Annotated in this window: 57 protein-coding genes and 3 tRNA genes (2 of these 60 cut by a window edge); 31 read left to right on the forward strand and 29 right to left on the reverse strand. The window is 70.0% G+C overall.

The annotated features are described in order from the left end of the window. The 3 genes from MMF94_RS38225 to MMF94_RS38235 form a co-directional block, all read right to left on the reverse strand. Nucleotides 1–392: NADH-quinone oxidoreductase subunit H (locus tag MMF94_RS38225; RefSeq protein WP_420852497.1), on the reverse strand; the 392-nt coding region annotated here is incomplete at its 3' end. A gap of 50 nt (nt 393–442) precedes the next feature. Continuing rightward, nucleotides 443–1,072 (reverse strand): TetR/AcrR family transcriptional regulator, encoded by a 630-nt coding sequence (locus MMF94_RS38230; protein WP_241042370.1) that lies wholly within the window; start codon nt 1,070–1,072, stop codon nt 443–445. A 45-nt stretch (nt 1,073–1,117) separates the two neighbouring features. Further along, complete coding sequence (locus MMF94_RS38235) at nt 1,118–3,898, reverse strand: AAA family ATPase (protein WP_241042371.1); 2,781 nt, start codon at nt 3,896–3,898, stop codon at nt 1,118–1,120. A 327-nt stretch (nt 3,899–4,225) separates the two neighbouring features. On the opposite strand from MMF94_RS38235, the gene MMF94_RS38240 reads away from it, so the two are divergent. Both MMF94_RS38240 and MMF94_RS38245 read left to right on the forward strand, forming a co-directional pair. Next, on the forward strand, nt 4,226–4,480 hold the full coding sequence (locus MMF94_RS38240; protein ID WP_241042372.1) for a S1 RNA-binding domain-containing protein: 255 nt from the start codon (nt 4,226–4,228) through the stop codon (nt 4,478–4,480). Nucleotides 4,481–4,736: 256 nt separating this feature from the next. Beyond that, nucleotides 4,737–6,131, forward strand: a complete 1,395-nt coding sequence (locus tag MMF94_RS38245) for a selenium-binding protein SBP56-related protein (protein ID WP_241042373.1) — start codon at nt 4,737–4,739, stop codon at nt 6,129–6,131. Between the two features lie 57 nt (nt 6,132–6,188). Here MMF94_RS38245 and MMF94_RS38250 read toward each other — a convergent pair whose 3' ends face one another. Continuing rightward, nucleotides 6,189–6,596, reverse strand: a complete 408-nt coding sequence (locus tag MMF94_RS38250; protein WP_241042374.1) for an antibiotic biosynthesis monooxygenase family protein — start codon at nt 6,594–6,596, stop codon at nt 6,189–6,191. Between the two features lie 27 nt (nt 6,597–6,623). On the opposite strand from MMF94_RS38250, the gene MMF94_RS38255 reads away from it, so the two are divergent. Further along, the gene (locus MMF94_RS38255; RefSeq protein WP_241042375.1) at nt 6,624–7,511 is read left to right on the forward strand and encodes an aminoglycoside phosphotransferase family protein; all 888 of its coding nucleotides are present in this window, start codon (nt 6,624–6,626) and stop codon (nt 7,509–7,511) included. Nucleotides 7,512–7,614: 103 nt separating this feature from the next. After that, nucleotides 7,615–8,340, forward strand: a complete 726-nt coding sequence (locus tag MMF94_RS38260; RefSeq protein ID WP_241042376.1) for a response regulator transcription factor — start codon at nt 7,615–7,617, stop codon at nt 8,338–8,340. Here MMF94_RS38260 and MMF94_RS38265 read toward each other — a convergent pair. Next, nucleotides 8,273–9,673, reverse strand: a complete 1,401-nt coding sequence (locus MMF94_RS38265; RefSeq protein WP_241042377.1) for a sensor histidine kinase — start codon at nt 9,671–9,673, stop codon at nt 8,273–8,275. The genes MMF94_RS38260 and MMF94_RS38265 overlap by 68 nt on opposite strands. Before the next feature lie 152 nt (nt 9,674–9,825). Further along, nucleotides 9,826–10,332 (reverse strand): hypothetical protein, encoded by a 507-nt coding sequence (locus MMF94_RS38270; RefSeq protein ID WP_241042378.1) that lies wholly within the window; start codon nt 10,330–10,332, stop codon nt 9,826–9,828. Between the two features lie 1,104 nt (nt 10,333–11,436). Between MMF94_RS38270 and MMF94_RS38275 the strand changes: the two genes are divergently transcribed. Beyond that, a complete protein-coding gene (locus MMF94_RS38275; RefSeq protein WP_241042379.1) occupies nt 11,437–12,144 on the forward strand; it encodes an acetate uptake transporter family protein in 708 nt (235 codons plus the stop codon). A gap of 93 nt (nt 12,145–12,237) precedes the next feature. Then, nucleotides 12,238–12,963: an SDR family NAD(P)-dependent oxidoreductase gene (locus MMF94_RS38280; protein ID WP_241042380.1), complete on the forward strand. Its 726-nt coding sequence runs from the start codon at nt 12,238–12,240 to the stop codon at nt 12,961–12,963. A gap of 22 nt (nt 12,964–12,985) precedes the next feature. Here MMF94_RS38280 and MMF94_RS43905 read toward each other — a convergent pair whose 3' ends face one another. From MMF94_RS43905 to MMF94_RS38310, 6 genes are all read right to left on the reverse strand, one after another. Beyond that, nucleotides 12,986–14,071 (reverse strand): DoxX family protein, encoded by a 1,086-nt coding sequence (locus MMF94_RS43905; RefSeq protein ID WP_379660344.1) that lies wholly within the window; start codon nt 14,069–14,071, stop codon nt 12,986–12,988. Between the two features lie 36 nt (nt 14,072–14,107). Further along, entirely contained in the window at nt 14,108–14,815 is a 708-nt protein-coding gene (locus MMF94_RS38290) for a DsbA family protein (protein ID WP_241042381.1), read from the reverse strand. A gap of 624 nt (nt 14,816–15,439) precedes the next feature. Further along, nucleotides 15,440–15,515 (reverse strand) — tRNA-Arg (locus MMF94_RS38295). A gap of 56 nt (nt 15,516–15,571) precedes the next feature. Next, nucleotides 15,572–15,661 (reverse strand) — tRNA-Ser (locus MMF94_RS38300). A 57-nt stretch (nt 15,662–15,718) separates the two neighbouring features. Continuing rightward, nucleotides 15,719–17,698, reverse strand: a complete 1,980-nt coding sequence (locus MMF94_RS38305; RefSeq protein WP_379660349.1) for an acetoacetate--CoA ligase — start codon at nt 17,696–17,698, stop codon at nt 15,719–15,721. Nucleotides 17,699–17,854: 156 nt separating this feature from the next. Further along, complete coding sequence (locus MMF94_RS38310; protein ID WP_241042382.1) at nt 17,855–18,556, reverse strand: dienelactone hydrolase family protein; 702 nt, start codon at nt 18,554–18,556, stop codon at nt 17,855–17,857. Between the two features lie 79 nt (nt 18,557–18,635). On the opposite strand from MMF94_RS38310, the gene MMF94_RS38315 reads away from it, so the two are divergent. Next, entirely contained in the window at nt 18,636–19,688 is a 1,053-nt protein-coding gene (locus tag MMF94_RS38315) for a histidinol-phosphate transaminase (RefSeq protein ID WP_241042383.1), read from the forward strand. Between the two features lie 89 nt (nt 19,689–19,777). Here the strand turns inward: MMF94_RS38315 and MMF94_RS38320 are convergent, their stop codons facing one another. After that, complete coding sequence (locus MMF94_RS38320; protein WP_241042384.1) at nt 19,778–20,053, reverse strand: GlsB/YeaQ/YmgE family stress response membrane protein; 276 nt, start codon at nt 20,051–20,053, stop codon at nt 19,778–19,780. 143 nt (nt 20,054–20,196) lie between these two features. Next, a complete protein-coding gene (locus MMF94_RS38325; RefSeq protein WP_241042385.1) occupies nt 20,197–20,865 on the reverse strand; it encodes a response regulator transcription factor in 669 nt (222 codons plus the stop codon). 306 nt (nt 20,866–21,171) lie between these two features. On the opposite strand from MMF94_RS38325, the gene MMF94_RS38330 reads away from it, so the two are divergent. Further along, nucleotides 21,172–22,287, forward strand: coding sequence for a family 16 glycosylhydrolase (locus MMF94_RS38330; protein WP_241042386.1), 1,116 nt, complete (start codon nt 21,172–21,174; stop codon nt 22,285–22,287). 70 nt (nt 22,288–22,357) lie between these two features. On the opposite strand, the gene MMF94_RS38335 is transcribed toward MMF94_RS38330, so the two are convergent. The 3 genes from MMF94_RS38335 to MMF94_RS38345 form a co-directional block, all read right to left on the reverse strand. Then, the gene (locus MMF94_RS38335) at nt 22,358–23,374 is read right to left on the reverse strand and encodes an MsnO8 family LLM class oxidoreductase (protein WP_241042387.1); all 1,017 of its coding nucleotides are present in this window, start codon (nt 23,372–23,374) and stop codon (nt 22,358–22,360) included. Nucleotides 23,375–23,411: 37 nt separating this feature from the next. Next, nucleotides 23,412–23,633 carry a hypothetical protein gene (locus MMF94_RS38340; RefSeq protein WP_241042388.1) on the reverse strand — a complete coding sequence of 74 codons (222 nt, stop codon included), beginning with the start codon at nt 23,631–23,633 and terminating at the stop codon, nt 23,412–23,414. A 151-nt stretch (nt 23,634–23,784) separates the two neighbouring features. Beyond that, nucleotides 23,785–25,818 (reverse strand): M3 family metallopeptidase, encoded by a 2,034-nt coding sequence (locus tag MMF94_RS38345; protein WP_241042389.1) that lies wholly within the window; start codon nt 25,816–25,818, stop codon nt 23,785–23,787. A gap of 6 nt (nt 25,819–25,824) precedes the next feature. On the opposite strand from MMF94_RS38345, the gene MMF94_RS38350 reads away from it, so the two are divergent. Both MMF94_RS38350 and MMF94_RS38355 read left to right on the forward strand, forming a co-directional pair. Beyond that, entirely contained in the window at nt 25,825–26,244 is a 420-nt protein-coding gene (locus MMF94_RS38350) for a nucleotide triphosphate diphosphatase NUDT15 (RefSeq protein ID WP_241042390.1), read from the forward strand. Between the two features lie 18 nt (nt 26,245–26,262). Next, complete coding sequence (locus tag MMF94_RS38355; RefSeq protein ID WP_241042391.1) at nt 26,263–27,045, forward strand: arylamine N-acetyltransferase family protein; 783 nt, start codon at nt 26,263–26,265, stop codon at nt 27,043–27,045. Between the two features lie 10 nt (nt 27,046–27,055). Here MMF94_RS38355 and mftG read toward each other — a convergent pair whose 3' ends face one another. Beyond that, nucleotides 27,056–28,504 (reverse strand): mycofactocin dehydrogenase MftG, encoded by a 1,449-nt coding sequence (gene mftG, locus MMF94_RS38360; protein WP_241042392.1) that lies wholly within the window; start codon nt 28,502–28,504, stop codon nt 27,056–27,058. A 19-nt stretch (nt 28,505–28,523) separates the two neighbouring features. Here mftG and MMF94_RS38365 point away from each other — a divergent pair, with 19 nt between their 5' ends. Then, nucleotides 28,524–29,798 (forward strand): M18 family aminopeptidase, encoded by a 1,275-nt coding sequence (locus MMF94_RS38365; RefSeq protein WP_241042393.1) that lies wholly within the window; start codon nt 28,524–28,526, stop codon nt 29,796–29,798. On the opposite strand, the gene MMF94_RS38370 is transcribed toward MMF94_RS38365, so the two are convergent. Next, nucleotides 29,782–30,636, reverse strand: a complete 855-nt coding sequence (locus MMF94_RS38370; RefSeq protein ID WP_241042394.1) for an alpha/beta fold hydrolase — start codon at nt 30,634–30,636, stop codon at nt 29,782–29,784. The genes MMF94_RS38365 and MMF94_RS38370 overlap by 17 nt on opposite strands. 86 nt (nt 30,637–30,722) lie before the next feature. Between MMF94_RS38370 and MMF94_RS38375 the strand changes: the two genes are divergently transcribed. From MMF94_RS38375 to MMF94_RS38385, 3 genes are all read left to right on the forward strand, one after another. Further along, nucleotides 30,723–31,145: an ankyrin repeat domain-containing protein gene (locus MMF94_RS38375; RefSeq protein WP_379660343.1), complete on the forward strand. Its 423-nt coding sequence runs from the start codon at nt 30,723–30,725 to the stop codon at nt 31,143–31,145. Beyond that, the gene (locus MMF94_RS43640; protein WP_338104418.1) at nt 31,142–31,453 is read left to right on the forward strand and encodes a hypothetical protein; all 312 of its coding nucleotides are present in this window, start codon (nt 31,142–31,144) and stop codon (nt 31,451–31,453) included. Before MMF94_RS38375 ends, MMF94_RS43640 begins: the two co-directional genes overlap by 4 nt. Nucleotides 31,454–31,555: 102 nt before the next feature. After that, nucleotides 31,556–32,416, forward strand: coding sequence for an oxygenase MpaB family protein (locus tag MMF94_RS38385; RefSeq protein WP_241042395.1), 861 nt, complete (start codon nt 31,556–31,558; stop codon nt 32,414–32,416). A 36-nt stretch (nt 32,417–32,452) separates the two neighbouring features. On the opposite strand, the gene MMF94_RS38390 is transcribed toward MMF94_RS38385, so the two are convergent. Further along, a complete protein-coding gene (locus MMF94_RS38390; protein ID WP_241042396.1) occupies nt 32,453–34,267 on the reverse strand; it encodes a flavin-containing monooxygenase in 1,815 nt (604 codons plus the stop codon). A gap of 153 nt (nt 34,268–34,420) precedes the next feature. Between MMF94_RS38390 and MMF94_RS38395 the strand changes: the two genes are divergently transcribed. Then, nucleotides 34,421–35,647 carry a helix-turn-helix domain-containing protein gene (locus MMF94_RS38395; protein ID WP_241042397.1) on the forward strand — a complete coding sequence of 409 codons (1,227 nt, stop codon included), beginning with the start codon at nt 34,421–34,423 and terminating at the stop codon, nt 35,645–35,647. Here MMF94_RS38395 and MMF94_RS38400 read toward each other — a convergent pair. Continuing rightward, the gene (locus MMF94_RS38400; protein WP_241042398.1) at nt 35,631–36,773 is read right to left on the reverse strand and encodes an MFS transporter; all 1,143 of its coding nucleotides are present in this window, start codon (nt 36,771–36,773) and stop codon (nt 35,631–35,633) included. The genes MMF94_RS38395 and MMF94_RS38400 overlap by 17 nt on opposite strands. 153 nt (nt 36,774–36,926) lie before the next feature. Next, nucleotides 36,927–37,421: a hypothetical protein gene (locus MMF94_RS38405; protein WP_241042399.1), complete on the reverse strand. Its 495-nt coding sequence runs from the start codon at nt 37,419–37,421 to the stop codon at nt 36,927–36,929. A 163-nt stretch (nt 37,422–37,584) separates the two neighbouring features. Between MMF94_RS38405 and MMF94_RS38410 the strand changes: the two genes are divergently transcribed. The 5 genes from MMF94_RS38410 (at nt 37,585) to MMF94_RS38430 (ending at nt 40,484) form a co-directional block, all read left to right on the forward strand. Continuing rightward, on the forward strand, nt 37,585–38,139 hold the full coding sequence (locus tag MMF94_RS38410; RefSeq protein ID WP_241042400.1) for a dihydrofolate reductase family protein: 555 nt from the start codon (nt 37,585–37,587) through the stop codon (nt 38,137–38,139). Between the two features lie 61 nt (nt 38,140–38,200). Next, nucleotides 38,201–38,578 carry a carbonic anhydrase gene (locus MMF94_RS38415; protein WP_277398921.1) on the forward strand — a complete coding sequence of 126 codons (378 nt, stop codon included), beginning with the start codon at nt 38,201–38,203 and terminating at the stop codon, nt 38,576–38,578. A 12-nt stretch (nt 38,579–38,590) separates the two neighbouring features. Continuing rightward, entirely contained in the window at nt 38,591–39,208 is a 618-nt protein-coding gene (locus MMF94_RS38420) for a hypothetical protein (RefSeq protein ID WP_241042402.1), read from the forward strand. A 14-nt stretch (nt 39,209–39,222) separates the two neighbouring features. Continuing rightward, complete coding sequence (locus MMF94_RS38425) at nt 39,223–39,825, forward strand: TetR/AcrR family transcriptional regulator (RefSeq protein ID WP_241042403.1); 603 nt, start codon at nt 39,223–39,225, stop codon at nt 39,823–39,825. After that, entirely contained in the window at nt 39,822–40,484 is a 663-nt protein-coding gene (locus MMF94_RS38430) for a VC0807 family protein (RefSeq protein WP_379660348.1), read from the forward strand. The genes MMF94_RS38425 and MMF94_RS38430 overlap by 4 nt, the downstream gene beginning before the upstream one ends. 45 nt (nt 40,485–40,529) lie before the next feature. On the opposite strand, the gene MMF94_RS38435 is transcribed toward MMF94_RS38430, so the two are convergent. The 3 genes from MMF94_RS38435 to MMF94_RS38445 all read right to left on the reverse strand — a co-directional run bounded on the left by MMF94_RS38435 (nt 40,530) and on the right by MMF94_RS38445 (nt 43,286). Continuing rightward, complete coding sequence (locus MMF94_RS38435; RefSeq protein WP_241042405.1) at nt 40,530–42,092, reverse strand: GMC family oxidoreductase; 1,563 nt, start codon at nt 42,090–42,092, stop codon at nt 40,530–40,532. Nucleotides 42,093–42,208: 116 nt separating this feature from the next. Next, entirely contained in the window at nt 42,209–42,403 is a 195-nt protein-coding gene (locus MMF94_RS38440; RefSeq protein WP_241042406.1) for a hypothetical protein, read from the reverse strand. A 61-nt stretch (nt 42,404–42,464) separates the two neighbouring features. After that, entirely contained in the window at nt 42,465–43,286 is an 822-nt protein-coding gene (locus MMF94_RS38445; protein ID WP_277398922.1) for a methyltransferase domain-containing protein, read from the reverse strand. A gap of 288 nt (nt 43,287–43,574) precedes the next feature. Between MMF94_RS38445 and MMF94_RS38450 the strand changes: the two genes are divergently transcribed. Continuing rightward, nucleotides 43,575–44,399: an aldo/keto reductase gene (locus MMF94_RS38450; protein WP_241042408.1), complete on the forward strand. Its 825-nt coding sequence runs from the start codon at nt 43,575–43,577 to the stop codon at nt 44,397–44,399. 6 nt (nt 44,400–44,405) lie between these two features. On the opposite strand, the gene MMF94_RS38455 is transcribed toward MMF94_RS38450, so the two are convergent. The 3 genes from MMF94_RS38455 to MMF94_RS38465 form a co-directional block, all read right to left on the reverse strand. Next, nucleotides 44,406–45,053 carry a cysteine hydrolase family protein gene (locus MMF94_RS38455; RefSeq protein WP_241042409.1) on the reverse strand — a complete coding sequence of 216 codons (648 nt, stop codon included), beginning with the start codon at nt 45,051–45,053 and terminating at the stop codon, nt 44,406–44,408. A gap of 281 nt (nt 45,054–45,334) precedes the next feature. After that, nucleotides 45,335–45,715, reverse strand: coding sequence for a VOC family protein (locus MMF94_RS38460; RefSeq protein ID WP_241042410.1), 381 nt, complete (start codon nt 45,713–45,715; stop codon nt 45,335–45,337). Between the two features lie 121 nt (nt 45,716–45,836). Continuing rightward, nucleotides 45,837–45,924 (reverse strand) — tRNA-Ser (locus MMF94_RS38465). A 154-nt stretch (nt 45,925–46,078) separates the two neighbouring features. On the opposite strand from MMF94_RS38465, the gene ypfJ reads away from it, so the two are divergent. Both ypfJ and MMF94_RS38475 read left to right on the forward strand, forming a co-directional pair. Further along, on the forward strand, nt 46,079–47,020 hold the full coding sequence (gene ypfJ, locus MMF94_RS38470) for a KPN_02809 family neutral zinc metallopeptidase (RefSeq protein ID WP_241042411.1): 942 nt from the start codon (nt 46,079–46,081) through the stop codon (nt 47,018–47,020). Nucleotides 47,021–47,188: 168 nt separating this feature from the next. After that, nucleotides 47,189–47,734, forward strand: coding sequence for a cupin domain-containing protein (locus tag MMF94_RS38475; RefSeq protein WP_241042412.1), 546 nt, complete (start codon nt 47,189–47,191; stop codon nt 47,732–47,734). On the opposite strand, the gene MMF94_RS38480 is transcribed toward MMF94_RS38475, so the two are convergent. Further along, nucleotides 47,728–48,363 carry a GNAT family N-acetyltransferase gene (locus MMF94_RS38480; protein ID WP_241042413.1) on the reverse strand — a complete coding sequence of 212 codons (636 nt, stop codon included), beginning with the start codon at nt 48,361–48,363 and terminating at the stop codon, nt 47,728–47,730. The genes MMF94_RS38475 and MMF94_RS38480 overlap by 7 nt on opposite strands. Nucleotides 48,364–48,417: 54 nt before the next feature. Between MMF94_RS38480 and MMF94_RS38485 the strand changes: the two genes are divergently transcribed. Continuing rightward, the gene (locus MMF94_RS38485; protein ID WP_241042414.1) at nt 48,418–49,413 is read left to right on the forward strand and encodes an NAD(P)H-quinone oxidoreductase; all 996 of its coding nucleotides are present in this window, start codon (nt 48,418–48,420) and stop codon (nt 49,411–49,413) included. Nucleotides 49,414–49,523: 110 nt separating this feature from the next. Beyond that, nucleotides 49,524–50,087: a bacterial proteasome activator family protein gene (locus MMF94_RS38490; RefSeq protein WP_379660341.1), complete on the forward strand. Its 564-nt coding sequence runs from the start codon at nt 49,524–49,526 to the stop codon at nt 50,085–50,087. A gap of 187 nt (nt 50,088–50,274) precedes the next feature. Next, on the forward strand, nt 50,275–51,099 hold the full coding sequence (gene wzm / locus MMF94_RS38495) for a galactan export ABC transporter permease subunit Wzm/RfbD (RefSeq protein ID WP_241042440.1): 825 nt from the start codon (nt 50,275–50,277) through the stop codon (nt 51,097–51,099). 7 nt (nt 51,100–51,106) lie between these two features. After that, nucleotides 51,107–51,874: a galactan export ABC transporter ATP-binding subunit Wzt/RfbE gene (gene wzt, locus MMF94_RS38500; protein ID WP_241042415.1), complete on the forward strand. Its 768-nt coding sequence runs from the start codon at nt 51,107–51,109 to the stop codon at nt 51,872–51,874. Continuing rightward, the gene (glfT1, locus tag MMF94_RS38505; protein WP_277398923.1) at nt 51,871–52,797 is read left to right on the forward strand and encodes a galactofuranosyltransferase GlfT1; all 927 of its coding nucleotides are present in this window, start codon (nt 51,871–51,873) and stop codon (nt 52,795–52,797) included. The genes wzt and glfT1 overlap by 4 nt, the downstream gene beginning before the upstream one ends. A 289-nt stretch (nt 52,798–53,086) precedes the next feature. Further along, nucleotides 53,087–54,325, forward strand: coding sequence for a glycosyltransferase (locus MMF94_RS38510; protein WP_241042416.1), 1,239 nt, complete (start codon nt 53,087–53,089; stop codon nt 54,323–54,325). Beyond that, on the forward strand, nt 54,312–56,235 hold the 5' portion of the coding sequence (locus tag MMF94_RS38515) for a right-handed parallel beta-helix repeat-containing protein (RefSeq protein ID WP_241042417.1). It continues 2 nt past the right edge of the window; only the first 1,924 of its 1,926 coding nucleotides appear in the window; it begins with the start codon at nt 54,312–54,314; its stop codon straddles the right edge of the window (only 1 of its three bases is visible, at nt 56,235). The genes MMF94_RS38510 and MMF94_RS38515 overlap by 14 nt, the downstream gene beginning before the upstream one ends. Then, nucleotides 56,234–56,235, forward strand: partial view of a right-handed parallel beta-helix repeat-containing protein gene (locus tag MMF94_RS38520; protein WP_241042418.1) — a 2-nt sliver only. 1,045 nt of this gene lie beyond the right edge of the window; only 2 of the gene's 1,047 nt are visible here; the start codon is cut by the window's right edge — 2 of its three bases fall inside, at nt 56,234–56,235; its stop codon lies off the right edge, out of view. The genes MMF94_RS38515 and MMF94_RS38520 overlap by 4 nt, the downstream gene beginning before the upstream one ends.

The raw sequence follows: 56,235 nt of genomic DNA on the forward strand, positions 1-56,235 counted from the left end.
ACCAGCACACCGACCGGCAGGTCCACCAACTGCAACACCGTCGGCTCGCCGAAGATCGACACCTCGCCACCGAACGGAATCACCGAGAACGCCACAAACGCCGGAATCGTCGAAATCACCGGCGCAATGAAATACACCCGCTTATCCGCCATCACCGGCATGATGTCTTCCTTGAACGCCAGCTTGAGCGCGTCGGCGAGGCTCTGCAGCCAACCCCCCGGACCCACCCGGTTCGGGCCCGGACGCTGCTGCATCCGACCCACCACCTTCCGCTCCGTGACGATCATGAACATCGTGAACAGCAGGCCCAGCGCGAACAACGCCACGACCTTCAGCAGAATCAGCCATAGCGGATCGTCGATGAGTAGTTGCTGGTATCGCGTCAGTTCCATGTTCGCCATTCCCCCCGGCGCCACGTCAGTAGTGCGGCACAGTCGTTGATTTACTCGTCACACTCGGAGTCACGCCGCGTCGCCCGGTCGAACATCTGCACGAGCTCCCGCGTGTAGGAATCCACGTCGAGATCGGGATCTGCGGACACCTGGGTGGCCAGGCCGTCGAGTGCGTGCCGGAGCGTGATGGCCATCGTCCGGGCGTCGAATCGGCGGAACTCCCCAGACTCCTGTCCGGCGGCGAAGATCTCGGCCACCACCTGGAACTCGGGCTCGTGCGTGTGCAGGCCGAACCGGAGCAGGTCGTCCCCGGTGCGGAACCTGACCCAGATATCACGCACGGCGATGACGTGCTGGCGGTACTCGGAGTAGAAGCGGGCGCTGGCCTCGATGAACGCGCGCAACTTGCCCGCCTGGGTCGACTCGGCCAGCACATAGGGCTCGATGAAGCGGCCCGCCACGGTGAACACCTCGGCGACGACCGCCTCCACGAGGTCGTCCTTGCCGGCGAAGTGGTACGAGATCAACCGCGTGCTCGACAGATCGGCCCGGCGTGCGATCTGTGCGAACGACGCCTTCGCGAAGCCGAGTTCGGCGATCGTCGCGATCGCGGCCGACACGATCTGCGCCCGCCGGGCAACGGTGGTGACGGACCGCTCCGGATCCGCTCTTACTGACACAAGTAAAAGTTACTACGGCCAGGTAAAGTAGCTCAAGATCGACGTTCAGTACTCGGGCCGCAACGCGTCACGGAGCGCCGCCCGGGAGCTGATCCCGAGCTTGGGGAAGACCCGGTACAGGTGAGCCCCGACCGTCCGATGCGACAAATAGAGCTGCCGCCCGATCTGCTTGTTCGTCAGGCCGGTGGCGGCGAGCATCGCGATCACCCGTTCCTGCGGGGTGAGGCAGTCGGCGCCGCGGTCCTCGGCCGCGGCGGCCCCGGCCCCGAGGGCGCGGAGCTCGAGGCCCGCCCGCTTCGTCCACGGTCGGGCGTCGAGGCGTTCGAAGGCGGCGAGAGCCGCAGTGAGCTGCACCCGCGCCGACGAGTGGGCCCGGTGCCGGCGCAGTCGTTCGCCGTACGCGAGACGGACCCGCGCCAGGTCGAACGGCCAGCGCTCGACACCCGGAACCGCGAGGGCCTGCTCGAACAACCCGACAGTGGCCTCGTCGGGGGCGGCCATGCCCGCCGACCCGAGCGCCACGAGGGCCAGCCGCGGGGAGAGCGCGGCTATACCGGCATCGGCCATCGCGGCGACATGTGCGACGGCGTCCGAGCGGCGGCCCGTTCGCAGCGAGGCGTCGACGAGGTCCATCGCCGCCCTGAGCGCCATCGGTTGGCGGGGGGCGAGGATGCCCGGCGGGCTGATGGCCGCGGCCTGCTGGTAGGCCTCCTCGGCGTCGCCCTGCCCAAGAGCACTGGCAGCACGAACGTATTGCGCGTACGACCGCACGAGCTCCACACCGCGTGGGGCCGCCCAACGCATCATCCTGTCGGTGAGCTCCAGCGCCCAGTCGACATGGCCTCGCCAAGCCGCCACGACGGCCTCGCCGTACCAGAACGGCCACTCCAGGAGGCGGTAGCCGTGGAGGGCACACAGCGCGCGGCCTTCCTCGACCAGCTGCTGCGCCTCGTCCCATCGGCCGGTGAAAACGTCGTCGATGCAGAGGTTGATCATCGCGCCGATGGCTGAGGCCACCGCCCCGCCGCGACGCCCGTCGTGGACGACCCGCCAGTGCGCCTCCCGGCACGCCGTCATGCGATCGACGAAGAACGCCGCCCTGCCGATCCAGACGATCAGCGCGGGATCGTTCACGTCCGGAAGCCGGCTGATGATCGTCCCGAGCTCCGTCATCTGCTCAGCCGTGGCACGTGCAGGGTCGCCCAGGGTCACCACGCAGAGCGACAGGATCGCCGGGGGGCGCGGCGTCAGCCGCGCGACGGCCGCGTAGAAGGGCTCCCACAGATCCTCACGATTGGCGCCGACGAAACACACCAGGAACAGCGTGTACAGCGCTTCGATGAGGGCCCGGTCGTCGGCCCGGTACTCGCCGTCCTTGGCCTCGATCGCCCCGATGAGCAGGCGGCGGGCCGTGTCGACGTCCCCCTCCTCGTTGAGGAGCAGGTAGGCGGTCGCGACCGCGGCCCCGAGCGACCCGCCGTGGTCGGGGTCCGCACGGCGGGCATCCATGAGCAGCTGCGGAACGGTGTGCAGTTGACCGGTCACGTCCACCCCGACGTACGCCGCCTCGGCCAGGCGGCGGCTCCGGTCGGCTCCGCGCGGACTGAGCTCGGCAGCCCGGAGCAGGGCGCCGGTGGCACCGACCGCGTCACCCCGGGCGAGCATCCGCAGGGCGGCGCGCTCGAGCTGCGAGGCCACCGGCTCGTCCGGCGAGGGTGTCGCGTGGGCCAGGTGCCAGGCGCTGCGCTCCGGCTGGTTCGTCAACGCCTCGGCCAGTACCCGATGGGCGCACCGTTGCTCGAGCTCGCTCGAGAACTCCACCACGGTTGATCGCACCAGCGGGTGGCGGAAGCAGAGCCTGCGCGTGCCCTGATCGACGCTCACCAGCCGCGTTCGTTCAGCCGGCTGCAGGTCCGGCAACCCGCTCCCACCGCGGACGGCCGCTTGCAACACACCCAGGTCACCGGTGCCGTCCAGGGCGGCGAGCAGAAGCACACGACGGGTGGCGGCGGGGAGATCAGCGACGCGGGACGCGAAGAGCGCGAGAAGCCGCCGGTTCAGCGGCAGAACCGACGGCAACGCCACTCGCGCTGTGCGCTGCGACGTGCTGATCACCGCCGGGAGCTCCAGGAGGGCCAGCGGGTTTCCCTGGGCCTCGGCCAGCACGCGCCGGCGCACTTGTGGGGCGAGCATCGGGAAGTAGGCACCCAGCAGGCCTGCCGCTTCCGTCTCGTCGAGTGGCGGCACCTCGTTCTCCGGCAGCCCGCCGTGGTCGAGGAAGCTCTCACCTGCCGTTCTCGACGCGGCGATCAGCCCGATCCGGCTACCGGTGAGGCGACGGGCGACGAAGCCGAGCACCGCAGCGCTCGACCGGTCGAGCCACTGCAGATCGTCGACGACGACGAGTAGCGGGCGATCGACCGCGGCTCGGCACAGCAGCGCCAGCACCGCGGTGAAAACGGTCAGCCGGACGCCCCCCGCCTCGTCACCGATACCCAGCACGGCCGACAGCGCGCGGCGGTGCGCGCCGCCGAGCTGCCCCACGTCCTCCTCCAACGGGAGGAGCAGCTGGTTGAGTCCGGCGAACGTGACGTCGGCCCCGAACTCCGCCCCTGCGGCACGAAGCAGCCGAGCGCCGGCGGCCGACGCCTCCTGCGCCGCGGCGTCCAGCAACACCGTCTTCCCGACGCCGGGCTCGCCCGACAGCAGCAGCGCGTCGCCGTCGGCGGCTGCACGGGCCAGGAAGGACCGGATGCGCTCGAGCTCTCGCTCGCGCCCGACCAGCCCTCCGTATTTGACTGTTTGACGCGTATCGGTATCGCCCATCCGAGTTGTCCTCGTCTGGTCGTAAGCACGGAAATCGTGCAGTTTACGCGTTGTCCGAGGCTGTTCGACCGACGTGAGGAGCTTCTGGACTGCACCGGTCGGAGGGGCTCGCAGCGGCCGGACGGCCACATCCCCGCTGGTCCGGCGCTCGCCCGTCGGCATTGAGCCAATGATCTCCTGCTGCTACGGTCCTCGCGCGACTGCCGGGTCGGCCATGGGCCACGAGCGAGACGGGTTCCCGGCGGATCTGTGAGCGCCGGGCGGGCCAGAGGCCCGCCACCCCACTGCGGAAACGCACGAATTCCGCGGTGGAAGGAGGTGAATCACATGAGCACACCACATCAGATCACGCCGGAGTCGGCGTGGCAGCAGTTCCTCACCCAGCAGTGCGCGCGCACGCCGGTGAACGGAATCGTCACGTCGATCGTGCCGTTCGGTGCCTTCGTCACGTTGCACGACGGCGTCGACGGCCTGCTGCACCAGTCGGAGTGGTCGGCCGAGCCTGAGCTCGGCGCGACCGTCTCGGTCCGGATCCTGCAGCTGGACCTGGTCAACCGTCGGGTGAGCCTTGCTCTGGCCTGATGCCCCGGTGGCCCGGGGGCGCTGAGACCGCCCCCGGGCCACTCGGAAGCCTAGAGCGACGGCCGAGCGAGCAACGGCGCGAACGCAGCCCGCGCGCGAGAGGCCGGCCGACGACTCTTCCCCCATTCACCGTGAACACGGCTAAAAGCCTCTGATTCGAAGGCGCACATTCCGAAAATCGCGTGCAACGCGCTTCACCTGGTCGATGCAGGCGCCTACCGTCACGCAGGGAGGCACCGAGACGAGGAGGCCCGCTATGGATCCGACGTTCTACCGGTCCGCCGCCGACGCCGCAGCTGCTCCTGGCGAGGAGTTGGCCTACGTGGTGGCTTTCGACCGTGCCGGGCAGCGCAGCGACGCGATGACCGTGATCGATGTGAACGCGCAGTCCGACAGCTACGGGCGGGTCGTGGGCTGGACCGACGTGCCCGGGCTGGGTGACGAGCTGCACCACTTCGGCTGGAACGCCTGCAGCAGCGCGCTGCGCCACGAGGGCCACGACATGGCCGGGTTGGCCCGGCGCTATCTGCTGGTGCCCGGCCTGCGCTCGTCGAACATCTACGTCCTGGACACCGGCCCGGACCCGCGCCAGCCCAAGCTGGTCAAGACCATCGACGCCACCGAGCTCTCGGACAAGGCCGGCTACTCCCGCCCGCACACCCTGCACTGCGGACCCGACGGGGTGTTCCTGACCTGCTTGGGCGGGCCCAAGGGCGACGACGACGGGCCCGGGGGCATCGCGCTGCTCGACCACGACAGCTTCGACGTCCTGCGCGCCTGGGAAACCGACCGCGGCCCGCAGCACCTCCACTACGACGCCTGGTGGCACCTGAACCAGAACGTGCTGATCTCCAGCGAATGGGGCAGCCCCTCGATGATCGAGAACGGGGTCGTGCCCGAACTGCTGCTGGGCCAGAAATACGGCCACCACCTGCACTTCTGGGACCTCGCCAAAGGCCAGCACCAGCAGAGCGTGGACCTCGGGGCCCAGCACCAGATGGTGCTGGAGGTCCGCCCCTCCCACGACCCCGACGCCACCTGGGGCTTCGTCGGCGTGGTGATCTCCACCGAGGACCTGTCCGCATCGGTCTGGCGCTGGCACCGCGACAACGGGGATTGGCAGGTCGAGAAGGTCATCACCATCCCGGCCGAGCCCGCCGACCCCGACCTGCTGCCTCCGGCGTTGAAACCCTTCGCCGCGGTCCCCCCACTGGTCACCGACATCGACCTCTCCGTCGATGACCGCTTCCTCTACGTCTCCTGCTGGGGCACCGGCGAGCTCAAACAGTTCGACGTCACCGATCCCGCTCACCCCCGCCAGACCGGCTCGGTACGCCTGGGCGGCATCGTCGAGCGCGTCGCCCATCCCGCCCGACCCGACATGCCACTCTCCGGTGGCCCGCAAATGGTCGAGGTCAGCCGCGACGGACGCCGCGTCTACTTCACCAACTCCCTCTACGGCTCATGGGACGACCAGTTCTACCCCGACGGCGTCGGCGCCTGGATGACCAAACTCGACGCCCACCCCAACGGCGGACTCACCATCGACCAGGACTTCTTCCCCCACGAGGACGACTTCCGCGGCCTGCGCGTCCACCAGATCCGGCTCCAGGGCGGCGACGCCTCCTCCGACTCCTACTGCTACCACTGACCGAAACTTCCGCATCCGGGCACTGACCAGCGGCGAGCCGGACCAGCCCGTCGCCGGTCAGATCCCCTCGCCGCGCGCGTCCACCACGACCTCGTTCCAGGACATCGCGCTCTCGCCCTCCTGGAGACCTTCCATCCTGGCCCGGGTCTCGGCGAACGCCTCGTCCTCGTGCCAGGCCTGCCAGTCGGCACGGCTCTGCCACGTCCCGACGACCACGCGCTTGTTCTGGCCGTCGAGCGGGATGAGCAGTTGCGCTGCGACCCATCCCGGCCGGCCACGGGCGGCCGCCAGTCGCTCCCGCATCGCTGCGTCCCACTCCGGTTCGGATCCGGTCTTGAGAGTCACCCCGGTGACGACGGTCATCATGTGGACCTTCTCCTTCCTGCGGGCTCCGTGCCCGGGGTTCCCGCAGCGGCCGATCCCCACTCCCGCGCTGGATCCGACGAGGAAATGGGTCGCCTGCATGCGAAGGGACCAGCAGGATGGCCCACCGTGCACCGCGACCAGATCGACTCCGCCCTCGCCGCGCGGCTGGTCGCCACGCAGTTCCCGGAGTGGGCAGGCCTCCCGGTCGTTCCGGTCGAGGTGGACGGCTGGGACAACCGCACGTTCCGGCTGGGCGACACCATGACGGTGCGGCTCCCGAGCGCCGAGGGTTACGTGCGCAGCGTCGAGAAGGAGAACACCTGGCTGCCGCGGCTCGCACCGCACCTGCCGCTCCCCATCCCCGTTCCGCTCGCCGTCGGTGCACCGAGCAGCGAGTACCCGTGGCCGTGGTCGGTCCGCCGGTGGATCGACGGACGCATCACCACGCGCGACCGGATCGCCGACCTCGACGCGTTCGCGAAGGACCTCGCCGGCTTCCTCGTGGCATTGCAGCAGATCAGCACGGCCGGGGGGCCACTGGCCGGCGCGCACTGCTTCTATCGCGGCGCCCCACTCGAGGTCTACGACACGGAGACGCGCGACGCCATCGCGGCGCTCGGTGCGCGGATCGACGCCGCCACTGCCACCGCCGCGTGGGAGGACGCGCTCGCGGCGGCGTGGTCAGGTCCATCCGTGTGGTTCCACGGCGACGTGGCAGCCAACAACCTCCTCGTCGACGGCGCGGGGAGGCTTGCCGCGGTCATCGACTTCGGCACCTGCGGCGTGGGCGACCCCGCCTGCGACCTCGTCGTCGCATGGACGCTCCTCGATGGGGAGAGCCGCGAGGCGTTCCGGGCCGCGATGCCCGCCGACGACGCGATGTGGGCGCGCGGGCGCGGCTGGGCACTGTGGAAGGCCCTCATCACGATCGACTCCCCCGACGCCACCCCGGCCGCCGCCTCGGAAGCACGCCGGGTGGCCGCCGACGTAATCGAGGAATTCTCGCGGTCCTGAGCCTCGACGACGGCTGCGGTATTGACCAGTCGCACCGCGGCAATTCGGCAGGACACCCCGGCGCTGACTGGCTGACCGCGCGTTCGGGGACAAGGATGGCCAAGTGGCCAGTCGCATCCTCTTGGTAGAGGACGACTCGACGATCGGCGAAGTTCTGGCGTCGAGCCTGCGCAGCCACGCCCATGAGGTGATGTGGGAGCAGACGGGCGCAGGCGGTCTCGCACGGGCCGCCGGCACCGTCGTCGACCTCGTCCTGCTGGACCTCGGGCTTCCCGATCTCGACGGTGTCGAGGTCTGCAGGCAGCTCCGGCGCACTCAACCCGGCTGCGTTCTCGTCATCCTGACAGCACGGGTGGCCGAGATGGACGTCGTGGTGGGGCTGGAGGCGGGCGCCGACGACTACCTGGTCAAACCGATCCGGCTGGCCGAGCTCCATGCCCGTATCCGTGCTCACCTTCGCCGCAACGAGGCGACCGGAGCGGCACCACCGGTCCGGTCGATCGGCGACCTGGTCGTCGACGTGTCCCGGCGTCGTGTCACCGTCTCCGGGCAGGAACTGCGCCTCCGCCCCAAGGAGTTCGACCTGCTGGCCTGCCTCGCCGCCCGACCGGACGTGGCGCTCACCCGCGAGACGCTCATGTCCGAGGTGTGGGACGAGAACTGGTTCGGCTCGACGAAGACCCTCGATGTCCACGTTGCGGCGCTTCGCCGCAAGATGACGGAGATGGCCGCGCTGGCCGGAGCCCAGGTCCCCGAGATCGTCACGCTCCGGGGGCACGGCTATCGGTTGGCACTCGACCCACCGACCAGCGACGGCGTGGCTCGCTAGTCGCGGTCGCTCGTGGCGAGTCGTCCGGCGCCGGCTCCACCACCGGATCCTCGGCGACGGCCGACGGCAGCAGAAGCGTGAACACCGGGGGCGTCCGCTGGGTCAGTTCGAGCCGTCCGTCGTCGGCCTCCGCGAGGCGACGTGCCAACGGCAGGCCGATACCGTGCCCGTTCCGCTCGTCGGCGCGCTGGGTGAACAGCACGTTCTCCGGATCGGACACGCCTGCGCCCTCGTCACAGACGTCGATCGCCACGGCGTCCGAGGACTCGCGGACCGCCACCGTGACGGTTCCCGAGCCGTGGACCGTCGCGTTGTCGATGAGCACCCCGAGGATCTGACGAACCGCGGCAGTGGACGCGGACGGGTTCTGGACCCCCGAATCGATCTTCAGCTCGAGGGTGCGTCCCTGGAGCGCCAGGCGCGCACACCATTCCGGCGACATCTCGGCCAGCAACGCTCCGAGATCGATCGGGGCGGTCTGTGCGGCGCGCTTGTTCCGGGCGAGGGCGAGAAGCTCGTCGATGGTCGTTTCCAGCCGATCCGCGTCGACGAGGCTCGCCGCGATGGCCGCCCTGAGCTCGTTGTCCGGTCGCTCTAGCACCGCTTCGAGCCGGAGCCGGAGGCCCGCCAGCGGCGTCCGCAGCTGATGGGAGGCGTCTGCGGAGAACGCCTGCTCCCTGGCGAGAAGGTCGTCGAGGCGCCCGGCGGTGCCGTTGAGCGCGCTCCCCACAGAATCGATCTCCGGGATCCCGCCTCGCCGGGTGCGCACGCTGAAGTCGCCCTCGCCCAGCCGGCGGGCGGCGACCGCCAGGTCCTCGAGCGGGAGGGCCAGCCGCCGGGCCTGCCGGCGCCCGACGAGCCAGGCGGCGGCGACCGCCAACGCAGCGAGCGCGGCCATACCGGCCCAGACCAGCACCACTCGCTGCATGACCGCGCTTTCGGGCGCCGACGCGCGCACCGCCCCGATCACGTCGTCGTCGTGCGTGACCGGCACCGCGACGACCAGGTCGCCGGCGACTTTTCCGCTGCCGATACCGCCGCCGAGAGCCTCACCGACCTCGGATTCGCCTCTCGGCCCCATTCCTCCCAGCTGGTTGCCGTGCTGGTCGTACACCGCCACCTTGATCAGTCCGGGCCCGCTGATCTCATCGATTCGCTCGCCGTCATAGACGTCCGAGGCCACCGTGAACGAGACGGCGTTGGCGACCCGCTCGAGCTCGCTGCGCTCGGCCTGCATCGCGTACTGGTGCACAGCCAGGGCCAACGGCACTCCGAAGAGCACGATGGCCAGTACCGAGGCCCAGACCGCCAAACCGATGATTCGAGTGCGCACGAGCGTCGTCTCCGTTCCGCCGGCGCTGCTGTCACCGCGCTCGGTGGGCACTCCAGCATGCCTCGCCCGACGGCACGTGTCACTCCAGCGCCCTTGACGGAAACGGGTTCGGAACCGCTTCGGAGGGCGTGATGAGATCAAATTTCCAGGGTTCAGTTGACGCTGGGTGCAGCTCCGTTCGGCGTGCCGGTGGCGGGCGTACCGAGGTCGCCACATGCTTTCCACGGCGGCAGGTCGAGTAACGCCGCACCGTCACGTACGGGTTGCCTCGAACAGGACCCTCGGGCGTTCTGGTGCCGAGGCTCCTCTCGCACCTTCCTGGCTTTGGACAGCACGTCGAAGGCGGCGAACAACTGCACGTGCTCGCCGTCCTTGTCCAGCCGCGTGAGCCCACGACCTCGTGGAGTGATTCGCAGTAGCGGCTCGGGGACGCTCATCACCGAGCCCCGAAGGACGGTCTCGGCGCGATCCAGCAGTGCCGAGAACGTGCGTTGCGACCGCCCGTCCGGCCGCCCGTCCGCCGTGCACTTGTGGGCCGAGACCTGCAGGCTCTGCAGGACGACGATCTCCGGGCCCCTCTGCACGGCGACCGTGTCGGAGCCCCACGGTTCGCCCGTCCAGTCCAACGTGAGGTAGTAGCCGTCTTCAGGGACCTTCATCTCAGGTCCGACGATCAGGATGCGTGATGCGTGAAGGCCGAGCATTCCCAGGACTGGGTCATTGGCTAGCAGCTCGCGGGTGGCGGCGCGGGCCGCCATCACGTCCGCCTCGCTCGGACTCGCTGTTCGAAGGATGCCCGAGCCGGTCCCGGTCTCGTGCGTCACCATCGGCCATCACCTCGATCTGGCGCTGGGCCTGGAGATCAGCGGATTCCTCGACTCTAAGGAGTACCGCGTAAGCACCGGGCCACTGCTGGGTAAACGGATGGCAAGAGGTAGCTCCCACTGCGAGTCCATACGCTACCTGGCTTCATCAACTCTGTGACCCAGGTAGCCAAGGGATTTGAGACGACCTGCAACGCGGCCGCCGGAACCGGCTCCGGTCTCAGCAACGAGGCCGGCGAGCGTCGTGGTATGGAGCCAAACTTCCCGCGCCTGTTCCACCCGATTCATCACGAACGCGATGCGGGAAGAGTTACCCGCACCGAGCAGCCCTTCATGAGGCCCGACCGGCGCCATAGGGCTTCTCGTGCGGCCACGCACTGTGACGTCTCGCGCCCGGTCGCACACTGTGCGTGCACGAGGCTTCCCTCCGCCTCGGCACGATCCTCACAGCTGCCCGCCACCCCACTCCGAACGCGGCCGTCGGCCTGGTACAAGATCGGTGCGATCCGCGGCCATCTCGCCGGCGACCAGCGTGTAAGCATCGTCACACCGGTGCTCCTCGCCGCCGAGGGCGCCTCGTTCAGACTCGCCCGGTATGCACACCCGCCCCACACCGAACTTCTCCACCCGTGGTCGGTTCGTCCGGAACGTCCCATGAGGCACCGGCAGTGGACATCCGGGGTTCCGGCCAGCCGGTACTGAGGATGGCCGGAAGCCATGACGACATCCGCCCGCTCGAACGTCAGTCTTATCGCAACGGCTCGCGCCACGTAGGGACGAACCGTGGCGCGGGCCGACGCCACACGCATCCTCGATTTCGCGGCCGCCGTCATGTCCTGGTGTCAGATTCGCCCCGGCAACAACAGAGATACCGGCTTGGACACCCGACCCGGCCCAGGCAATGCACGGGCGGGAAACGGCCACGGATCCGGAGGCGAATTGAGCACCGACACCGAAGGGTGCGGGACGGCCGCGAAGCCGCCCGAGTCCGGGTACCTGCGCGACCACACCGCCATTGCGCTGTTGCCGGTTGCTGCGCCTTCCATTCTCGGACTGTTCGGCTTCGCCGCGGCCACCTTCATGGTCGCCGCCAACCTGGCCGGCTGGTACGGCACGACCGAGGCCCCGCAGATCCTCTTCCCCTTCGCCCTCGCCGCCGGTGGGATCGCGGAGCTCCTCGCCGCCATGTGGGCCTTCGTATCCCGCGACGGGCTGGCCACCGCGATGCACGGCGTCTGGGGCTCGTTCTGGATCGGCTACGGCCTCTACAACCTGCTCATCGCGCTCGCCGTGCTACCCCCCGCCACCTCCGACACCACCGCCGCTGTGGCCTTCGGTTTCTGGTTGGTCGTGCTGTCCGCGGTCACGCTGGTCGGTGCGATCGCCGCCACGGCCGAGAACATCGCGCTCACCACTGTCCTGGCGACGCTGGCGGCGAGCTCCGTACTGCTGGCCATCGCGCTGCTGGGCGGCGTGGCCGTGATCCAGACCGTCGGTGCCTACGTCTTGCTCGCCGCCGCCGCGCTGGCGTGGTATCTCGCCGCGGCGATGATGCTCGAGGCCACCGCCGAGCGGGCAGTCCTGCCGATCGGCAAGCGCCGCACCGTACGGCTTCCCGCCACCTGCCCGCGGCCCAGCCCGGCGTGAAGACAGGCCGATGACAGCTCGAGCCGTCACCGCGGATGCGCCCGATCGCGCGGTGGCGGCTCCTTCAGGAGTCGAGGAAAGGACGCTGATCCGATGGAGCTAGAGGGTCACGTCGCCCTGGTCGCCGGTGGGTCGGCCGGGATCGGCGCCCACGTGGCGCGCCTGTTGGTTCGTGAAGGCGCGCAAGTCATCATCTCCGGCCGTGACACGGAACGGGGAAAGGGGGCCGCCGCGAAGATCGCAGGCGAAAGCGGGGACGTCCGATTCATCGCGGCCGACCTCGGGGATCTCCACTCGATCCAGAACCTCGCGGATCAGTCCGGGGAGGTCGACATCCTGGTCAACAACGCGGCAGGCGCCCCGACCGGGCTGACGGCGGACCAGGACGTCGCCTCCTTCCAGAACATGTTCGACACCAACGTGCGCGCCACCTATTTCCTGACGGAACTACTCGCTCCCGCCATGCTGGCCAAGGGCCGGGGCAGCATCGTGAACGTCGCCGCGATGGGTGCCTCGATGGGGGTCGCCGGCGCTTCCGGCTACAGCGCCACCAGGGCTGCTCTCATGTCGCTGACCAGGACCTGGGCAGCGGAGTTCGGCCCACAAGGGGTCCGGGTCAACAGCGTCACACCCGCACCGGTCCGCTCCGGGAGCGCCGGCGTCGAGTGGGGCGAGGCTCTCGTGGGAGACCTGCATGGCCGAGAGCCCACGGCGGGAGCACAAGAGATCGCCGAGGCGATCCTGTTCCTCGCCTCGCCCCGGGCGCGCTACGTCACGGGTTCGACCCTGGCGGTCGACAGCGGCGCCGCCGCCACCTGACCGCGTCCGGTCGCGTGCCGGGTCAGCGGGTCGGCCAGGCCGCGGAGAACTCCTCCTCTCGGCTGCCTGTCCTCATCTCGATCCCCGTGACCCTCCCGCTGTTGATGATCGCGACGCGTGTGGTCCTCGGCTTCTGGGCGACCGCCGCGGCATGGGCCAGCGCCGCGTCGCGGGCGGCCTCGGCCCGATCGGCGCGTGCGGTCTGGGCCGCGTGCGCGCGCTCGACCGCCCGCAGCTGTCGCCGCGTCTGCGCGAGCACACCTTTGACCTGCGCGATCTGCTGCACAAGCTGCTCGTGAGAAGCCGATTCGGCTGAGTCCGACGGGGGCGCTGGGGGCGCGGCTGCGGTCTGCGGTGCCGGCCGAGGCATGGTTGCGGTCGGCCGCGCCGGCGCGGGTTTCGTGGGGCCGGCTGCCGACGTCGGTCGTGCTGCCGGTGGAGGTTCGGTCTCGGCTTCGGGGGTCGGCGTCCGGCGAACGGTGATCGTGCCCAGGCAGCCCCAGGTGCGAGGCCGGAGGACGAGCCATCCCGCGAGCGCGAGGAAAGCCACGTCGCGGAGCAGATCCTGGCCGTAGCGGGTGTCGTCGGCGGCAACCTCTCCACCGCCACCGAAACACCCGCATTCGATGGTCAAGCCGCGCATCCACGCTTGACCGACCGCGGCGGCGAAGACGAGCAGAAGCACGGCACTCGAAGCGGCGGCGAACCGGACGCCGATCCCGGCGAGGAGCAGCATGCCCAAGCAGAGTTCGACGAGCGGCAGCGCGTCGGCGACCGGACCGATCATCCCCGTGGGCAGGACGTCGTAGGCTTTGACGGCCAGATAGGTCTGCCCCGGATCGAGCAGCTTGGTCACTCCGGAGACGATCCAGACCACGGCGAGTCCGAGCCGCGCCAGGGTGCCGATCACGTCCAGCAACCGCCCCCCGCGATGCCGGGCGGTGGAGCCGGCCTCACCCGCGGGACGGCTCGGTTCGGTCGCCCGGGTGTTCGCCGGGTCGGGCCGGTCGTCCTGCTCGGCCTGGCGCCGGATCGGCTGGGTCGGCCCCTCGAACTCGACGGTGGGCATCTCGTCGGCGACGATCGGCTTGGAAAGCCGGAGTCTCATGGTGTGCTCCTAGTCGCAGACGAGGGGCCGCTGTGTTCAGCGCGGCGGCGGCCGATGGTGAGCGGGGGTTGTTGCAGCCTCGGCCTCGTCGAGCAGCGGGCGGAGCCAGTCGATCAGCCTGCCCTGGTTCTCGTAGGTCACAAGCTGTCCGTCGTGGACGATCGTGGGCGTCCTGAAGTTGCCCTGGTAGTGGTCCTTGCCCACGGTTGCCAGCGCATGCTGGTAGTCACGTTGGATGGCGGGCACATAGCGCTGACGCTCCACCGCGTCCACGAATTGCGGACCCAGCCCGAGCGCCTGACCCAGCGCCAGCAGTTGCGCATCGGTGTAGCCGGCCGAGCCCTCCGCCGGCTGCGCCTCGTACAGGCTGGAGTAGAAGGGCACGAACTTTCCGCCCTCGGCGGCGGCGATCGCGGCATTGGCGGCCCGACCGGAGTAACCCACCGGGTTGGAGAAGCGATCCAAGAAGGGCAACAGGTGGAAGCGGACCCGCAGTTCGCCGCGTTCCACGGCGGCCCGGATCTGCTCGTCGTAAGCGTCGTACAACAGCGCACACGCCGGGCACAGAAAGTCCTCGTACAGATCAATTGTGGCGGTGGCGGTGGACAGACCGACGGTCACCACACCCGTCAGGGGGTCCATCGCCTCCGGATACCGGGCGGTCACCGTGCTGACCGGGATCGGTGCCGCAGCCGCCTGCATCGCCTTGCGCTCCGACTGGACGATCAGGCCGACGGCCGCCACCACGACGACGATCGCCAGCCCGACGACGGCCCGCGTCCGGCGACCGCCGCGAGGCGGCCCACCACCTGCGATGGTCGCCCGATTCTCGCCGACCGGCGCGGCGCTCGAGTCATGCCGATGTCGAATTCGGGTCAGCACACGCCGCAGTCCTTCCTCGTCGGCCGCGCACAGAGCACCTGCGGTCGCGAACCAACGGATCAGCAGGTCGGTGTCGAGCTCGGGAGCGCTCAGGCCGGAATCCGTGAAGCGCCCACCACTGTGGAGCCGCACAGTGGCGATCGGCTTAACTGCTTCCGATCACGCGGGTTACGCCACTCAGGTGCATTCCCGACGGAACCAACTCTTCAGAGTGACACTTTCGTGATCATCTCGTTCGTTGATCTTGATCAACCCGCGGGCCTCTCGGCCGGATGGCCCGGCACACCTGCGGCAGCCCCGTCGGCGGTAGGGAGACATCTTGGGCCGGCCGGTGCCGCTGAGAGCCGTTCTGCCGCTCGCTGGACGCCGGAGGCACCACGGAGTCCGGATCGTCCACCTGGCCGGCCGGCCGGGCCACTCATCGGCTGTGCCGGCTCCCGAAACGAGACCGGCGGCTCTCCGTCTCGGAGAACCGCCAGGTCAACATGGTGCGCCCGAAGGGATTCGAACCCCTAACCTTCTGATCCGTAGTCAGATGCTCTATCCGTTGAGCTACGGGCGCGTGCTCTTCAGTTGTCGTACCCCGTCGCGGTCGATCTTACCCGACCGCTCCAGGCGCGGAGGCTCCGGGATTTGAACCCGGGATGGGGGGTGACCCCAAACCGCATTAGCAGTGCGGCGCCATAGACCAGACTAGGCGAAGCCTCCCGGGGCCTCTCGGCCTCCAGCGGGTCCCAGCCTACACAGGCCGATCCGCCCGGATCACTACCCCCCGTTCCCCAGCGCGAGGAACGGGGCGAGCGCGTCGGGGTTCTGGAGGGCGCCCCGGCTCACGGCCTTCTCCGGGGCCACGCCTGCCAGGATCTTCTTCACCGGAACCTCGCATTTCTTGCCGTTGAGGGTGCGCGGCACGGCCTCGACGACGATGAAGCGGTCGGGCACATGACGGGGCGACAGTTCGGTCCGCAGGGCACGCCGCAGCGCCGGCTCGACGTCCTCCAGTGACGCTCCCGGCGCCAGCACGACGAAGCAGAGCAGGGCACCCTCGCCGTGGGTGCCGAGTTGAGTGGTGTCGATCACCAGGGAGTCGACGATCTCGTCGAAACCCTCCACCACCGCGTAGAAGTCGGCCGTGCCCATCCGGACGCCGCCGCGGTTGAGGGTGGAGTCGCTGCGGCCGTAGATCACGTACGAGCCGCGCGGCGTGACACGCAGCCAGTCGCCGTGGCGCCAGACCCCGGGGAAGTCCTCGAAGTAGGCCTCGCGCAGCCGGGTGCCGTCCGGGTCGTTCCAGAACGACACCGGCATCGACGGCATCGGCCGGGTGATCACCAGCTCGCCCACCTCGTCGATGAGCTCCTTGCCGGACTCGTCGTAGGCAGCGACGGCAGCACCGAGGGACGCGCAGGAGATCTCCCCGAGCCACACGGGGACGGTCGGTGCCGCGCCGACGAACGCGGCGCACACGTCCGTGCCGCCCGACACCGAGCAGATCTGGATGTGCTCGCCGACCGCGTCGGCGATCCACCGGAAGCCCTCCACCGACAACGGCGCACCGGTGGACCCGATCGCCGTGAGCGAGCCGAGCTCGTACCGGTCTCGGGGCCGGAGCCCGGCCTTGAGACACGACTGGACGAACGGCGCCGACACCCCGAAGTACGTGACGTCGTGCCGCTCCGCCAGCGCCCACAACGCACCGAGGTCGGGGTGGCCCGGACTGCCGTCGAACAAGACGATGGTGGTGCCCACCAGCAGCCCGCCGATGAGCAGGTTCCACATCATCCAGCCGGTGGTGGTGAACCAGAAGAAGCGTTGGCCCGGGCCGAGCTCCATCTGCAGCCCGAGCGCCTTCACGTGCTCCATGACGATTCCGCCGTGGCCGTGCACGATGCCCTTGGGCAGGCCGGTGGTGCCGGAGGAGTACAGCACCCACAACGGGTGGTCGAACGGGACGGGCTCGAACTCCAGAGCAGCGTGCGTCGCGGTGAACTCGCTCCACGGCACGGTGCCGTCGAGCGTGGCCGCCTCGTCCAGGTACGGGACCAGCACGGTCGCCTTCAGCGTGGGCAGCTGTGCGCGGAGTGCCTCGATCGTCGGACGGACGTCGAACCGCTTCCCGCCGTAGACGTAGCCGTCGACCGCCAGCAGGACCACCGGCTCGATCTGCGCGAACCGATCGTGGACGGCACGCGCTCCGAAGTCCGGCGAGCACGACGACCAGACGGCGCCGAGGCTGGCGGCAGCGAGGAACGTCACCAGCGTCTCGACGCTGTTGGGGGCGAGAGCCACGACCCGGTCGCCGCGGCCGACTCCGGAGCGCACCAGACCCGCGCGGGCCCGGCCGACGAGTTCCCGCAGCTCCGCGTGGGTGACGATGCGCTCCAGGCCGTCCTCCCGCGCGAAGACGACCGCGACGTCGGAGTCCTGGCGGCCCGGGCAAGGGGTGAGCGCGTGCTCGGCGTAGTTGAGCGTCGCCCCCGGGAACCACTCTGTGCCCGGCATCTCCCGCGAGCCCAGCACGGCGGTCGGCTGCGAGCGGAAGCGAACGCCCGCGAACTCGGCGACGGCGGACCAGAAACCCTCGAGATCATCGACGGACCAGGCGTGTAGCGCGGCGTAGTCGGACACGTCGACCCCGCGGTGCTCACGCACCCACTCGCAGAACTCGACCATCGGGCCGGCGTGCTCCGGGTCGGGAGTCCACAGCACGGCGGGGATGTCGGACGCAACCATGTCGGCCAGCATGCAAGCCCGCCGCCCGATCGCGCCAGCGCCGACCGGGGTGATCAGCGACAGGCGCTGCGCGACCGGATCGGGTATGGGCACACGCCCCACCGCAGGGCGCCCCGGGGAGCGAAAGGTGTGGGTGCGCAAACCATGCCGACGCAGGCCCTCAGCGGCTCAGCGAAGGTGGGAGTCGAACCAGTTCAGGGTGCGCTGCCAGGCGTCGGCCGCGACCTCAGGGTCGTCGTCGAACCGGTAGCCCTTGCGCGGATAGACGACGACGTCGGTGGCCACCTCGGACGAGCTCGCCGCATCGCGGAGCCTGCTGACGTCGGGGTCCGGCTTCCCGTCGGCCGTCTCTCCGTAGATCCCGAGCCAGGGGCACGTGAGGTCGGGCGCGGCTTCGATGAGGGACGGGAGGCTCGCAGAGGGCGCGAGCGCAACGCCCTCGCCCGCCACCGTGACCGCGGCACCGAGCCGCCGCTGTGCCGCCACCACCAGAGCGACCGAGCCGCCGAGGTCGAAGCCGATGACGCCCATCCGGTCGGCGCTGATGTCGTGCTCGGCGAGCCAGCCGAACGCGGTGTCGGTGTCGGCCATGATCTGCTCACCCTCGAGCCGGTCGACCTGTTGCTGAACCTCGTCGTCGGCCGCGCCGTCGAGTTCGTCGGCGGCGTCGCGGTGGTAGAGGTGCGGTGCGACGCTGAGCCACCCGTCTCCCGCCAGTCCCTGCACGAGACCACGCACGGCCTCGGTCACGCCCCGCGCCTCGTGGAGGACCACGATCCCTCCTCGGACCGGGCCGTCCGGCTCTGCCACGGTTAGCCGCAGAGCGCTGCCGTCGACCAGCGGGACGGTCTCCGTCCTGATCTCGGTCATGACGACAAGGGTGTCACGGCGGGAGCTGTGGGAGGGTGGCGGCACCACGTTGAGGACGTCACAGACATAGGGTGTCGGCATGCCGTTGATTCGCCCCGACCTCGACACGCTCCCGGCCTACGTGCCAGGCCGCGCGATCGCCGGAGCGATCAAGCTCGCAAGCAACGAAGTGTCGCTGCCGCCGACGGCACCCGTGCTCGCCGCGATCGCCGAGGCCGCCGCGGCGGGCAACCGGTACCCGGATCTCGCCGTCACCGGTCTCACCGCGCGCCTGGCGGAACACCTCGGTGTGGACACCGGGCGGATCTCCATCGGGTGCGGGTCGGTCAGCCTCTGCCAGCAACTGGTGCAGGCCACCTGCCTCGAACCGTCGGACGAGGTGGTGTTCGCGTGGCGCTCGTTCGAGTCCTACCCGATCGTCGCCCACATCGGGGGCGCCACGATGCGGCGGGTGCCGCTCGACGCCGACTTCCGCCATGACATCGACGGCATGATCGCGGCGGTCACCCCGAAGACGCGTCTGGTGCTCGTCTGCAGCCCGAACAACCCCACGGGCACGGTCGTCACCCGCGCCGAGATGGAGCGGTTGCTCACCGCTGTCGGCCCGGACGTCCTCGTGGCACTGGACGAGGCCTACTTCGAGTACGTCGATGACCCCGCCGCTGTCGACGGGATGGCACTGGTCGACGCCTACCCCAACCTCGTCGTGCTGCGGACGTTCTCCAAGGCCTACCGGCTCGCCGCGCTGCGGGTGGGCTACTCGGTCAGCACGCCCGAGGTTGCGGCGGCCCTGCGAAAGGTCTGCTCGCCGTTCAGCGTGAGCTCCGTGGCGCAGGCCGGTGCGATCGCGGCGCTGGACAACGCCGACGAGCTCCTCGCCGCGTGCACGGACGTGAAGAGCGAGCGGATCAGGGTGCGCGATGTGCTGCTGCAGGCCGGCTACCCCGTGCCGCCGACGCAGGCCAACTTCGTGTGGCTCCCGCTCGGCGAGCGCACCGCACCGTTCGACGCGCACTGCCTGGACAACAAGGTCATCGTCCGCCCGTTCGCGTCGGACGGGGTGCGAGTGACGGTGTCCGCGCCGGAGGAGAACGACGCCTTCCTGGCCGCGGCACAGTCGTTCGTCGACTGACGTAGCTCTCTGGCCTGCGGTTCCGGAGACACCACGGCCCGGTTCCGACGGGCTGTCGGGACCGGGCCGCGGTGGTGGTGCGGGTGGAGTCAGCGCGTGACGCCACGCCTGCTGTAGGCCCCCGCCGCGATGGTGACGCCGATGGCGGCGACGATCACTTGCAGGATGAGTTCGATCCAGTCGATTCCACCGGTGCTGGCCACACCGAAGAGCTTGGCGATGGCCGTGCCGATGAAAGCGGCCACGATCCCGACGAGAATGGTCAGCCAGATCGGGATGTTCTGCTTTCCGGGGGCCACGAGCCGGCCGACGAACCCGATGATGGCGCCGATGACGATCGCTGTGATGATCCCGGTGATGGTCACTGCAAACTCCCGAGGTCTCGGCAGGACCGACCCCGCGCGGCCCTGTGTTGCATTGGGTAGCACGGGGTGAGCGAACCTGCACGTCAGGAGACCGGATGACACCCGAAGTGTTATCGGGTCGCCGCCCACCCTTCGCCTGACTCTCAGGGCTCCAGAACGTATCCCTCACCGCGGACCGTGCGGATCCGCTCCGCGCCGATCTTGCGACGCAGGTAGGAGATGTACACCTGCACGAGATTTGCCGAAGCAGTCTCGGACCATACGGCGCTGGCGAGGCGATCGGGTGACACGACCTCACCCCGAGTGGCGAGCAACGCCATCAGCATTGCGAATTCCGTGGGCGACAACGACACCGCCTGGCCGTCGACCGTGACCTCGCCGAGCTCCGTGTCGACCGTCAGCTCGCCGTGGCGGATCACCGTGTTCTCGACGGCCGTGCCGAGCCGCAGCCGGAGCCTGATCCGCGCGGCCAGCTCGTCGACGGCGAACGGCCGGAGCAGGTAGTCGTCGCGGTCACCGCGCAGCTGACCGAGCAGGGCCGCCCGGCGTTCGCGCGGGGTGACCGCGATGACCGCCACGTTCGGCGCCTCGCTCTGGACCGCCGCCAGCACGGCCGCCTGGTCCGGCCCGGGCAGCTCGACATCGAGCACCAGAAGCCCCGGTTCACGGGAACGGACGGCGTCGAGCACCGCGATGCCGTCGCTGACGGGGCTGATCGACACTCCGTCGGACCGCAGGCTGCGCAGCACGGCAGACGACGCGGCCGTCGGGGGTAGCGCCAAGAGGACGTGGTCGTTCGGGGGTACGGACACACGTGTCGGCATCACTGCCGACACGTACGAGGACGCACCCCCCGGGGGAGCAGCGGGGAGCATCACCCCAAGCTTGTCGGAGTCGGACGCCGATAACAATCGTCTAACGGAGCGACTGTTGCTCAAGTTGAGTGGAACCTCTCAGACAGCTGAGAGGTCGGGTACTCCGAACGGAGTACGGAGGCGCTCCCGTACGTCCGTCTGAGGGCATTCTGGCGCGTCTGACCGACCTGTTGGCGCGCACGCGCAACCGTGGCTCTCAGGATTGCTGATCATCCGGCCCCTCCTTCTTTAAGGTTCCGCCCCATGCGACGGACTACCTTCGCTGCGGAAGATCGCCCGGAGTCCCCGACCGAGCTGATCGCACGGATCTCCGCAGAGCACGGCTCCCCCACCGTGACGAGCACCGGCCGGCACCGCCGGCCCGGCGGTAGCGTCGACGCCGTTGTCACGACCGACCCGCTCCCCCAGCGCTCACTGACTCGCAGGCTGGCCCCCCTCGCCATCGGCGCCACGGTGATGCTCATCGCGACCACTGTCGCAACCACCCTCCGGCCCGCCGAGGACGCCGAACTCGCCGCCCCCGAGTTGAGCAACGCGATCGTGCAGAACGACCCCGCGACGGCGGTCGACCTCCCGACTGTTCCGAACCTTCCCATCCCCGACCCGGTCACGGGAGCACCCCCTGCCCCGCAGGACGCTCGCGAGTCCGCGGAGGGCCCCACCTCCACCACCCAGCACACGCAGAAGAAGCAGGCTCCGCCTCCGGCCCCGCTCGTGAAGCCGGCGGGCGACGGCAAGCAGGCCGGCCTTCTCAAGGGCTGGACCCAGGTCGGCGGCGACGAGTTCAACGGGAGCATCAGCTCCAAGTGGACTCTCTACGAAGGCGAGGGCCACAGCGGCAACGGCACCCGCAGCGAGAAGGCGGTCACCGTCGAGAACGGCTCGCTGGTCATTCGCGGCGACTCCGACGGCAACACGGGCGGTATGGCATGGGGCGACAGCCAGCGCTTCGGCAAGTGGGAGATGCGCGCGAAGTTCCCCGCCGGTGACTCGCAGTACCACCCCGTGCTGATCCTCTGGCCGAGCGACGTCGACTGGCCCGAGGGTGGCGAGATCGACTTCGCCGAGACCACCAGCGCGTCCAAGGACGTGTCGTTCTTCCTGCACTACAGCTCGAGCAACCAGCAGAAGTACGCCAAGAAGAACATCGACATCACCCAGTGGCACAACTACGCCGTCGAGTGGGTCGACGGCCGGGTCACCGGCTACATCGACGGCGAGAAGTGGTTCGAGAGCACCGACGGCAAGACACTGCCGCCCGGCAAGATGCACCCGACGATCCAGCTCGACTACTTCCCCGACGGTGGCTCCCCCAGGCCCACCGAGATGTACGTCGACTACATGCGGATCTACAAGTAGTCGCTGACGCATCGACGTCCACTCGTCCCGCCCGGCGCTCCCCACCGGGCGGGACGAGTCGTTTCCGGGCTCATGTCCGGACGGCGGTGAACATCCGGGCGAGCCTCGCGTCCGAGTCGCGCAGGGCCGAGCGGTCGAACGTCGAGGTCGACACGAGCAGCTCGTCGGCGCCCGTTCGCGCGAGCAGCCCGGCCAGGGCCTCCGCGACCGTCTCCTCGTCACCGTGCACGGTGCGGTCGACCGCCTCCTCGACGACGCTGCGCTGGCGGGCCGAGAGCGGACGGCCGACGTCGACGGGTTCCAGGGCTGGGAACTGCCCCGTGGTGCGAGCGGCCGCAAGCGCCCACGCCTCGGGCAGGGCGAGCGCACGGGCCGCCGCCACCGAGTCGGCCACGAGCACGTCCCGCGACACCACGACGTAGGGCTCGGCTCCGGCAGCGCGGACGCGGGCCCGGTAGTCGGCCAGCCCCTCGCCGATCCCCTCGTCGTCGAGCACGGGTCCGCCCAGCACGACCGGCAGGCCGGCATCTCCGGCGATCGCCAGACCCCGGCTGGTGGCCAGCACGAACACCGGCACCGGCAGCGCCGGCCGCGGACGCACGGTGACGGGGGCCGAGCCGTCGAGGTAGGCCCGCAGCTCCGCGAGGTCGGCGGCGAACGTGTCCGGGGCGGCCGAATCGCGCCGCAACGCTCTGCGCACCGGCGGGGTGAAGCCGAGGGAGCGCCCCACGCCCAGATCGATCCGGCCGGGATACAGCGCCTCGAGCATCGCGAACTGCTCCGCCACCACGAATGGCTGGTGGTTGGGCAGCATCACCCCACCCGAGCCGACGCGGATCCGCTCGGTGCGGGCGGCGACAGCCGCGATGAGGACCGGCGGGCTCCCGCTCGCGATCCCGGGGACGGCATGGTGCTCCGCCACCCAGAACCGGTGGTACCCGAGCTCCTCGGCGCGCCGCGCGCGTTCGACGGTGTGGCGGAGCGCCGCTGCATCGGGCTCCCCGGCCCGCGTGCGTGAGCGATCCAGGAGCGAGAGCCGGACCTGCGGAAACATCATCTGGCGCAACACGCGCCGTGCGACACGCATTCCGGACCGCCCCACCACGGGGCGGTCCGGCGCCAGGTCAGCTGATGCGGCGCTTGGTGTGACTCCGGCCGCCACGGCGCGCCGGGGCGAACCCGGGCTGGGGCCCGACGTGGGACGGGTCGGCCTGCTTGGGCTTCGCCCTGCGGGCGGCGCGGTTGAGCGGCTCCGCCTCGGCGGCGGGCTCGGCTTCGGTGGTGGCTTCCGGAGCGGGCTCGTCGACGAGCTCCGGCTGCTCGGGACCGGACGACTGCTGGGACATGGGGAACCTCCGAGATCGTGGGGAGTGGGATGAGGGACCGCAGCTCAGAGGATCATCAAGCGAGAGTATCCCGGGTACGCGTCCGAGATCTCCCCGGTTTCGTGCCGACCACCCGGCGCACCGAGAGCCCGGCAGACGGCGACGTCGGGTGCTAGCCCGTCAGGCCACGGCGGGCGAGCAGCGGCGCGATCTCGGGATCACGCCCACGGAAGCCCCGGTAGGCCTCCATCGGGTCGACGGAGCCGCCGCGGGAGAGCAGCTCCCTGCGGAAGGTATCGCCGTTCTCCCGGAGCAACCCGCCGTTCTCCGCGAACCACTCGACGGTGTCGGCGTCGAGCACCTCGCTCCAGATGTAGGAGTAGTAGCCCGCGCTGTAGGCGCCGCCGAAGATGTGGTTGAAGTACGTGCTCCGGTAGCGAGGCGGGGCGGTCGGCACGGCCACCCCCGCCGCCGCGAGCGCGTCGGCCTCGAACCGCTCCACGTCGGCGACCTGCGCGTCCGGCCCGAGACGGTGCCATGCCTGGTCGAGCAGAGCGGCAGCCAGGTACTCCGTGGTCGCGAAGCCCTCGCCGAAGAGCTGCGCCTCGTCCAGCCGCTCCACCATCTCGGCCGGCAACGCCTCGCCCGTCTCGTGGTGGCGGGCGTAGTGGGAGAGCACCTCCGGATCGCGCAGCCACATCTCGTTGACCTGCGACGGGTACTCGACGAAATCGCGGGGCACCGCGGTGCCGGCGAACATCGGGTACTGCACGTCGGAGAACAGCCCGTGCAGCGCGTGCCCGAACTCGTGGAACAGGGTGCGCACGTTGTCGATCGTGAGCAACGTCGGTTCGCCGTCGGCGGGACGCGCCAGGTTGAGCGTGTTGAGCACCACCGGCAACGTGTCGAGCAGCCGCGACTGCGTGACGAACGAGTTCATCCACGCCCCGCCACGCTTCGACTCACGCGCGTAGAGGTCGGCGACGAAGAGCCCGAGCTGCCCGTTCTCGTCGAAGACGTCGAAGATCCGGACCTCGGGGTGGTAGCGGGGTAGGTCGTGGCGCTCGCTGAACCGCAGCCCGTAGAGGCGGCCGGCGGCGTAGAAGACACCGTCGTGCAGCACGCGCTCCAGTTCGAGGTAGGGCCGCATCGCGCCGGCGTCGAGGTCGAAGCGCTCGCGGCGCACACGCTCGGCATAGAACGCCCGGTCCCACGCCTCGACGGGATACCCGGCCGCGGCCGACAGCTCGTCCGCCTCCTTCTGCGCGTTGGCCGCCGCAACCGGGGCGAGCTTCCCGAGCATCGCGTCGATCGCGTCGACGGTGCCCGCCGTGCCGATCTCGACCACCCAGGACGCATGGTGGGGATGCCCGAGCAGCTGGGCGCGCTCGGCGCGTAGCTCGGCCATGCGGAGCACGATCTCGCGGGTGTCGTGCTCCCCGCGGAGCCCGCGAGTGACCGACGCGCGGTGCACCCGCTCGCGCAGTCCGCGGTCGCTGATCGAGGCGAGCACCGGCTGCCCGGTCGGCAGCACGAGCGTGATCAGGTGGGCACCGTCGTGGCCACGCGCGGTGGCCGCTCGCGCGGCGGCGGAACGGGCGTCCGCGGGGAGCCCGGCGAGCTCCGCGGGATCCTCGACGAGAACCGCCCCGTCGTTCGCCCCGGCCAGGAGCTTCGCACCGAACTCGGTGGAGAGAGCCGAGAGCTGCGTGTTGAGCGTCCGCAGCCGCTCCTGCTCGGCGGCTCCGAGGCGCGCCCCGGCCCGGACGGCATCGCGATGGCGGCGCTCCAGCAACCGGAGCGACTCGGGGTCCAGGCCGAGATCGTCGCGCGCCGCGAAAAGGGCCTCGATGCGGGTGAACAGCGCCGGGTCGAGCATGATCGCGTCCGAGTGCGCGGCCAGCTGCGGGGCGACCTCGGCCTCGATGGCGCGGATCCCCGGGGTGCTGCACGAGCCGACGAGCGTGAAGAACACCGCCGAGACCCGCCGCAACACCGCGCCCGAAAGCTCCAGCGCGACGATCGTGTTGTCGAAGGTCGCCGGACCGGGATCGGCGGTGATCTCGTCCACCTCGGCGCGCTGTTGCTCCATTCCCGCCGTGAACGCCGGCAGGAAGTGCTCCTCACGAATGGCGTCGAAGTCGGGGAACTGGAAGGGCAGCGGGCTCGGGGCGAGGAACGGGTTGGTGCTCACGCGCGCGAGCATAGGTCCGTGACGGAGGTACGGGTCGGTGTCGGCGCAGTGGTGGTGGACGACGGGCGGGTGCTCGTGATGCGGCGGGCGGGAGCGCACGGCGCGGGCCTGTGGGGCCTGCCCGGCGGCCACCAGGAGTTCGGCGAGTCCCCGGAGCGCACTGCGGTGCGTGAGGTGGCCGAGGAGACCGGCCTCGTCGTCGCTGTCACCCCCCGGCTTGGCTTCACCGACGACCCGATGCCCGACATCGGCCGCCACTACGTCACCTTGTTCCTCGCGTGCTCCCGGATCACGGGCGAGCCGCGCCTCATGGAGCCGGAGAAGGCCACCGCGCTGGACTGGCTCACCGTCGACGAGCTGCGGGCACGCCGGAATGAGCTGTTCGTGCCGCTTCGGCACTGCCTCGACGACGGTTTGCTGGACCTCGAGCGGGTGTGAGGGCGCACACTCGGAGGCATGGATGTGGACGCCCTCCTCGACCGGATCGGGGCCAAGCCCCCGGCCGCGCCCACGGGCGCGACGCTCTCCGAACTGCACCGCGCCTTCGCCCTGACGATGCCGTCCGAGGACTACGACATCCACCTCGGCGTGCCGATCTCGCTACACCTTGACGACATCGCCGACAAGATGATCCGCCGCCGGCGCGGGGGCTACTGCTACGAGCTCAACGGATTGTTCGCGGGATTCCTGCGTGAGCTGGGCTTCGACGTCACGCTGTTCTCGGCGTTCACCATCGGCGAGGACGGCACCCACGGCCCCGACTTCGACCACCTGCGGCTGCTCGTCGACACGTTCGACGGCCTGTTCCTCGCCGACTGCGGCAACGGTGGGAGCTGGATCGACCCCGTGCCGCTGCGGACCGGCGTCCACGGTCACGTCCGGCTGCAGCGCGACGGTGACCTGTGGTGGACGTCCGAGCGCCGCCACGACGGCCGCTGGGAGCCGGGCTGGGCCTGGTACCCGCGGGCGAGGGAGCTGCCGGAGTTCGGGGAGCGCTCCCGCTACCACGAGCACGACCCGCACTCGTACTTCGTGGCCCGTCGCTTCGCCGTGCTGCCCACTCCCGACGGCCGGATCTCGCTGCTCAACGGGGTGTTCTCCGAGATCGACCACGACGTCCGGATCGACCGGAGGGTCGACGCCGACGAGGAGCGGTCGCTGCTGGCCGAGCGGTTCGAGATCGTGATCGACCGGCCCTGGCGACCCCTCGCGGTCGAGAAGAGCTCGACGGCTTCCTGACTCCGGTCCGTCAGCGGCGCCGGAGCAGCTCCGCCGCCTTCTCCCCGATGGCGACGGCGGTGGCGGCCGTCCCGCGGCGCGGCACCACCGGCAGCACCGAGGTGTCCGCCACCCGCAGATCCGCGACGCCGTGCACGCGCAGCTCGGAGTCCACGACGGGGCCGATCGCGGCGCTTCCGCTGAGGTGCTGGGTGGTGCCGAGGTGAGCGGCGATCCAGCCGTCCAGCGCGCGGTCGGAGCCGAGGACGTCGCCCGTCGGAGCCGTGCGTGTGCCGAGCCCGGCCCGGAGCATGTCGGCCCCCACGCGGATCGCGTGCCGCAGGCGGCGCCGGTCGTGCTCCGTGCGCAGGTAGGCGTAGGAGACCTGGGGGCGGGCCCGCGGGTCGGGCGAGGTGAGGGTGATCGTCCCGCGGCTGTCGGGGCGCTGAAGCGCGCACATCAGGTGCAGGTCGCTCCCGTTCTCGAACGGCCGGACGAACAGCATGACCTCCACGTCACCGGCCGGATCGGCCCCGGCGTCCAGGTCGAGTGAGGCCTGGACGCACGTCGCGTGCGGGTGGGCGGGCGGGTCGCCGGTGCCGAACGGGAGGTACACGGCGGGATGATCCGACCAGTCCTGGCCCACGCCCGGCAGATCGCGCGCCACGGCGACGCCCACCGCGCGCAGGTCGTCGGGTGGTCCGATCCCCGACAGCAGCAGCAGTTGGGGCGTCGCGATCGCGCCCGCGGCGAGCACGACCTCCCCCGCTTCGACCACCGTGCCGTCGTGCAGTTCGACGCCGCGGGCCCGGTCGCCGTCGAGCAGCACGCGCGCCACGGCGGAGTCAGTGCGCAGCACGAGGTTGGTGCGGGGCTCGCGAAGGTAGGCACGCGCGGTACTCACCCGCACTCCGTCGATGCCGCTGCTGGGCAGGAGCCCGGCGCCGGGTGGCCCACCCGCGTTCTTGTCGGGTTCAGCGGGGAAGCCGAGACGTCCCGCCGCGGCGAGGAAGCGGGTGGTGGCCGGGTGCGTGAGCTGCGCTGTCGGCCGCTGCACACGTACCGGTCCGCGGTCACCGTGCCAGGGTGAGCCGGGATGATCCAGGTCGTTCTCGCTGCGGATGTAGTGCGGGAGCAGGTCGGCCCACGTCCACCCGGGAACACCCCAGCCGTCGGCGTCCGCGGGGGTGGCCCGCAGCCAGCTCGCCCCGTTGATCGCGCTCGACCCCCCGAGCCCGCGGCCGCGCGGCACCGTGGTGACACGGCCGGGGCGCAGCTGCGCGGGGTAGGCCCAGTTGCTCGGATGCCCCGGCTGGGTCGCGGCCAGCGACCCGACGTCGAGCAGGTCGGGTGTGGACTCGGCCGGACCTGCCTCCAGCAGCAACACCCGCCGTGCCTGGTCCTCCGTCAACCGGGCAGCCAGAGCGCAACCGGCTGAACCGGCCCCAACGACCACCACGTCGAACTCCTGCCGGGGCACGTGGGAGAGGATGCACCCGATGACGGATCTCGCGCAGGACCTCGCCGACTTCATCGCAGCCGCGCCCACCCCGTACCACGCCGTGGCCCAGGGTGTCAGACGCCTCTCCGCCGCCGGGTTCACCGAGCAGCCCGAGGCGGGCCCGTGGGACGACCGCCCCGGCGGCCGCTACCTCGTGCGGGACGGCACGCTGCTCGCCTGGTTCGTGCCTGAGTCCGTCCGGCCCGGCACCCCGATGCGCATCTTCGCGGCGCACACCGACTCGCCGACGCTCAAGGTCAAGCCGCGCCCCGACATGGGAGCGGGCGGCTGGCGGCAGGTTGCCGTGGAGGTGTACGGCGGGGCGCTGTGGAACTCGTGGCTCGACCGGGACCTCGGCCTGGCCGGCCGGCTCGCGCTCTACGACGGCACCAGCGTGCTCGTGGACATCCACCGGCCGCTGCTGCGGGTGCCGCAGCTGGCCATCCACCTCGACCGCCAGGTCAACCAGGGCCTCACCCTCGACGCCCAGCAGCACCTGCAGCCCGTCTGGGGCCTCGGCTCGCCCTCCGACGGCGACTTGATCGAGTTCCTGGCAGGCGAGGTCGGCGTCGACCCTGACGAGGTGGCGGCACACGACCTCGTCGTGCACGACGTCAATCCGCCCGCGCTGCTCGGCGAGGAGGAGGACCTGCTGGCCGCACCCCGGCTGGACAACCTCGCCTCCGTGCACGCCGGCCTCGGCGCGCTCCTCGCGGCGTCGGACGACGTCGCCGCCTCCGACCGCCCGGCCGTGATCCCGGTGTTCGTCGGCTTCGACCACGAGGAGATCGGCAGCGGCTCGGCCAGCGGTGCGTCCGGCCCTCTGCTGGAGACGGTGCTGACGCGGCTCGCCGGTGGCTTCGACGCCCGCGGCACCGCGTTCGCGATGTCGCGCTGTCTCTCCGTGGACGTGACGCACGCGGCGCACCCGAACTACCTCGGCCATTACGACCCCACCCACCGGTCGCTGCCGAACTGCGGCCCGGCGCTGAAGGTCAACGCCAACCAGCGCTACGCCACCGACGCCCTGGGCGCGGCCGCCTGGCACCGCGCCTGCCGGGACGCGGACGTGCCCACCCAGTTCTTCGTCGGGAAGAACACGGTGCCGTGCGGCACCACCGTCGGGCCGCTCCTGGCCACCCGTCTCGGGATTCGGACCGTCGACGTCGGGATCCCGGTGCTGTCGATGCACTCGGCCCGGGAGCTGTGCGGGGTGCGCGACCCCGGCCACCTCGCCGCTGCGGCCACGGCGTTCCTCACCGACCCGGCGTGACGCTCCCTTCCTGCGTCAGCACCGTGGCGAGCCGGGACGCGAACTCTGCGGGGTGCGTCGCGTATCCCACGTGCCCACCGGGGAAGTCGACGACCCCGAGTCCCAGCCGCTCGGCGAGCACGAGATTCGGCCGGTAGGGCATGTGCTCTCGCGATTGCGCTCCCCCTGCGAGCACGATCCGGTCTGCGACCGCGGCGAGCGCATCCGGATCGGGGTCGTAGCGGGGGTAGGAGCGCAGTTCGTGCTCCAGCCAGAACGTCGCGTTCGGCTCGGCCCGCGCCATCATCTCGGCGACGGGCGGCGGAAGCTCCACACCGGGCGGCGGCCCGCTGCCGCCCACCCCGACCGCCACGCCGAACCGCTGCATCGCCGGCCACACACCTTCGGCGCGGTAGGTCGCGTACACGTCGTCGAATAAGGCACGCCAGTCGGCTCCGTCCGGCAGCAGCCCGGTGATCGGCGGTTCGTGCGCAACTGCGGTGGCGACGAGATCGGGGTGCCGTGCCATGAGTTCCAGCACGACGATCGCCCCGGAACTACTTCCGGACACGTGAGCGGGAGCGCCACCGAGATGGTCGATCAGTCGGCACGCGTCGTCGACGTCGGTGGCGATGCGGGTGTCGTCGTCCACCGGGCCGGACACGGGGCTGCGGACAAAGCCGCGCCGATCGTAGGTGGCCACGGTGAATCGGTCGGCGAGTGCAGCGGCGACGCCGCCGTAGATCGTCGAATCCCCGTTTCCGCCGACGACGAACAGCAGCAGCGGGCCGTTCCCACGGGTCTCGAGGTGCAGCCGGGCGCCCGGCACGTCGAATGCGTGGATCCCGGGTTCGGTCACGTCGCGACCTTGGCACGACATGATGCGCCCGAGAAGACCGACGATCAGTTGGGCGCTCATGCCGTCGCGCCCGTACCGTGTAGCGGATGCAACCGGAGCAACCCAATATCGCGGGTGGCCTGGACGCCGAGACGCTGGCGTTCGCGCACCGGATGTTCGATCTTGCGCGTGAAGGTCACACCGCCGAGCTGATTGCCCATGTCGACGCCGGGCTGCCGGCCAATCTCACGAACGACAACGGTGACACCCTGTTGATACTCGCCGCCTACCACGGACACTCGGACACGGTCACAGCGTTGCTGGAACGCGGCGCCGACCCCGCCCGCCTCAACGACCGCGGCCAGACAGCGCTCGCCGCCGCCACGTTCCACCGCTGCGCCGAGAGCGTCACCGCCCTCCTCGGCGCGGGAGCCGACCCCGAGCAGGGCAGCCAGTCGGCCCTCGCCACTGCCACCTTCTTCGATCTCCCCGACATGCTGGAGCTCCTGCAGCGGAGACAACAGTCGTGACGGCCGAGGAAGCGTCTCTGGCGGGCGAGCGCAACGTCTACTGGTTCGTCGGCGGCCCGCTGGACGGGCGCGTGCACACCCGCGAGCCATCCGAACCGGCGCCCTGCACCGTCCGCTACACCCATCTGCACGACGGACCGAAGATCGTGCACCACTACGACCTGCACGAAGTGGCCGGGCACGGTGGCGAATACCGGCTGCGGCGCCCCCAGGCAGGTGACAGCGGCGGCGACGACGTCAAGGATGGCGTCGACGACGGTGAGGACTACGACGGCGATCCGCGCGACCCTGCCGGCGACACGGGCTGAGGTCCCCTCAGGTGATCGGGTCGCGACAACGCGCCGATCATGTTGTGCTGGGGACGTCGCGGCACGGGGCTGCCGCCCGCACCCGCCGGCGAAGGAGGCGACGTGGCCGAGGAGCCGCAGGACTACGGGTTGTTCGGGCCCGACTCCGTGACGTGGCGCGTGCACCTCGAACCGGTGCTCTGGGTCGGCGGATTCCGGGCGCTGCTGCTGCAGTCGCTGCATCCCCGCGTGATGCGCGGGACCTATCAGAACTCGGCGCTGTTCGACCCGCGCAAGGCGTGGTCGAGGTTCCAGCGCACCGTGGAGTTCGTCGGCGTCCGGACGTTCGGCACGACCGCCGCCGTGGAGGCCGCGGCCGCCCGCGTGCGCAGGCTGCACGCCTCGCTGCGCGGCCACGACCCCGTGACCGGGGCGACGTTCCGGATCGACGAGCCGTCAGGGCTGCTCTGGGTGCATTCCACGGAGATCGACTCGTACGCCGACATCGCACGCCGGGCCGGGATCATCGACGACCAGCAGGTCGACCAGTACTTCGCCGAGAGCGTCCGGGCCGCCCGCGTCGTGGGGCTGCCGGCCGCCCCGGCGTCACGGATCGAGATGCGGACCTACATCGAGAGCATGCGTCCCGAGCTCGGGCTCACCGACGAGGCCCGCCACGCCGTGGGCAACATGTTCGCCCCGAAGGGCGGCGCGGCCCCGACCGTCGTGACGAAGCTGGCCGTCCCGGCCATCGCCTCGCTCGCCCTCGCGTCCCTGCCCCGCTGGGCGCGCCGCATGTACGGACTCCCGGGTGTGCCGACCACCGATCTCGGCGCCACCCTCACCCTGCGGACGCTGCGCACGGCCACCCACCTGCTGCCCGACATGCCGGCACCGCCGGAGATCCAACGGGCGCGCCGGCTGGTCCACGGCCGGGACGATGTATCAGAACGGCCGCATTCCTCTCTTGCCACTGGTGGGTAGCGGCACCGGGGGCGCCGCTACCCACCCCTGTGGGCCTCAGGACAGGTGGTGCACCTCCTGAAGCCCGTACACGGGCGTCGGGATGCCTTCGTGGCGCGCCTTCAGCTGCAGGGCCAGATAGAGCGAGTAATGGCGGGACTGGTGCAGGTTGCCGCCGTGGAACCACAGCCCCTCCTGCTGGGTGGGCTTCCACATGTTGCGCTGCTCGCCCTCCCACGGCCCGGGGTCCTTGGTGGTGGCGGAGCCCAGACCCCAGACCTTGCCGACCTTGTCGGCCACTTCCTGGCTGATCAGGTCGGCGGCCCAGCCGTTCATCGAGCCGTAGCCGGTGGCGTAGACCACGAGATCTGCGGGCAGCTCGGTGCCGTCGTCGAGCACCACGGCGTCCTCCGTCAGCTCACGGACCGTGCCACGCACGAGCTTGATGTCCCCGTTCGCGACGAGGTCACCCGCGCCGACGTCGATGTAGTAGCCCGAGCCGCGCCGCAGGTACTTCATGAACAGGCCCGACTCGTCGTCACCGAAGTCGAGCCAGAAGCCTGCCTTCTCCAGCCGCTCGTAGAAGTCGGCGTCGCGCTCGCGGATCGCGTCGTAGATCGGCTTCTGGAACTCGTGCATGATCCGGTACGGCAGCGACGCGAAGATCATGTCCGCCTTCTGCGTCGTGATCCCGCCCGCCACCGCCCGCTCGGAGTACAGGTCGGCCAGCCCCAGCTCCATCAGCGAGTCGGACTTCACGATGTGCGTCGACGAGCGCTGCACCATCGTCACATCGGTGCCGTGCTCCCACAGCGCCGCGCAGATGTCGTGAGCCGAGTTGTTCGAGCCGATCACCACCACGCGCTTGCCCGCGTAGGCATCCGGCCCGGGGTGCTGGGAGCTGTGGTGCTGATCGCCGCGGAAGCGGTCCTGGCCGGGGAGGGTGGGCACGTTCGCCTTGCCGGACATGCCGGTGGCCAGCACGAGCTGCTTGGGGTGCAGCACCACCTGCTCGCCTGCCCGGTCGAGCACCACGGTCCACTCGCCGGCCGCCTCGTCGTAGGACGCGCTGGTGGCGGTCGTGGAGGACCAGTAGTTGATCTCCATGACCTTCGTGTACATCTCCAGCCAGTCGCCGATCTTGTCCTTCGGCGAGAAGACCGGCCAGTTCTTCGGGAAGTCGATGTAGGGCAGGTGGTCGTACCAGACCGGGTCGTGCAGGCAGAGCGATTTGTAGCGGCTGCGCCACTGGTCGCCCGGACGTGGGTGGCGGTCCACCACCACGTGCGGGATCCCCAGCTGCCGTAACCGCGCGCCCAGCGCGATCCCGCCCTGACCGCCCCCGACGACCACCACATAGGGCTCGGTGGTGCGGCCCATCTCGGCCTGCTCCGCCTCGCGGGCCTCCTTCCAGGAGATCCGGTCGCGGTGGGCCCCGTGCTCCACACCCATGGGCCGCTGTTCGCCCTGGGGCTCCTCGTGGCCCTTCAGCTCGTAGAGCGTGGTGAGGAAGGTCCACGCCCCCTCCTCGACCAGCCGCAGATGCCCCCGGCCACGCCCGACGGCCGTCTCGAACTCCAGCCACGCCTCGACGACGCCGCCGGCCTCCGTCGGCTCCTCGGTCGTACGGAAACCCCGGGGGTCGGTGCGCTCGAGCGTGGTCCGCAGCAGCTCCGCCACACCCTCGCGGCCCTCGACCGTGGTGATGTTCCAGGTGAACGCGATGAGGTCGCGCCAGAACGAGGTGGTCGCGAACAACCCGGCCGCGCGCTCGGCGTCCCGCGCGGCCAGCGCCGCTTCGAAGTCCGCCAGCCACGTGTCGACACGTTCACGCGCCGTCGTGCCGGACGCCGGTTCGAGCGTCTGCGTCATTCTCGCTCCCCGTGGTCGTGCGCCCTCCTCGTCGACGGCGCCCTGGTTCGCAGGAAACACGGCGACGGAGCAACACAGCAGGGTTGCAAGGGGTTGCAACGGTCCCTTGTGCCCCGTATCGCGCGGGTTGCAGGATGGCGGCCGGAGGAACCCATGCCCCGTCCGGAGAGCGCAGTACGGCCCGGTGAGGACCCACGAGAGCGGGCCAGGGTGCTCGGCCGGGTACGGGATGCCGCTCTGAGCGGGGCCGCTCCCCCGGTCTCCCCACGGCCGGTGATCAGCGCATCGTGGCGGCGGGTGCGGGACGCCGGGCTCGACCCACGCGGATCGGCCGAGCAACCGCTGCTCGACCAGGCCGACCTCGAGCAGCGCCGCGCGGCCAGCGGGCTCGCGCCCCTCCTCCCGCTGTTGCGGGCCCGGCTGCTGCCTGTGGCCGAGGCAGCCGCCCAGATCATGGTCGTGGTCGACGCCGAGGGGCACGTGCTGTGGCGCGAGGGCGGAGCCGCCGTCCGGCGCCGGGCCGACGACCTCCGGTTCGTCGAGGGCTCGGCGTGGGACGAGAACACCGTCGGCACCAACGCGATCGGCACGAGCCTGGTGGTCGAGGAACCCCTGCACGTCTACGCCGGGGAGCACTGGTCGGAAGGCCACCAGCCGTGGACCTGCGCGGCAGCGCCCCTGCACGACCCGATCACCGACCGCCTGCTGGGCGCGGTCGACCTGAGCGGGCCCGCCCACACCGTCCACGCCAGCACGGTTGCGCTCGTCGACGCCGTCGCCCGGCTCGTCGAGCTGGAGCTACGGCTCACGCACGAGCGGGCGGTCGAGCGGCTGCGGGTGGTCGCGGCGCCGGTGCTCGCCCGGCTGTCCGGCCCGGCTCTGGTGGTGAGTCAGGACGGCATCCCCGCGGCCGCGGTCGATCTCCCCGTCCCGGCCAGGGTGGCGATGCCCGACGCACTGGCGGCGGGCGAGGTGTGGCTGCCGGGACTCGGGCTCTGCAGCGCCGAACCACTGCCGGGAGGATGGCTGCTTCGCCCCCGGACGGCGGGCGCGGACGGTCCCACCCATCTGCTGGTCGACCTCACGAGCGCGCCGCCCCAGATTCACGTGACCACCGCCAGCGGCTCCTGGCAGCAGACGCTGACCCCGCGCCACGCCGAGGTGCTCCGGGCGCTGGCCCGCAGTCCGGAGGGCCGCTCGGCCGCGCAGCTCGCCGAGGACCTCTTCGGCGAGGGCGGCAGCCGCGTCACCGTGCGCGCCGAGATGTCACGGCTGCGCCGGACGCTCGGCCCGCTGCTGCAGCACCGGCCGTACCGCATCGCCGCAGGGGTGCGCGTCGAGCTGCGGGAGCCGGCGGCGGGAGTCATCCACTCCTCGTGACGTCCGGCGCGACCGGAGCGCGCAGCAGTCGGGGCAAGGCCACGGAGATCAGCACGCCGAGGGCCGCCACCAGCGGAATCGCGCCGACGGCCCATGCCGCGTACACGCCGAAGGTGGCGATGTCGGTGCCGATTCCGGCCACTGAGGTGACCGTGGCACGCGATCGGCTCTCGATCCGCTCCTGCAGGCGCGCGTCCACCACCACGAGGACGCACCGGTACGCGCCGTAGAACGCGGCCAGCGCCGCGATCCCCGCCGGATGGTCGGCGAGCCCGGCCGCTCCGAACAGGAACATCGCAGCTCCGAGCACCACGGCGAGCGACACGGAGCCCAGCCGGCCTGCCCGCCCCGCGAGGGCGGCCCCCACCACCCCGGCCAGCACGATCGGCAGGTCGGCCACCGGGACGAAGGCCGTAGGCACCCCCCAGCCGACGACGATGAGCGGGAAGTACTCCTCCACCGCGTCGAAGGCTCCCAGCAAGGCCGTGGCCACCACGACGGCACGGACACCGGGCCGGTTCGCGGCGACGACGAGACCGGCGCGCAGCGTCGCGAGATAGCTCAGCTCGTCCTCGTCCTCGTCGGTGCCGCTCCCACGCGGGGGCTCCGGCAGGCGGGACGCCATCGCGGCCGCGGCCAGGCATACTCCGACGCTCACCCACCCGACCAGCGGAAACCCGCCCACGGCGTACAGCACGGTGGCGGCGAGCGCGGCCGGGAGCTGCGCGACCAGCTCCGCTGCGGTGACCCACCCGTTGACCCGGGCGTACTGCTCCTCGGCGCCTGCGGCGACCAGCCCGTCGTAGAGCAGTGCCTCCTGCGCGCCGGACACGAGCACACCGCCCAAGCCCCAGAGGACGAACCCGAGCGCGAACCCGGCGAAGCTCGGCAGCAGAACCCAGGCGCCGTAGCCGCAGGCCTGCAGGACCCCAGCGGCAACCAGGCAGGCGCGCCGCGAGAAGCGGTCGGCGAGCGCACCGGACGGCACCTCGGCGACGACCCCGACGGCGGACCAGATCGCGAACAGCGCGGAGATCTCGGCCGCGGACAGGCCGCTGTCGGCGAACAGCAGCGCGTAGAGGGGGTAGAGCGGGATGACATCGGCCAGCAACGCCCACCCGAGCATGCGTCGGGCCAGCGGACGGGCCGGGGGCGGCAAGGTGCGTCAACCGGGCATAACGCCCAAGCTAACGGACCCCCGTCGCCCCGGCCGAACGCTTTTCGATGAGCGGTCGCGACATGGACACGTATCGCTGTTCCGCGCGCGCCGCACTCCGCGTCATGTCTCCATGAGACTGCCGGCGGGGCGGGCCAGCTCCCGCCCGAGGTGCGCCGGCGCCGGTCGGCCCCGGCGGATCAGTCTGCGGAGGTCGGCAGCGCTCTGGTAGCTGAGCTGGAGATGGAAGTAGTTGACGTACTCGGCCACGGCGAAGAGCCACACCGCCGCCGCGAACCACTGCGCGAAACCGCCACCGGTCACGATGTCGGCGACGACCACGACCAGCGTGACACCGAGCACGACGATCAGTCCCACGCGCGCAATGGCGAATGCACGCAGGTTCGGGGTGCGCGCGAGACCCCGGCTCGCCTTGGCGGCGCGGGCGAACCAATAGCAGGCCCCGACGACGAGCGCCGCGTCGACCGCGACCCAGGCCGCCACGGCGCCCGCCGTCGGGCCGGTCACTCGTAGGAACACCGCGGGTAGCAGCACGGCACACAAGAGCTCCACCGCACCCTGGACTCGCAACCGTCGCGCCATCGCTTCGCCTGCCACCCGCCAAGCATCCACTGGATCACCGGACATTTCGCCATGGCACCCCACAACGGTAAAAGTCGAACAGATGGGATCATCCGGAGACGATCCTCAACCACCACGAGGCCTCGATGAGCCCGACGGGGCGGGCGAAACGCCAGGCCGACCGCTGAAGGAGCGCATGATGGGCACGATCAAGGTGCACGAGTTCACCACCATCGACGGAGTGATCGACACACCGACCTGGACCTTCGGCTACGAGTTCACCCCCGGGATGAGCGACGCCCTGGGCACCGTCACGGGTTCGTGCACGGCCATCCTGCTCGGCCGCACCACCTACGAGATGTTCGCCCCGGCCTGGTCCTCCCGCACCGTGGAAGACGACCCCGGGGCCCCGTTCTTCAACGACACCCCCAAGTACGTCGTCTCCTCCACCTTGGAGCAGGCCGACTGGAACAACTCGAGCGTGCTCGGCGGCTACGACACCGAATCCATCCGCAAGTTCAAGGATGGCGTGGACGGCGGGATCTACATCAGCGGTAGCGCCACTCTCGTCCGGGCCCTGATCGCCGACGGCCTGGTCGACGAACTCCACCTGTTCGTCTACCCGGTCGCACTCGGCACGGGCTTGCGGCTGTTCCCCGAGGGCACACCGAAGACGACGATGACCCTTGTCGGTAGCCAGGCCTTCGACAACGGAGTGGTGCAGTTGACCTACGGGCCGGGCACCTCGGACTGAACCGATCGCCCCACGTCGCGGGTTTGACAACGCACCCCGGAACCTCCTTGTCAGGTTCCGGGTGCGTTGTCGCTCGTCGATTTGTTCGAACCGACCTGCGCAGACAATTCTTTCCCTGGGTGCCGACGTGCTTCTGGTGCTCGGTCACGACGACTGCGGCGCCGTCAAGACCGCGATCGATGTGGCTGACGGGAAGATGCCCGCAGGAGAGTTCGCGCCGTTGACGGACCCGATTCAACCGGCGGTGGCGGAGGCGCGCCGGACCGGCGCAACCGGACCGGCGTTGCTGCACGAGGCCATTGCAGCGAACGTGCGCCTGGTGGTCGCCGCGCTGCCCGCCATGGCTTCCGGGCTTGCGCAGGCGGTGCAGGCCGGCAAGTTGACCATTCGGGGCGGCGTGCTCACCCTGTCCAGCGGAAAGATCGACCTGCTCGACTGAAGAATTGCCGGCGTGACCGCGAACGCGACAGAACGCTCGTACGCACCACTGACCGATGCTCACCTTGCACGTCTGTCGGTGATCGCCGACGAGGACCACCGCCACTTCACCCGGCGGCAGGGGCGTCCGGAGTACTCGGCACGCCGGCTCTGCGTGACCCTTGCGCAGGGAGCTGCGCTCCACCGCCTCGATGGCACAACGGGCGTCAAGGACATCGACGTGTGGACGTTCTACGCGGCGATCCTGGGCGAACCGTTCACGTTCGGCCAGCGGAAGCGACACGTCGACTTCGGGGTGTCGGAGCACGGCCGGAACTCCTACCCCGACCACTTCGAGCACCGCCAGTTGCCGCGGTGGTCACGGTTCGCCGGGCGACGAGTCGATCTCATGATTCGAAGCCTTCCCGTCCCTCCCGAGGCACCCTCCGACGCGATCGTCGATGCGCTTCGCCGGTGGCTGACCGCCGGCGCGCAGCGGCGCCGGGCCGACCCGGAAGACAGGATGCCGTCGAACTGGTGGCTCGCGCAGAAGGCCGTCGTGCTGATCGATCCCATCACGGATCGCGGGCAGGTCGTCTGGCCGGCAGGGCCCACGTCTCCCGATCATGCTTGCACCGCCTTGCTCGGATGAGCTAATTTCTGTTCGTGCAAGCAAGAACGTTCACCGGGTCGGGCAGGCGAGCCCAAATCGTGACGGCGGCGATCGAGGTGATCGCCGAGGTCGGCTACGCCAAGGCGTCGTTCAGCCGGATCGCGAAGCACGCGGACCTGTCGAGCACCGGCATGATCAGCTACCACTTCGCAGGCAAGGACGACCTGCTCACGGCGTGCGTCGCCGAGATCGAGCAGGTCACCGGGGCGTTCATGCAGCCGCGCATCGACGCTGCCGACGGCCACGTCGCGCGCCTGCGCGCCTACGTCGAGTCGAACCTCGCGCTTGTCGGCGAGCACCCCGCGGCCGTCCGGGCACTGATCGACATCGTGAAAAACGCCGCCTCGCAGAGCCCCGCCGTCAACGGCCGTCTCGCCGTGTTCGAGGAGCACTTCCGCTCCGGGCAGGCGGCGGGCGTCTTCCGCCCCTTCGACGTGCGGACCGTGACCATCGCCCTCATCACCGGCCTCGACGCGGTCGTCGTCACCGCGGCCGACACAGCACCCGAACCCACCGAGCTCGCCCGCCTGGGGCGCGAGCTCGCCGATCTGTACGTGCGGGCGACCGCACTCGATCCCGAGGGGGGATCCGCCTGATGATCGACGAGAAGACCGTGCCCGACGCGGGCCTATGCCGGGTGATCCGCGCCAACGCGATGACCGTCGTGTTCGAGGTGGTCGTGCCGATGGCACTGTTCTACGGTCTGCGCGCCGCGGGCGTGAGCCAGTGGTGGGCACTCATGGCCGGCGTCCTCGTGGCCGCGCCCTTCGTGGTCTGGACCATCGTCCGAAACCGCCGGGTCGATCTCCCCGCCCTGGTCACGTTGAGCGTCCTGGTGCTCTCCGTCGTGCTCGGCCTACTGTCGGACGACCCACGCACCCTGGCGATCCGGGAGGGGTGGACCGCCGCGCTCGGCGGCCTGTTCGGCGTGTGGATGCTGGTCACCGTCGTCGTCGGCAGGCCCGCCCAGCTGACGTTGGGCCGGACGATCGCCGAGGTCAAGCGCGGCGCCGAGGGTGCGGCCGCGTGGGCGGCCCGCTGGGAGACCGACGCCCGGTTCCGGCGCGGACTGCGCATCAACACGGCCGTCTGGGGCGCCGTGTTGCTGGCCAACGCCGTGGCGCACGTCGTGCTCGTCTACACGCTGCCCATCGACCTCATCTCCCTGGTCACCACCGTGGTGTGGCTCGGCGCGCTGGCGTGCCTGATCACCTGGCACGTCTGGTACCTCCGCAAGGAACACCTCGATGCCTGACGTCCTGGTGGCGGGCCGGCCTGCCGCAGCGTGCTCGTGGACGCGTCACTGCCTCTGGGCCGGGCCGACCTCGTCGGGAGACCCGGCCGGCCCTCGACCGGAGAGCAGGTCGGCAGCGCGCTCGGCGATGGCGTAGACCGTGGCGTTGGTGTTGGCGGAGACGATCGAGGGCATCACCGAGGCGTCGGCGACGCGGAGCCCGTCGATGCCGTGCACCGTGAGGTCAGGGGCGACGACCGCACCGTCGTCGATCCCGATCCGGCACGTCCCCACGCCGTGGAAATAGGTCAGCAGGTTCGCCCTGAGGAATTCACGCATGTCGCGCTCAGCCCGGACCGAAGGATCGGGTAGCACCTCCTCGCCGCGCCAAGGATCCAGCGCGGGAGCCCGGCCGATCTCGCGGGCGAGCTCCAGCCCCGCGCTCATGACATCCATGTCTCGCTCGTCCGTGAGGTAAGCGGGGTCCACGAGAGGGACGCCGGTGGGATCGGCGCAGTCCAGCCGAACCGTCCCCCTGCTGTGCGGAAGCATGGCCGAGAACCCGATCGAGTAACCGTTCTCGGGCCCGGCCAACACCGGGGCGTAGTGCGGGATCACTGTGAAGAGGAGCTGCAGGTCGGGCACGTCGGCGGCCGGGCTGCTACGCACCAGGCCGATCGCCTCCGCGTGGTTGAACCGCCCCGGGGGCATCGGCCGCGCCGCGCTGTGGACGACAGTCGATATCGGGTGGTCGTGCAGGTTCGAGCCGACACCTTGAAGGTCCAGCGTCACGGCGATGCCGGCCTCGCGGAGATGGGTCCACGGTCCGATCCCGGAGAGCAACAACAACTGCGGCGACCCGACGACGCCCGCAGTGAGCACGACCTCTTGCGAGCAGGCAGCTTCGAGAACCTCGCCTCCGATCGTGTACGCGACGCCCGTGCAGCGACCCCGCTCGACGATCAGCCTGCGGGCTGTCGCCCCTGTCACCACGTCGAGGTTCGTCCGGTGAAGCGCCGGCGCCAAATACCCGTCCGCAGCACTCTGCCGGATCCCGTCGACGATATTCAGATCGGTCAGCCCCACCCCCTCTGTCACGCCGGCACTGACGTCCTTCACCCGTGGAAGGCCGCGTTCGACCGCGCCGTCCAGGAGCGCCACCGTCACCGGATGTGGCTCGTTCGCCGGAGCGACCGTCAGCGGGCCACCCCGCCCCCGCAGTCCAGGGGCGCGACCCGTGGTGTTCTCGGTGCGCATGGCGTACGGGAGCAGGTCGAGGAATCCCCACCCCTTCGCGCCGCCCTCGACCCAGGCGTCATAGCTGGAGGGGTGGCCGCGAGTGAAGACCATGCCGTTGATGGCCGAGGACCCTCCGAGACCGCGCCCGCGCGGCCACGGCATCGCAGCCCCGGTGGCCGCGAGCTCAACGGTGGCGGTACCCCAGTCCATCGACGAACCCAGCAGACTGACCCATTCACGCGGTACAGCGGCACGGTCCAGACCCGGGCCGCCTGCCTCCAGCAGGAGAACACGGACGTTCTCGTCCTCCGACAGCCGGGCCGCGATGACGCACCCCGCGCTGCCTCCACCCACAATGACGAAGTCGTGAGTCGATGTCGGTGCAGCCATCCTTGTCAACCTTTCGCGTCAGAAAAGTACGAAAATCGTGCGAACTACGGCTTTTCGTTGGCTGCTTTTCATGAGACACGCATAAAGCTTCCGTAGCTGAAAAACTCCGGGGATTCTCACACCCAGGCGCGCCGGCCGAACGCGGCAAGCTCGGCCTCAGCCAGCATCGCTTCCGCATCCGCCACCTCGCGAAACCACGCAGTATTGCGCTCGACGCCATGGTCGTAGCGGTTCGCGCGGAACCACCATTCGTCGTACTCGTCGGTGCGCGCGCGGTCATAGCCGATCTGATCGGCGACGATATCGCCCATGACACTCAGGGGTCCTCTGCCAGTGCAGATTCACAATCGGAAGTAACTCGCCGAGATCACCTCACCGGTGGGCCACCGCGGCGAACATCGTGACCGAGGCGTGGAACTCGCCTCGCCTCTGCGCGTCCGCCAGCCCGGCGAGGAACTGCTGCCGTTGCTCTGCGGTGATCTCGCCGTGAGCGACGGCCAGGTCGGTCAACGCCAGCAGCCCGGCGTTCAGGAACATGTCGTACGGCAGGAACAGCGTGCGCGCCTCGTGGCCGGTGACCGTCAAGCCCGCTCCTGCCAGCCAGCTTCGCAGCTTGCGGCCCGCCAGCGGCTCTCGGTTATGGAGGCTGCCCGCCAGCATGGACTCCATGGTCCGCAGCACCTCGGGGTCGCCCGGGTACAAGGTCGCGCTGGACCAGTCGCTGTCGATCAACACAACTCGCCCGCCCGGCCGCAGCACTCGCGCGATCTCGGCGACCGCGTGCTCGGGCCGGTCCAGGAACTGGAACACCCGTTCACACAGCACCGCGTCGACCGACCCGTCCGCGAACGGGGCCGCATGGACGTCTCCGTGCACGAACCGGGCCGCTGAGCCGGCGCGCCGCGCTCGGTCCTCCGCCACGGCCAGCAATCCCTCGTTCGCGTCCAGACCGATCGCCTCTCCATCCGGACCGACGGCAGTTGCCAGCCGCTGGACCGAGGAGCCGGTGCCGCTGCCGACCTCCACCGCACGTTGACCCGGGCACACCGCCAAAACTTCGTGCGCCCAGCCCCGTAATTCGCTCACGGCCGACGTCGCCGCCTGCTGATCGAGCAACTCGACGAGGTATGAAATCTCCTTTTCGTCGACCCGATCCGACTGGAACGATCGAACCCTCAGTTCTCCATCCGACACACCACAGAAGTTACTTCACGGGATCCCGGCAACTGACGACGTGAGCATTGTCACCGTGGATCCGCCCCCGCTGCAACCGTCCACAAAAGAGACAGACTGTAACTACAGGTCGCCGGAATCATGATTCCCCCATGGCCTTTGCGAGGCCTCCTGATGTGCCGCCGCGTCACGCGCCTCGAACTTCCCCTCGCCGGTCAGCAATAACCCCGGGGAGTTATTTATTCAGCGCTCGGGGCGACCCATTGCGATTGGTGGTGCAGGGCATTGGGACATGGGTAACCTCGGCCCATGTCGCAGGCGCAAACACCGATCGTCCGTCTGAACAGCGGCGTCGAGATCCCGCAGATCGGGTTCGGCTCCTGGCCGGTCGAGTCGGCCGTCGTCGTGCGCGACGCGATCGAGGCCGGATACCGGCACATCGACACGGCCGCGGCCTACGGCAACGAGGAAGCCGTGGGGCAGGCCGTCCGCGAGTGCGGGCTGCCGCGCGCGGAGCTGTTCGTCACAACGAAGCTGGCCGACGACCGTCACGGCTATGACAAGGCGATCGCCGCACTCGACGAAAGCCTGCAGAGGCTCGGCCTCGACCAGGTCGACCTCTGCCTGATCCACTGGCCGCACCCACGGGCGGAACGCATCGTGGAGACCTGGAGGGCTTTCGAGAAGATCGCCTCGGACGGCAAGGCGCGCGCGATCGGCGTCTCCAACTTCCGGATCTCCGACCTCGAGCGCCTCGCGGCGGAGACCGACACGCTGCCGGCGCTGAACCAGATCGAGCTGCATCCGTGGCTCCCACAGCGCGAGCTGCGTGCCTACCTCCGCGAGCACGCGATCGCGACCGAGGCCTGGAGCCCGCTCGCCAAGGGCGGGGAGCTGCTCACGGACCCGACGATCGCCGGGCTCGCAGAGAGGCACGGCAAGTCGCCCGCGCAGATCGTGCTGGCCTGGCATCTCCGGCTCGGCAACATCGTGATCCCCAAGTCGGTGACGCCGTCACGCATCAGGGAGAACATCGACATCTTCGACATCCGGCTGTCCGACGAGGACATGGCCGCGATCGCGAAGCTCGAGAACGGTCGCCGCACCGGCCTCGACCCCGACGTCTTCCCCTGACCACCCTCACGCCGAAGGTTCACCGGCCACCAGCGCTCGGAAATCGGCGGCCGTCATCACGTGCGCCGTGGTGCGCGCAAGTATCGCAAGCGTCGTGCGGTGGATATCGTCGGCCGACAGCGCACCCTGGCCGACCTCGAGGTAGTCGACCGTTCCCGTCACGTCAGCGAGAAATGCCACACGATAGTTGTGGAACATCGCATCTCGTGCCGTCGCGTGACAGCAGCACTCGGTGGTCGTCCCGGAAATCACGACGGTGTCGATTCCCCACTCGCGCAGTATCAGGTCGAGATCGGTGGCGAAAAACGCGCTGTAGCGATGCTTCTTGATCACATGCTCACCCTCGGCCGGAGCCAGTGCGGGGAAGATCTCGGCACCCGAGCTTCCGTCCACCAATGCGGCGCGCTCGGCGATCTGCGGGATGAGATCGTCGTACAGGCCCATGTCCGAACCGTCACTGCGGTGGACGTGCGCCGTGTAGATGACCTTGATACCGGCGGTGCGGCAGAAATCCAAGGTGTCGGACAGCCTCCCGACCATCGCCGAGGCCTGCTTGACCTGCATGGACGCACCTTCGTCGACGAAATCGTACTGCATGTCCAGAACAATCATCGCGGTGCGGGACGGGTCGATCCTGTCGATCACGTACGGCATGGCATCTCCCGATCTCGTGGGACTGCAATATCGCTTTGAGGACGCGGAAAAATCGCGGTGCCCGACGGCACGCCGAACCCTGCGGCAGCCGGCAAAAATGGCCTGTTGTCGAATCTGCCAGTACAGGTTCACAGTCGAAAGATGACGAATATCATAAATGGATCCGATCGATGCCGAGCACGGCGGCAGGTGATTGCGAATGCACCCTGACTCGGGTTTTGGTGTCAACAGCACGACACGCCCGTGCCACCGGGCCCGGTGCCGGGCGTGACCGGGGAGCGTCAGAGTGGGTCGAGGCGAGCCTTGAGCAAACAGAACTCATTGCCTTCGGGGTCGGTCAGGACATGCCATTGCTCCTCGCCCGTCTGACCGATGTCGGCCGGGCGAGCACCGAGCCCCAGAAGGCGTTCGAGCTCGGCGTCCTGATCGCGGTCGGTGGGATTGACGTCGATGTGCAGCCGGGATTTTCCCTGCTCCGGCTCATCCCTGCGACTGAGGAAGATCGTCGGCTGCGGACCGCCGAACCCTTCGCGCGGCCCGATCTCCACCGAGCCGTCGTCCTCGCGATCGAGCACGACGAAGTCCAGGACCTCGCACCAGAACCGCGCCAGCACCTCGGGGTCGCGGCAACCGAGCACGAGCTCACCGATACGACACGCCACGGCCGAAACCTACTCCCGGCATGGGAACTGCCCGGGGGAAGCTCCCAATGCCGTCATGCACGCTGTATCGCCGCTGCCGGCACACGTGGTGCGGGGGGATCGCCGGGGTAACCCCGTGACCTGGCGGAAGCGGAGGGATTTGAACCCCCGGACCCTTGCGGGTCTCTCGCTTTCAAGGCGAGTGCATTCGGCCGCTCTGCCACGCTTCCGGAGAGAGCGTAGCCCGCTGCCGGCACCGCATTGCAGCTCCACCCGAGTCGCGCAACGGCCTGGATCGTGAACGGAGGGTGACAGGCGCCGGACCGAGCAGGCGCACCGCCCATCAGGTGTGATGGGATCGGCGCCCGAGCACGGGAGGCTGCGATGCGGTTCGACGAGAACGCTGATCTCGACACCTCGAACATCGACGACCTGCGGGGCGGCGGTGGTGGCGGGGGCGTCGGAGGTCGGGTCGCGGTCGGGGGCGGCGGCCTCGGCATCATCGGGCTGATCCTGTACTTCCTGCTGTCCTCCTTCGGCGGGGGTGGTAGCGGGGGCGGAGGCGGGCTGGGGCTTCCGTCGGGGCTGGGCAGCCTCCCGCAGGGTCAGACGGCCGACACGTCCCAGGCAGCGTCGAGCTGCCGGTCGGGCGCCCAGGCCAACACGGAGCTGGACTGCGAGGTCGTGGCCGTCGTCAACTCGCTCGACGGCTTCTGGAGCGACACGTTCGCCCGGTCCAACATCAGCTTCCAGCCTCCGCGCACCAACTTCTTCAGTGGTTCGGTCAGAACCGGGTGCGGTGGCGCCACCTCCGACGTCGGCCCGTTCTACTGCCCCACCGACAACGAGATCTACATCGATCTCACGTTCTTCCGCGAGCTGGAGACGCGCTTCGGCGCCGAGGGCGGCCCGTTCGCGCGGGCGTACGTGATCGCCCACGAGTACGGCCACCACGTCCAAGCCCTCCTGGGGACGAACCAGCGTGTGCGGGCCGGGGACGCGGGTCCGACCTCGGGCTCGGTGCGCCTGGAGCTGCAGGCCGACTGCTACGCCGGCGTGTGGGCCAACCACGCGACGTCGGTGCCGACGGCAACCGGTCGCCCGCTCATCACCGACGTCACGCAGGAGGACGTCTCCGCCGCGCTCGACACCGCCGGGCGGATCGGCGACGACTACATCCAGAGCCAGCTCGGGGGCGGGCGCGTGGACCGGAGCCAGTTCACCCACGGCACCTCCGCCCAGCGCGAGCGCTGGTACGCAACCGGCTACCAGACCGGCGACCCGACCCGTTGCGACACGTTCGCCCGGGGCGTCAACCTCGGCTGAATTCCGCCCTGATCGGTTCGAGATCCGCCTGATCGCCCCGCCGAGGGCGGAAAGCCGGATCTCGCGAGGGTCGGCTTCCGTCCAGCAGAACTGACGTGGCTGCGCCGGTCCGCTGATCCGTAGCGTTCGAGCGGACCTGCGACGGCGCAGCGGACGAGAGGACCACCCATGACCTCGACGACGGACCGTGCCCAGGAGCTCCAGGACCCGGGCTCGACGTCCGGCCTCCCGGCCTCCGACGAGTTCTCGATCTTCACCGGTGAGGCGGTGCATTCGCTTCGCGACATGCTCACCGAGGTCACCTTCACACCAGGCCCCGGCGAGGAGTTCGCTGCGACGTCCATGTTCAACGGCCTGCGGTCGCTGGTCCCGTTCTGCCACGCGGGGTCCGAGGGGTTCAGCATCGTGCGCGTCTACCTGGCGCCGAACTACATCCTCCCGGCGCACACGCACGACAGCGACTGCCTCTACTACGTGCTCCAGGGCCGGGCCATCCTCGGCAAGCGCGTGATCGAGCCGGGCGGCGGCTTCTTCGTCCCCGCCGGCAAGGCGTACGGCTACACGGCGGGAGCCGAGGGCGCCGAGGTGCTCGAGTTCCGGCACGCCACCACCACGGACTTCCACGAGACCGAGCGCAGCCCCGCCCGCTGGCAGAAGATCCTCGAGAACGCCGAGCGGAACGACGGCTGGAAGGACGCCGACCTGCCCTACTGAGCGGGGACGCCGAGGAGCGGGCGGCACGCGTCGACGCCCTCGACCTGCAGGGTCCAGGGCGGCCGCACGAACCACTCGGGGGTCACGAGCAGTCGCACGTCCTCCGTGGCCCGCCCGCGGCGCACGTGCGACTCCGTGCCATCAGGCTGATAGCCGAGTCGCTCCGACACGCGCATCGACGCCGTGTTCTCCCGGAACGCCGACGACCGGGCGCGCACGGCGCCGAGGTGGTCGAAGGCGAACGCGAGCACGGCGGCGCGCATCTCGGTGCCGATACCGCCGCGCTGGTGGCGCAGGCCGACCCAGGAGCCGGTGACCACCTCGCGCAGGATTCCGAAGTTCACGCCTTTCAGCCCTTGCATGCCGACCACGCGCCCGTCGAGGCGGACGAGGAAGTTGACCGTCCATCTCTCCGGAGTCAGCTGCGCCCGCTCGGACCAGTAGTACTGCAACGTCTGGTGGCCGATGTCGTCCGTCCACGGGACGAGGAACGGCATCTCCTCGGGCGGGTGCACCCCGCGTCCCGCCTCCGCGACGAGCTCGAGCAGGCCCTCGTCGTCGTCGGGGCGCAGCACCAGCCGCGGAGTCCGCAAGGTCAGGTGGCGCAGCGGCCAGGGCTCCGGCGTCATGGCGGCACCCTGCCGGATCTGCACGGGTGAACTCGACCGAATAGTTTCGAAGCCATGCATGCGATCACGGTCAGTGCCCCGGGCGGTCCGGATGTCCTCCAGTGGACCGAGGTCCCCGACCCAGTAGCGGGGCCCGGGGAGGTCGTCATCGACGTCGTGGCCAGCGCGGTCAACCGCGCCGACCTGCTGCAGCGTCAGGGTCACTACCCGCCGCCCCCCGGTGCGTCGGACATCATCGGGCTGGAGTGCTCGGGGCGGATCGCACAGATCGGCGACGGCGTCGAGGGATGGCAGGTCGGCGACGAGGTGTGCGCGCTGCTCGCCGGCGGCGGCTACGCGGAGAAGGTGGCGGTGCCGGCGGCTCAGCTCCTGCCGGTGCCCTCCGGTGTCGACATCGTGACCGCTGCGGGCCTCCCCGAGGTGGCGTGCACGGTCTGGTCGAACATCGTGGGTGCGGGCCGGCTCAGCGCAGGCGAGACGTTCCTCGTGCAGGGCGGCAGCAGCGGGATCGGGACGCACGCGATCCAGGTGGCGAAGGCGCTCGGTGCTCGGGTCGCGGCCACGGCGGGGGCGCCCGACCGGCTGGAGCGCTGCCGTGAGCTCGGTGCCGACATCGTCATCGACTACCACGACGACATCCCCGCCGAGCTGAAGAAGGCCACCGACGGCTACGGCGCCGACGTCATCCTCGACAACATGGGCGCCAAGGGCCTGGCCGCCAACATCGACGCCCTCGCCCCCGACGGGCGGCTGCTGATCATCGGCCTGCAGGGCGGCGCGAAGGGCGAGCTCAACCTCAGCAAGCTGCTGGTCAAGCGGGCCAGCGTCACGGCGATGGGGCTGCGCGGCCGCCCGGTGGACGGCCCCAACGGCAAGGGCGCGGTCGTCGCGGGTGTGCGGGAGCAGGTGTGGCCCATGATCGAGCAGGGGAAGGTACGGCCGATCACGCACGGCAGCGTCCCCATGCCCGACGCCGGGAAGGCTCACGCGCAGCTGGAGGCCGGAGGTGTGGTCGGGAAGTTGCTGCTGGTGACGCCGGGCAACGACTGACGGTCGAGCACGCGCCTGCCCGTCGCAGTGCGGATACGGTATCGGGAAAACAGGACGTTGACAGTGATGCGGCGGGCATGGCATCTGCTCGCCGGGGAACACGGGGACCAATGAGCCAGCCATCGGAACAGAACGCGAACGACAGCGGCGAGCAGCAGGTCGTGGTCATCGGGCCGGACGGCCGTCCCGTGGGCATGGCGACGCTACCGCGGTCGGGCGAGGACGGTGGCGACCAGCAGGGCGGTATGGAAACCATGGTCGAGCAGCCCGGCAAGGTCATGCGGATCGGCACGATGATCAAGCAGTTGCTCGAGGAAGTGCGAGCGGCGCCGCTCGACGAGGCCTCCCGCAACCGGCTCCGCGAGATCCACGAGAACTCGATCAAGGAGCTGGAGGACGGCCTCGCGCCGGAGCTGCGCGAGGAGCTGCACCGCCTCAGCCTGCCTTTCACCAACGACAGCACCCCGTCCGACGCCGAGCTGCGGATTGCACAGGCACAGCTCGTCGGCTGGCTCGAGGGGCTGTTCCACGGCATCCAGACGGCGTTGTTCGCCCAGCAGATGGCTGCCCGCCAGCAGTTGGAGCAGATGCGCAGAGGGCTACCGCCCGGTGCCTCTCCGCAGCAGCAGGGCCCAGAGGGGCACCTCGGACGGGGGACGGGCCAGTACCTGTAGGCCGGACGACCACAACCGGTCACCGGAGAGGCGCGATCATGCCTCAAACCGGCGACGACCTCGCGTTGCTGCAATCGGGGCAGGCCCGCACGAGCCACCCACAACTCGTCGGTACCCTCGTCCGGTGGCTCAGACGATGACCACCGGTGACGACCGGGCCGAGGATGCACCGTCCCTGCCGACGGTCATGCCCGACGCGCCTGCGTCCCGCAGCTGGCGCCGGGCTTTCGACGACCTCGGGCAGGGATGGCGGCAGCGTCCGCTGTGGGGGTACCTGGGCTGGCAGGACATCAAGCAGCGATACCGCCGCTCGGTGCTCGGGCCGCTCTGGATCAGCATCACCATGGCCGTTGTCGCCACGGCGATGGGCATCCTCTACGGCGCGCTCTTCGGCGAGGACATCCGCACCTTCCTGCCCTACGTCGCCACCGGCCTGCTGATCTGGTACTTCATCAACGGCTGCATCCTCGAGGGCAGCGAGGTCTTCATCGCCAACGAGGGGCTGATCCGGTTCCTGCCGGCGCCGCTGAGTCTCCACGTCTATCGGCTCGTCTGGCGCCAGACGCTGTTCTTCCTGCACAACCTCGTGGTGTGGGGCATCCTCGTCGCGATCTTCCGGCCGCCACTGGGCTGGACGCTCCTGCTGGCGATTCCCGCCTTCGCGCTGCTCATCGTCAACGGCGCATGGATCTCCGTGGTCACGGGCATCATCGCCACGCGGTTCCGGGACATCCCGCCGATCATCGCCAGCCTCGCGAACCTGCTCTTCTTCGTGACGCCGATCGTGTGGCAGTACAACACGCTGCTCGAGAACCCGGCGGTCGCCGAGCGCGCCAGGATCGCCGAGCTGAACCCCGTCCTGCACTACGTCGAGATCCTCCGCGAGCCGCTGCTGGGCGAGCCGATCGTGTGGCACCACTGGGCCGTGGTCGGCGTCATCACTGTGGCGGGCTGCATCGCGGCGCTCGTCTGTCTCCGTAACTACCGCTCCCGCGTCGCGTACTGGGTCTGAGGACGGCATGGTCAGCATCGATCTCGACGGCGCCGCCGTCGACTTCCCGATCTTCGACGCGAAGACGCGCTCGTTGAAGAAGGCCGTACTCGGCCGCGCAGGCGGCCGGATCGGCACCGACTCGAAGGTGCCCATCATCGAGGCGCTGCGCGACATCACGGTGTCCCTGCGCAAGGGCGACCGCGTCGCGCTCGTCGGGCACAACGGGGCAGGGAAGTCCACGCTGCTGCGGCTCATGTCGGGCATCTACGAACCCACCCGCGGGCGCTCCTCCGTGATCGGCAAGGTGGCGCCCGTCTTCGACCTGGCCGTCGGGATGGACCCTGAGATCTCCGGGCTGGAGAACATCCTCATCCGCGGCCTGTTCCTCGGCATGACGCGCAAGCAGATGGAGTCGCGGGTCGACGACATCGCAGCCTTCACCGAGCTCGGCGACTACCTCAAGATGCCGCTGCGCACCTACTCCACGGGTATGCGCGTGCGGCTCGCGCTCGGCGTCGTCACGAGCATCGATCCCGAGATCCTGCTGCTCGACGAGGGCATCGGCGCGGTCGACGCGGAGTTCCTCGCCAAGGCACGCGACCGGCTCAACGAGCTGGTGGAACGTTCCGGGATCCTGGTGTTCGCCTCGCACTCCGACGAGTTCCTCGCCGACCTGTGCGACACGGCCATCTGGATGGACCAGGGCACGATCCGCGAGCACGGCCCTCTCCGCGAGGTGCTGCGCAACTACAAGGGCCGTGACGTGCTGGCCGAGATCGAAGCGAGCCGGTGAACAACGAGCCGCTCGCGGCCGGCTCGGTCGTCGCGGTGGTGGTCACCCGCCACCGCACCGACATGCTGGTCGACTCGCTCGCAGCGCTCGCGAAACAGACCCACCCGATCGCTCACCTGATCGTCGTGGACAACGGGCCCGACAAGCCTGCCCGTGAGATCGTCGAGGCCTGTGGTCTGCCGGCCACCTGGCTGCCGTCCTGGAACAACCTCGGGGGTGCCGGCGGCTTCGCCCTCGGCATGCTCCATGCGCTCGCGATGGGCGCGGAGTGGATCTGGCTGGGCGACGACGACGGCCGGGCGGCCAACGAGACCGTGCTGGCCACCCTCGTCGACCTCGCGGAGCGCCGCGGCCTGGCCGCGGTGTCGCCCACCGTGGCCGACATGGACCATCCCGACCGTCTCGCGTTCGCGGTGCGCCGCGGCCTCACCTGGCACCGCTCGCGTGCCGCCCTCGCGGCCGACTCCGGGCACGGAGCCGACGACGAGCTGCTCCCCGGCGTCGCCGCGCTGTTCAACGGGGCGCTGTTCCGGGCTCGCACCCTCGATGTCATCGGGGTTCCCGACCTACGGCTGTTCGTCCGGGGCGACGAGGTGGAGATGCACCGCAGGCTGGTGCGTTCCTGCCTGCCGTTCGGCACGTCGCTCCGCGCCGCCTACCTGCACCCGGCAGGCTCCGAGGACGACAAGCCGATGCTCGGCGGACGGCTGCACGCCCGCGACCCCGACGATCCTGTGAAGCGCTACTACACCTACCGCAACCGTGGGTACCTGGTGTCCCAGCCGGGGATGCGCAAGGTCGGGCTGCTGGAGGTGCCGCGGTTCGCCTGGTACTTCCTGGTCACCAAGCGCAGCCCGCGCCAGTTCGTGCAGTGGGTGCGCCTGGTGCGCCAGGGACGTGCGGAGCGTTTCCACCGCGCCTGACCCTCAGCGGGTCCGTCACAGCTCGCCACAAGGCACTACACGATCGTGTGTGATGAGGATCACGACAAATTTATCGTATCTTTTTCTGCCGTTAGTCGTGTGGCCGGTTGAATGTCAACGAAATACGTCTAGTATCCTCAACGCAAGCCTCCGACCTGCGGATATGCTCCAACTCGACCGATCAAGGTTAAACCCTCGTTAACACCTCTAACCACCACTCCAGGTGATCGCTGTCTGTACCCCGCTGCTAATTTCGTCCCTCGATAGTGGTCAGAATCGGGGGAAAACGATGTGGGATTGGCTCCGCTTTCTGGAGCACTGGCAGCTCTTCCTGCCGGTCGGCATCATCGGCGGGATCTCGTGGTCGGTATGGCTGATCCGCAAAGTCATGTCAGCCGGATACCGCCCCCTCGTCAACGACTTCCGGACCACCACCTCGGTGGTCGTCCCGTCGTTCCGTGAGGACCCCGACGTCCTGATGCGCTGCCTCGACACCTGGCTCGCTCAGGGACCCACCGAGGTGATCATCGTTCTCGACGTGGAGGACCTCGAAGCCCGCGATCGGCTCATGGCGCGCCACGACCGGCGCATCCACGTCATGATGTTCGCCCACGAAGGCAAGCGCTCCGCGCTCGGTGTCGGCATCCGCGCCGCCCGCCACGAGGTCCTCGTCCTCACCGACTCCGACACCGCATGGGAACCCGGTCTGCTCGCCGCCGTGCAGATGCCCTTCGCCAACCCCAAGGTCGGCGCCGTCGGCACCCGGCAGAACGTCCACGAGCCGCGCAGCAGCGTCTGGCGCCGCGTTGCCGACTGGATCATCGACCTGCGATACATGGACTACGTGCCCGCCACGGCCCGCCGCGGCGGCGTCGTCTGCGTCTCCGGACGCACCGCGGCCTACCGCCGCTCGGCAGTGATGCCGGTGCTCGCGAACCTCGAGCACGAATACTTCCTCGGCAGGCGTTGCGTCGCGGGCGACGACGGCCGGCTGACCTGGCTGGTGCTCGCTCAGGGCTACCGCACCGAGCACCAGGACTCCGCGCGGGCGCTGTCGATGTTCCCCTCGACGTTCAAGGCGTTCTGCAAACAGCGCGTCCGCTGGAGCCGCAACTCCTACCGCTGCTACCTCACCGCTCTCTACAAGGGCTGGCTCTGGCGAGTCCCGGTGATCTCCCAGCTCACCGTGTTCCAGATCCTCTTCACGCCGGTCACCATGTTCGCGACGGTGTACTACCTCGTCGCCGCCTGGTTCAGCCCCCAGCGTGAGCTCGCCGTGATCCTCGGGCTCGCCTGGCTGTTCCTCGGGCGCGCCATCCGCAGCTTCTCCCACCTGCGCCGCACCCCGTCCGACATCGTCATCCTGCCGCTGGTGACCCTCGTGATCATGTTCGTCGCCCTGCCCATCAAGACCTGGGCGTTCCTGACCATGAACAAGCAGGGATGGCTCACCCGCCGCGCCGACCTCGTCGGCGGCGAGGGGCAGGACGAGGCCAGCCTGACGGAGGACAGCCGTGGCGCAGCCTGATCCAGCCGGTCCACGCACCGGCCGCAAGTGGCTCGTGCGGCTCGCAGCACTCGCCGTCGTCGGTGGCATCGCCGTGGCAGCCGTCCAGACGGGGATGGTGGAGCGGGTGCTCGGCCCCGACCTGTCCGACACCGGCAGCATGCTCGACGACGCCGAGGAGGCCGGAGTCGTCGAGGCGCCCACCGACGCCGAGGACACCAGCGCGCCCACCACCGAGGCTCAGCACCACCAGGCCACCCTCGTGGAGGCCGAGGACGACCGGCTCTTCGCGATCGTCAGCGACCGGCCGCCGTCCGATGTCCCCTACGAGGTGCCGGCCGCCGCCGGTCAGACCATGTCGACCATGGTCCTCACTCCCCGCCCTCAGCCCTACGACATGCCGTCGTTGGAGCGCCTCGGTGCAGCGGCCCGGCTTCCCGACGGATCGTGGCTGCTGAACCGCTCCGTGGTGGTCGGACGCGGCGCGGAGCTGCGGGTCCAGGAGCCTGGTGCGACGCTCCGTTTGGCCAGCGGCCCGGACGGGTTCGCCGCGCTGGTCGCGTTCAAGGGGACCTTGACGCTCTCCGGCGGCCCGGACGCACCGCTCACCGTCACGAGCTGGGACCCCGCGGCGAACGCGGCCGACACCGAGCGCAACGACGGCCGGGCCTACCTGCGCGCGGTCGGGGCCCGGATGGATCTCACCGAGGTCAACGCGGCCGACCTGGGGTTCTGGAGCGGCCGCACCGGCGGCGTTGCCTGGACCGGTAGCGCGGGCGCCCCGGCCACCGGTTCGGCCAATCACGTGCGCGTCGAACGCGGCCACTACGGGATCTTCACCAGCCGGGTCAACGACGTCGTCCTCAACGACGCGACGCTGCGCGACAACGAGCTCGACGGGCTGCTGCTGCACCGGGAGACGGCTGGCGTCGTCGCCACCGACGTCACGAGCACCGGCAACGGACGCGACGGCGTGACCGCCACCCGCGGGGCCGAGCGCATCACCCTCACCGAGGTGACAGCGGCGGACAACAAGGGCAACGGGTTCCGGATCGACGGCTCCCCGCTGGCAGCCGAAGCCACCGCAGGCGGGGCGAGCACAGCGCAGGGCGCCGGCTACACGATCGAACGCTCGACCGCCACGGGCAACGCCGAGGTGGGGATCCTCGCCGTCGAGGCGGGCGGGCTCAACGTTCGCGACAACACCGTCTCGGGCAACCGCGACGGGATCGTGGTGCGGGGCGTCACAGAGCGGCCTGCGATCACGGGCAACACCGTGGACGCCGCGGAGTTCGGCATCGCGGTGCGCGGTGGCATCCGAAACGCGCAGGTCACTGCCAACCGGGTCGGCTCCGCGGTCATCGCGGTGCAGGTCACCGACGCATCGGCGGCCGTGGAGCAGAACGAGGTGCGCGCCGCGTCCAGGTACGCCGTCTCGCTGGTCGGTGACGTCACCGGGTCGTCGGTCACCACCAACAAGCTCGGTGGCCGCGGGCTGGCGGCGCTCGACATCAACCGTGTCGGCATCACGGCCACCGTCGGCATCACCGCCAACGACGAGTCGCGGTGGACGGTCGACCGGGACGAGCTGCGCTACTGGCGCGACTACGCCGCCGACCACCCGCTGCTGCTGTTGTGGCTGCTCATCCTCGTGCTGCCGATCGCCGCCCGGGTGTGGCACAAGCGCCGTCGACGGCTGCGGGACGACCACGTGCACCCCTACGTCAACGTGCCGCCGGGCCCTCCGGTCCCGGGCAACAGCAACGTGATCACCTCGGTCGGCCGGCCCGCCCCGGTCGCACCACGGCCGATGCCACGCCCCGGCCCGCGGCCCCCCGTGCCGCCCCGCCCGGGGTCGGAGGAGGCGTCCGCCACCGTGGCGCTGCCGGTCACCCGCGTCACGGTCGTCTCCGGGAAGGGGGCTCGCAAGT

The sequence above is a fragment of the Pseudonocardia alaniniphila genome, from assembly GCF_022524485.1.
Classification (GTDB): Bacteria; Actinomycetota; Actinomycetes; order Mycobacteriales; family Pseudonocardiaceae; genus Pseudonocardia; species Pseudonocardia alaniniphila.

Coding starts and splice junctions, on each gene's coding strand:
- MMF94_RS43905 (WP_379660344.1), bottom strand. CDS start 14,071: ATGAGACTCCGGCTTTCCAAGCCGATCGTCGCCGACGAGATGCCCACC.
- MMF94_RS38475 (WP_241042412.1), top strand. CDS start 47,189: ATGACCTCGACGACGGACCGTGCCCAGGAGCTCCAGGACCCGGGCTCG.
- MMF94_RS38355 (WP_241042391.1), top strand. CDS start 26,263: ATGGATGTGGACGCCCTCCTCGACCGGATCGGGGCCAAGCCCCCGGCC.
- MMF94_RS38435 (WP_241042405.1), bottom strand. CDS start 42,092: ATGGCTGCACCGACATCGACTCACGACTTCGTCATTGTGGGTGGAGGC.
- MMF94_RS38310 (WP_241042382.1), bottom strand. CDS start 18,556: ATGACCGAGATCAGGACGGAGACCGTCCCGCTGGTCGACGGCAGCGCT.
- MMF94_RS38330 (WP_241042386.1), top strand. CDS start 21,172: ATGCGACGGACTACCTTCGCTGCGGAAGATCGCCCGGAGTCCCCGACC.
- ypfJ (WP_241042411.1), top strand. CDS start 46,079: ATGCGGTTCGACGAGAACGCTGATCTCGACACCTCGAACATCGACGAC.
- MMF94_RS38485 (WP_241042414.1), top strand. CDS start 48,418: ATGCATGCGATCACGGTCAGTGCCCCGGGCGGTCCGGATGTCCTCCAG.
- MMF94_RS38340 (WP_241042388.1), bottom strand. CDS start 23,633: ATGTCCCAGCAGTCGTCCGGTCCCGAGCAGCCGGAGCTCGTCGACGAG.
- MMF94_RS38375 (WP_379660343.1), top strand. CDS start 30,723: ATGCAACCGGAGCAACCCAATATCGCGGGTGGCCTGGACGCCGAGACG.
- MMF94_RS38365 (WP_241042393.1), top strand. CDS start 28,524: ATGACGGATCTCGCGCAGGACCTCGCCGACTTCATCGCAGCCGCGCCC.
- MMF94_RS38270 (WP_241042378.1), bottom strand. CDS start 10,332: ATGAAGGTCCCTGAAGACGGCTACTACCTCACGTTGGACTGGACGGGC.
- MMF94_RS38490 (WP_379660341.1), top strand. CDS start 49,524: ATGAGCCAGCCATCGGAACAGAACGCGAACGACAGCGGCGAGCAGCAG.
- wzt (WP_241042415.1), top strand. CDS start 51,107: ATGGTCAGCATCGATCTCGACGGCGCCGCCGTCGACTTCCCGATCTTC.
- MMF94_RS38455 (WP_241042409.1), bottom strand. CDS start 45,053: ATGCCGTACGTGATCGACAGGATCGACCCGTCCCGCACCGCGATGATT.
- wzm (WP_241042440.1), top strand. CDS start 50,275: ATGCCCGACGCGCCTGCGTCCCGCAGCTGGCGCCGGGCTTTCGACGAC.
- MMF94_RS38395 (WP_241042397.1), top strand. CDS start 34,421: ATGCCCCGTCCGGAGAGCGCAGTACGGCCCGGTGAGGACCCACGAGAG.
- MMF94_RS38345 (WP_241042389.1), bottom strand. CDS start 25,818: ATGCTCGCGCGCGTGAGCACCAACCCGTTCCTCGCCCCGAGCCCGCTG.
- MMF94_RS38410 (WP_241042400.1), top strand. CDS start 37,585: ATGGGCACGATCAAGGTGCACGAGTTCACCACCATCGACGGAGTGATC.
- MMF94_RS38235 (WP_241042371.1), bottom strand. CDS start 3,898: ATGGGCGATACCGATACGCGTCAAACAGTCAAATACGGAGGGCTGGTC.
- MMF94_RS38480 (WP_241042413.1), bottom strand. CDS start 48,363: ATGACGCCGGAGCCCTGGCCGCTGCGCCACCTGACCTTGCGGACTCCG.
- MMF94_RS38450 (WP_241042408.1), top strand. CDS start 43,575: ATGTCGCAGGCGCAAACACCGATCGTCCGTCTGAACAGCGGCGTCGAG.
- MMF94_RS38240 (WP_241042372.1), top strand. CDS start 4,226: ATGAGCACACCACATCAGATCACGCCGGAGTCGGCGTGGCAGCAGTTC.
- MMF94_RS38245 (WP_241042373.1), top strand. CDS start 4,737: ATGGATCCGACGTTCTACCGGTCCGCCGCCGACGCCGCAGCTGCTCCT.
- MMF94_RS38280 (WP_241042380.1), top strand. CDS start 12,238: ATGGAGCTAGAGGGTCACGTCGCCCTGGTCGCCGGTGGGTCGGCCGGG.
- MMF94_RS38390 (WP_241042396.1), bottom strand. CDS start 34,267: ATGACGCAGACGCTCGAACCGGCGTCCGGCACGACGGCGCGTGAACGT.
- MMF94_RS38305 (WP_379660349.1), bottom strand. CDS start 17,698: ATGCTGGCCGACATGGTTGCGTCCGACATCCCCGCCGTGCTGTGGACT.
- MMF94_RS38315 (WP_241042383.1), top strand. CDS start 18,636: ATGCCGTTGATTCGCCCCGACCTCGACACGCTCCCGGCCTACGTGCCA.
- MMF94_RS38440 (WP_241042406.1), bottom strand. CDS start 42,403: ATGGGCGATATCGTCGCCGATCAGATCGGCTATGACCGCGCGCGCACC.
- MMF94_RS38250 (WP_241042374.1), bottom strand. CDS start 6,596: ATGCAGGCGACCCATTTCCTCGTCGGATCCAGCGCGGGAGTGGGGATC.
- MMF94_RS38510 (WP_241042416.1), top strand. CDS start 53,087: ATGTGGGATTGGCTCCGCTTTCTGGAGCACTGGCAGCTCTTCCTGCCG.
- MMF94_RS38335 (WP_241042387.1), bottom strand. CDS start 23,374: ATGCGTGTCGCACGGCGCGTGTTGCGCCAGATGATGTTTCCGCAGGTC.
- MMF94_RS38400 (WP_241042398.1), bottom strand. CDS start 36,773: ATGCTCGGGTGGGCGTTGCTGGCCGATGTCATCCCGCTCTACCCCCTC.